The sequence below is a fragment of the Polaromonas sp. P1_F4 genome (assembly GCF_056405675.1).
Genome location: NZ_JBFUBP010000002.1, coordinates 339697 through 396591, shown reverse-complemented (window position 1 = coordinate 396591; position 56895 = coordinate 339697). Strand labels below are relative to the sequence as shown.

Genomic DNA, 56895 nt, shown 5'->3' with positions numbered 1-56895 from the left:
CGGTGCTCAGGGCAATGTCGTCCGAAAGCAGGCTGGCGAGTGATTCGGTGCTGCCGGCGGTGATGGCTTCGCGAAAAGCGGTGAGCAGGTCGTCCTGCACCTTGGGCGGTGTTACGTGCCGCACCTTGCCCTGGGTGATGCTGGTGCTGGCGCGCGAGACCAGCTTGCGGCAGGCAGCTTCTTCCATGTCCAGCATCTCGGCCACTTCGGCATAGGGTGTTTCAAAAATCTCGTGCAGCAGGTAGGCCGCGCGCTCTTTGGGTGTGAGGCGTTCGAGCAGCAGCAGGAAGGCCATGCTCAGCGACGAGGCCAGCAGGGCATGTGTTTCCGGTGTGTCTTCGGTTTGCGTGTGGATGGGTTCGGGCAGCCAGGTGCCGACATAGTCGACCCGGCTGCGCTGGGCGTCGCGCAGCATGTCGATGCAGTGGCGCGTGCAGATGGCGGTGAGCCATGCGGCGGGTGTCGCGATGCCCGCGTGGTCGGCCGCCAGCCATTTGATGAAGACGTCTTGCACGGCGTCTTCGGCATCGGCCCGTGAACCGAGGATGCGGTAGGCGAGGCCAAACAAATGCCTGCGCCTTTCTTCAAACACGGCGGTGGGGTCGATGCCTGTCATGTGCGTGCGCCTCGGTCTGGATCAGTGTGCCGAAACCTGGATGCGGTTCCAGAGGTTGATCATGCCGATGGTAGCGGTCAGCGCGCCAATCTCTTTGTCACTGAACGATTGGCGCAGGCGGCCGCGCAGGCTGGCGTAGTCCGTCTTGTGGTCGAGCGTGGTCAGCGCTTCCGTCCAGGCCAGTGCGGCTTTCTCGGCTTCGCTGAAATCATTGACGTGCGCCCAGACGACGAGGCGATCCAGCCTGTCCTGGGTTTCGCCGTCTTCACGGGCTTCGCGCAGGTGCATCTTGACGCAGAAGGCGCAGCCGTTGATTTGCGAGGCGCGCAGGTGAATCAGGTGGTGCAGCTTTTTGTCCAGACCCTGGGCGCCTATGGTTTGGCTGACCTTGAGCAAGGCGGGGAAGACTTCGGGAATCGCGAGGTCGATACGCACGGGGGCAGTGTTGGCGGCGGTGTTAGCGGTAGGGGCAGTCATGGTGTTTCCTTTAAAAAGAGTTCAAAAGTTGGGTGTCACACCGTATTGACGATTGAGCTCTGCCGTTTGTGACGCGCCTCTTCCAAAAAAGACAAAAAAGACAAAAAAGATGAAATAAATGAAAAATCGCCTGATTCCCAAAGGAATACAGGCGATTGCAGGGCAAGAGCCTGTGCGCTTCAGCGTTTGCTGCTCAGCATGGCGTTCATCGCCGAATAGTCCAGCTTGGGGCCGAGCAGCTGTGACAGGTCCTGTTTCAGCAAGGCTTCGACGCTGGTCCGGGCGTGTTCGTAAGCCACCTGGAAAGGCGCCGGCCCTACGCTGAGGCGCCGCACGCCGGCGGCCTGCAGGTCGGCAATGGCCGGCAACCCGGGCATGGCCATCAGGTTCAGCGGCATCGTGACGGCCGCGCAGATTTCCTTCACCTCCGGCAAGGCCGTGAGACCGGGCACAAACGCGCCGTTTGCCCCGGCCTCCTGGTACAGCTTCAGGCGGGTGATGCTGGCCTGGGCTGGCGTGCCTTCGACTTTCAGCTTGCGCAGGTAAACATCGGTACGGGCATTGATAAACAGCGGTGCGCCTTTGAGTGTGCTGCGTATGGCCTTGATCTTGTCGGCCAGCAGGGCTGGGGCGCCACCGCCGTCTTCGAGGTTGATGCCCGCCGCACCCACGGCGACCAGCTCGGCGGCCAGGCGGCCCACCTCGGCGGGGCTCTCGCTGTAGCCGTCTTCCATGTCGACGGTCAGCGGCAGGCTCGAGACACGGGTGATGCGGGCGACGGCGTCGAGCAACTCGTCGGGCGGCAAGGCGCCGCCGTCGGCATAGCCGCAGGCCCAGGCGAGCGACGCGCTGCTGGTGGCGACGGCTTTGGCACCGGAAGCCTCAAAGATTTTGGCGCTGGCAGCATCCCAGGCATTGGGCAACAGCAAAACGCCGTGGGGCGCCTGGTGGAGTTGGGCGAATTGTTGGTGGTGAAGGACTTGCATGGCGGCTCCGTCGTTGTTGGCGTGATTGGAGAATCGAGGCGCACAGCTTAGCAAGCCGGGCTGAAGCGGCAGGCCGTTTCCGGACCTTTCCTGCCCTATTTACTTCAGGTTACGGGTTGCGAAATTCCACCTCAAACCGGGCCAGGCCTGCGTAGTCAAACTGTGTGCGTTTTCCAACGGGCAGCGTCAGCACGCCGGCATAGGAGCCCGTGATCACCGCCTGGCCCGCCAGCAGGCCGACGCCGCGCTCACGCAGGAAATTGGCCAGCCAATACAGCGGGGTGCGCGGGTCGCCGTTCGGGTGCCTGGCTTCGGCGGTTTGCGCAGCTTCTCCGGCGACTTGCCAGGTCAATTCAAATGCCGAGACATCAGGCCCGCCCAGTTCTGGCCCCAGCCACAGGCCGTTGTTGACCACGCTGTCGGCCAGCAGTTCGGGAAAAGGCAGGCTGCTGTGGTCGACGTAGCGGCTGGCGCAGATTTCCAGCGCGGCATGTACCGAGCCAATCGCCGCATCCACCTCGGCCTCGGTGTAGGGTTGCGCGCGCGGGGGCAGGTCTTTGGCCATCATAAAAGCCAGCTCTGGTTCAACCACCACGGCGGTGGCACCCAAGGGAAAGGGGACAGCGCAGGTCGCTGCGCGGCTGAGGGCGGGTTGGTAGATGGGTGCGGCCACCAGCTTGCCGGGGCTGGGCGGTGAGGCTTTCCAGCCCGCCACGGGCTGGCCCAGTCGGCGGGTGACTTCCTGCTGTATCAGCCAGCCGTCTTCCAGGTCGACAGGGCGGCAGCTGTCGGGCAAGCGTGGGCCCGCCTTTCCCGTGGTTCGCCTTGCTATTAATTCGATAGCTGCTTGCGCTCGTTGGTCAAAGGTTAGAGGCATATTTCGCTTAAAAATCAGGGGTGTGAAGGTTTGGCAGCCTCCCGGGTGGCATGAAGGCAGTGTCCCGCAAGCGGGAGCGTTTCAGTGTAGCGGCGCACGCTTGGGGCCGAGACGTGTGCGTGCGCTTTTCCTCAACCCTCAGCGGGGTGCTTGGGCGCCTCGTACTTCCTTGTACTATTGACAGCTTCATACGCTTTTGTGTGCTGCCCTTCCTGTTCTTCCCTTCCAACATCATGAAAAACTCCCTGAGCCCTGCTTCTACCCTGCCTGTTGACGCCGCTGATGCCTTGCTGGTGGGGCGTGTCTGGATAGAAGGCACTGGCCCGGTGCTGGCTTTGGTCACACCCGACGGCGTGTACGACCTTTCCAGCGTTGCGCCGACCGCCAGCCAGCTGCTGGAATTGCCGGGTGTCGCCAAGGTTGTGCGGGCCGCTGCGGCGAAGCTGCCGCGGCTGGCGGGCACGGCCGAAGTGCTGGCCAATTCCGCTGAGGATGTACATGACACCAGGCTGCCCTGGCTGCTGGCGCCTTGCGACCTGCAGGCGCTGAAAGCCTCGGGCGTGACGTTTGTCGAATCGATGCTGGAGCGCGTGATTGAAGAACAGGCGGGCGGCGACGCCAGCAAGGCCGACGAAGCGCGCAAAGCGGTGATCGCCGTGATCGGCGAGAACCTGGGCAGCATCAAGCCCGGCTCGCCCGAAGCGGCCCAACTGAAAGACGTGTTGATCGCAAAAGGCATGTGGTCGCAGTACCTGGAGGTAGGCATTGGCCCCGACGCGGAAATCTTTACCAAGAGTCAGCCGATGAGCGCGGTCGGCACGGGCGCCGAAGTGGGCATACACCCAGGCAGCGACTGGAACAATCCCGAGCCTGAAGTCGTGCTGGCCGTGAACTCGCGCGGCGAGACGGTGGGCGCGGCGTTGGGCAACGACGTGAACCTGCGCGACTTTGAAGGCCGCAGCGCGCTGCTGCTGGGCAAGGCGAAAGACAACAACGCCTCGTGCGCGATCGGCCCCTTTATCCGCCTGCTCGACGAACGCTTCACCATCGACCATGTGCGCAGCAGCGACCTGAGCATCACCGTGACGGGGCCTGAGGGCTTTGTGATGAAGGGCGGCAGCTCGCTGAAAAAGATCAGCCGCGACCCGCTGGACCTGGTGGCGCAGGCCATTGGCCCCAACCACCAGTACCCTGACGGTTTCATGCTCTTCCTGGGCACCATGTTTGCCCCCACGCAAGACCGCCACGGCCCCGGCCAGGGCTTTACCCATGTGGTGGGTGATGTGGTGACGGTGGCCACGCCGCAGCTGGGCAGCCTGGTGAACCGCGTCACGACTTCCGACAAGGCCGCGCCGTGGACTTTCGGTATTTCGGCGCTGATGCAAAGCCTGGCCAAACGCAAGCTGCTGTAAAAAAGGAGAGGGCGGATGCATACCTCTGCATTGGTGCTGTTTTCCGGCGGGCAGGATTCCACCACCTGCCTGGCGCAGGCGCTGTCGAAATACGAACGTGTCGAGACGGTGGCGTTTGACTACGGCCAGCGCCACAAGGTGGAGCTGGAGGCGCGGCTCAATGTGCTGCGCGAAATCAAACAGCAATTTCCACAGTGGGCCCACAAGATCGGTGAAGACCACCTGCTGGACCTGGCGGTGCTGGGGCAGGTCAGCGACACCTCTTTGACGCGCGACGTCGCCTTCAAGATGGAAAGCTCGGGCCTGCCCAACACCTTTGTGCCGGGGCGCAACCTGCTGTTTCTCACGCTGGCGGCCGCGCTCGCCTACCGGCGAGATCTGCAGGTGCTGGTCACCGGCGTTTGCGAAACCGATTTTTCAGGCTACCCCGATTGCCGCGATGACACCATCAAGGCCATGCAGCTGGCGTTGTCGCTGGGCATGGACAAACGCTTCCTGATCGAGACGCCGCTGATGTGGATTGACAAGGCCGACACCTGGCGGCTGGCGCATGACATCGGTGAAAAATCCGGTGAGCCCAACGGCGGTGAAGCGCTGGTGAACCTGATCGTGGAGCATACGCATACCTGCTACCTGGGTGACCGTGTGCACCGGCATGCGTGGGGTTATGGCTGTGGGACGTGCCCGGCGTGCGAGCTGCGGGCGCGGGGCTATGCGGGCTATGCAGGCGGGTTGTCGAATCCGTAGTCTCGCTCGACCTTTGCAATTCGGGTCTTGTAATGCGTGTACCAGTCGCTGCGACCCGTTTGTTGCGCCACCAGGTGCTCGGCGTTCATCTTCCATGCCTTGATCGACGCCAGGTCCTGCCAATAGCTCACCGTGATGCCCAGGCCTTCGCGGGCTGATTCGACGCCCAGAAAGCCCGGTTGCTGCGCGGCCAGCGCCACCATGCGGTCGGCCATGTCGCCGTAGCCCTTGTCGCCTTCGGTTCGTAATGACGTGAAGATCACGGCGTAATAAGGGGCTGGGGGTGTGGCTGCAATCACAAAAATACTCCGTGGTTGAGGGCTAAAAAAGTGTCGCTAGCCTCGGCCGGGTGGCTCGACGATGCTGCGGGTGACAAGCGGGGGTTCTTCACCCAGGTGAAATCCGAGTTTGCGTTCGCGCAGCGCCACGTCGCTGGCCGTCACGCGGTCAAAGCGGCGCAGGTGCTCGGTCCATGACTCGTCAATGATCTGCTCGATGTAATGGCCGGGCTTGTTGACGTCGCGCAGCAGTTCCCATTCAAGTGCGCCCTGGCGCAGGCGGCTGCGGCGGCTTTCCTGCATCAGTGCACGGAAATCGTCGGCGCGCGCCAAGTCTATCTGGTAGTGAATCCTCACCACCACGCGGCCTGCACCAGGCGGCTCTTCGGCCACCGGCGCCTTGAACTGGCGCGACGGGGTCAGGTCTTCTTCAATGCTGAGGTCGGACACCAGGTACTGCGCCACCATCATCACGATCGAGCCGCTGGCGGCAGCCATCAGCAGGCCGGTGGACACGCTGGTGAGGCCTGCCACGTGGCCCCAGAGCGCCGCTCCCGCTGCGCTGGCGCCCATGATGGCCATCTGGTACATCGACATGCCGCGCGCACGCACCCAGTCGGGCAATGACAGCTGGGCCGACACGCTGAGCGAATTGGCGCAGGTGATCCAGGCCATGCCGTTGAGCAGCATGGCCGGCACGGCCACATACACATTGGGCGCGAAAGCCATGGCGGCGGTGGATGCCGTCTGCAGCAGCGTGGAGCGCATCACGAGCACGTCGCGCGGCATCATCTGGCGCAGCCGCGCCAGGTTCAGCGCCGCAACGATGGCGCCTGTGCCCATGGAGGCCAGCAGCAGCGTGAAGGCGCCGGCGTCACCGCCGTGCAGGCCGCGCGCCACCAGCGGCAGCAAAGCCAGCAGGGCGGTGGAGTGAAAAAAGAAAATCGCCACGCGCAGCAGCACCGCGCGCAGGCGCGCCGACTGGCTCACAAACTGCAGGCCGACGCGCATGGCGCTGACCAGGCGCTCGCGCCCCAGCGGGCTGGGCGCGTGGTCGCGCCGCCAGCGCATGATGACAAAGCCTGAAATGACCGACAGCACGGCGTTGAGCACGAACACGTATTCGGTGCCGGCGCCGGCAATCAAAGCGCCGGCAACGAGTGGGCCGACGATGCGCGATGCGTTCATCGAAACACCGTTGAGCGCCAGCGCGGCGGGCAACTGCACGCGCGGCACCAGCTCCGGCACGATGGCGGCGAAAACCGGCCAGCGCATGGCCAGGCCCACGCCGTTGGCAAAGGTCAGCGCCAGCAGCAGGGGCGGCGTCATGACATCGGAAATCACGGCGATGCACAGCAGCGTGGCCACCACCGCTACCCAGAACTGCGTCATGATGAAGTAGCGGCGCCTGTCCAGGATGTCGGCCAGCGCGCCGCTGGGCAGGCCCAGCAAAAACACCGGCAGCGTCGAGGCCGATTGCACCAGTGCCACCCAGAGGGGCGAGGTGGTCATGGAGGTCATCATCCAGGCGGCCGCCACATCGTTCATCCACATGCAGATGTTGGCGACCAGCCAGGTGCTCCACAGCATGCGGAACACGGGGCGCTTGATGGGCGCCCAGGCGGAGAGGGATTCAGCCGTTACCGGCTCGGGGGTTCTTGCAGCTTCCTCGGGCATTCAGGGCGCTTCCTGTGCGGCACGCTGGTTCAGCGTGAACAGCGCGGGTGAGCCTTCGGGCAGCTTTTCGAAAGCCCAGGTCTTGTTGTGAAAGGCCGCCACGTTGGGGCGGTGGGCGATCGAGACGATTGCACCGCCCGACGCTTTGACGAGCGCCAGCAAACGTTCATACAGCGTTTTTTCAGCCGCCTCATCGAGTGCGCTGGTGGCTTCGTCCGCAAAAATCCATTTGGGTTTCTTCAGTAATACCCGGGCAATGGAGAGCCGCTGTTGCTCACCGCCAGAAAGCTTCTGGCTCCAGGCGTCTTCTTCGTCCAGTCGAGCGGCCAGGTCGGGCAGCAGGGCTTCATTGAGGGCTTGCTTCAGTGTGTCGTCGCTGTAATTCGCCGCGGGCTCTGGGTAGGCCAGGGCATCGCGCAGGGAGCCGTTCGGGAAATACGGGCGCTGCGGGATGAACATGGCGTTTTCAGGTCGGGCGATACGGCCAGTGGCAAAGGGCCAAATGCCTGCCAAAGCGCGAAAAAGGGTGGACTTTCCGCTGCCGGAAGGGCCCTTGAGCAGAATGTGGTCGCCAGCGTTGGCATGCAGCTCGACGCCAGACAGGAGGACAGTTCCGGTCGGCAGGGCCAGATTGAGGTCGCCCGATGTGAGCGATGTGGACATGCTCGTGGCCAGGCCGGCGTTGTCTTTTGCCTGCGCAATCATGCTGTCTTCGAAGCTTGTCAGGCGATCTGTTGTCGCGCGCCAGCTGGCGAGGCTGTCGTAGTTGTCCACAAACCAGCTGAGCGAATCCTGGACCTTGCCGAATGCTTGCGATATCTGAATTAATTGACCGAGCTGGATGGCTCCGCTGAAAAAACGCGGCGCCGCGACGATGAAAGGAAAGATCACGGCGGCCTGGCCGAAGAAGCTCTGGAACCAGATGAGTTTTTTGTTGGCGCGTATCAGGTTCAGATAGTTGGCAAGCACCGTGCTGAAACGCCCGTCGAGCTGGCTGCGTTCAACGGTCTCGCCGTTGTCCAGTGCAATGGATTCGCTGTATTCGCGCACACGCACCATGTGATGGCGAAAATTGGCTTCATAGCGCTGCTGCATGAAGTTGAGTTTGATCAGCGGGCGGCCGATGTAGTGCGTCAACACGCTGCCGACCACGCAGTAGGCCACCGCAGCCCAGACCATAAAACCCGGGATCGTGTAGCTGTTGCCGCCCAGGGTGAAACCAAACGGGCCCGAAAGTGCCCAGAGAATGCCGATAAAACTGATCAACGTCACCGTTGCGTTCAGCAAGCCCATGCTCAGTGAAATCGTGGCTGTGGTGAACGATTGCACGTCTTCCTGGATCCGTTGGTCGGGGTTGTCCGGGCTTTCGTGGATGTTGGCCGTGGCCGAATAGCGGGCCAGTTCCATTTTGTAGAAGGCACGATGCGACAGCCAGCGGCGCAGGTAGTCGCGTGTCATCCAGGAGCGCCAGCGCATTTGCAGGAGCTGGGTCAGGTAGAACTTGTAGACGGCGATGATGATCGCGCCAAAGGCCAGATAGCTGAATCGGCCCATCTGCTGCCAGAAGACGACCTGGTCCTTTTTTTCCAGTGCGTCGTAGAAGACCCGGTACCAGTCGTTGAACTGCACTGCCATGTAAACAGTGCCCAGGTTGAGCAGCACGATAGCCAGAAAAAGGCCGCGCGCCTTCCATTTGTCCTCAGACCTGAAGTAGGGGGCGGCCAGTGCTCCTACGCGCCGGACGAAGGTTTTGAAAGCGCTGAATTTGGCGGAAAGGCCGGATGGATTCATGAAAGCCCTTTCGCGGCTCAGGAAAGCTGGTTGGAAACACCGCTGGCCACGTGGCCCGAGGGCACATGTTGCGAGGCGGAGTGCACATGACCGGTCTGGTCATCGAAGAAAAAGTCGGGCTCGAATTCGCGCAGGAATTCGCCCTTGGCGAGACCCCCCAGGAACATGGCTTCATCGACCTCGATGTTCCAGTCCATCAGCGTGCGGATGGCGCGTTCATGCGCGGGCGCGCTGCGGGCGGTGACCAGGGCGGTGCGTATGCGCATATGCGAGGTGCCGACCTGCTGCAGGCGGTGCAGTGCCTCGAGCAGGGGCTTGAACGGACCGGCCAGCAGCGGCTGTGTGGCCTTGTCGCGCTCATGTTGCTGGAAGGCTGACAGGCCCTGTGCCTGGAAGACGCGTTCGGCCTCGTCCGAAAACAGCACCGCGTCACCGTCGAAGGCGATGCGCACTTCGTTGGGGTGTGCATCGCTGGCGCGCACCGAATGCGGATACACCTGCGCGGCCGGCACGCCTGCCAGCAAGGCGTCGCGTACATCGCTCAGGTGGGCGGACAGGAAAAGATTGGCGTGCAGGGGCTTGAGGTAGCGCCAGGGCGCCTCACCGCGGTTGAAGGTGCCGCGTTCTATCTTGAGGCCGTAGTGCTGGGCCGAACGGAAGACCCGCATGCCGGAGACGGGGTCATTGCGCGAGAGGATCACGACTTCAACGCGCTGGGTGGGTGCTGTCGGGCTGGCCGCTTCCCCGGCGCTTTCGGGTACCTCGTTGAAGGCCAGAAGTTTTTTGACCAGCGAAAATGCTACGCCGGGCTTGGCCGGCACGTCCAGCCGCTCGAGCTGCAGCTTCATGTAGGCCGCGTCTTTTTTGGCGCCGGGCAAGGGCTCGGCCGTCATGCCGGTTTCAAAGACCTGGTTTTCTTCTTCAAAGTCAAACAGCGCGCGTGACGAGATTGCCACCACGAGCTGACCATCCAGAGTTGCTGCCATTGTTTGATGCCTTGTTGTTGTCAGTGTGTTTTTCGGGATGGCTTCCCGGCGTTGATCGCCGAGCTACGGCGCGATGCAAGCAGATGCCGTGGAACTGGCTTTGCCAGGCCACAGGCATCGCCCCCTGCAAGGGGGGAAGGTGCTACGCGCAGCGAGCATCCGACGGGGGTGTTCATACAAGCTCCAGTTTGCACCATTGTCCATAGCTGGGTGCGTTGATCGGCCACTCGTCTGCCCTTGTGATCTGACGCTGGCCACGTGCAATCAGTTTCGCAGCGCGGATCACGCCGGCATGGGTGATCCACAAGGTATCAGCCTCGCCCTGCAACTTGTCAAAGGCCGAGGCCACACGCGCCATGACTTGCAGGGTGCTTTCCCCGTTTCCGCCTACGCAGTGGTGCGCAAAGCCGTCAGTCCAGGCCTGCAGCTCGGCCGGTCCAACGTCCTGCCAGCTGCGGCCTTCCCAGCTGCCGAAGTCCATCTCCTGCAATCGCGGGTCGGTTTTATAGGTCAAATCGGCCCGCAAGCCGTTCAGGGCGCGCGCAAGGTGCTCACATCTTTGTAGCGGGGAGCTGATGACCCTGGTCGCAAGAGGGAGCATCTCTGCCAGCATTCGGGCGCATTCGGCGGTTGCGTCGGCGTCGGCCGCCACATCCTGCCGGCCGTAGCAAACGCCAGCGTCAATCAGGGGCTTTGCGTGGCGGACCAGCCAAAGTTTCATTCAAAGACCGGCCTGGGGCTGCGCTGCAAATACCAGCCAGGGCCGCGGAACCGGCTTTGCCGGGCCGCAGGCGCAGCGGCCCCCTCGGGGGGCAGTGCAGTACACGAAGTGACAAGCGTGGGGGCTCGTTTCATAAGCTCAGGGCCAGGCCCAGGTAAAAAGCGATTTCGCAAACCTGCTGGGTGGCGCCCAGGCAATCGCCGGTGAATCCTTGCAGCCTGCGTTTGAAGAGGCGCCCCATCCACAGCAACGCCAGTACAGCGAAGCTGCAGGCCACGATGAGGTTCATGACGTCGAGCACGAAGGTGGCCAGGGCCAGCGCGGCGAGGCACCAGGAAAACCCCACCAGCAGGCTGCCGGGGGAGATCTGGTCCGCCAGCGGCTTGGATTTGGACAGGGCGGTGTCGCCCACGTGCGGCAACAGGTAGATCAGCAGCAGCGGCAGGCCGCGCGACATGATGTGGCCTGTGCACAGCGCGGCACAGGCATACCAGCTGCCAAAGGGCGCTTCTTCCCAGCCACCCCAGCCGGCGGGTGCGCCTTCGACCGAGCCGAGGATAGTCAGCAGCGCGACCTTGCACAAGATGGCCAGCACCAGCGCCATGGCGCCAAAGGCACCCACGCGCGAATCCTTCATGATGTCGAGTGCCCGGCCCTTGTCGTGGCTGCCGCCCAGGCCGTCGGCCACATCGGCCAGGCCGTCTTCGTGGAAGCCGCCCGTCAGCAGCACGGTGGCGGCGGTGGAAAACGCCGCGGCCACCAGCGGCGAGAACGTGGTATCGGGCAGCACCGCCTGAAACAGCGCGTACACGGCAGCGGCAAACAGGCCCACCAGAATGCCGACGCCGGGGAAGTGGCCGGCACTGGCGCGCAGCAACTCGGGGCTGTAACCCACCCAGGCAGCGAGCCGGCCCGTGATGGGGATGCGCGTGAAGAACTGGACGGCGAGCAGGAACTCGCGGACAAACAGGGTGATGGATGTCATGCGAGGTCCCAGGAGATCAGGCGCCTTCCCGCCCGCTGACGCCGGCGGAATCGAAGCTCGCCATTTCGTTGAGAAAGCCCGCTGCCGACTGCACCAGCGGCCAGGCCAGCAGCGCGCCCGTGCCTTCGCCGAGGCGAAGACCCAGCTCCAGTAGCGGTTGGGCTTTCAGGTGCGCCAATAACAGGCGATGGCCGTGTTCATCGGAGCGGTGGCAAAACACCATGTAGTCCTGTACCGCAGGCGCCAGCGCGTGGGCTACCAGCGCGGCGGCGCCCGCAATGAAGCCGTCGACCAGCACCACGCGGCGCTCGCTCGCGGCCTGCAGCATGGCGCCGGCCATCATGGCGATTTCAAAGCCGCCCAGGGCGGCCAGTGCATCCAGAGCTTGTGTTGCGTCGGCGTGGTGTGCCAGCGCGCGCGACAGCACGGCGCGTTTGCGCTGCAGCTGCTGGTCGTCCAGGCCGGTGCCGCGACCGGTGGCTTCGTCGATGCTGATGCCGGCGAGCCGCGCCAGCAGCAGGGCGGCAGGCGAGGTGTTGGCAATGCCCATTTCGCCAAACGCCACCACATTGCCGGGCAGCGCTTGCAGGATGTCCATGCCCGCCGTGAGCGCGGCGCGGGTTTGCGGGTGCGACATCGCTGGCCCGCTGCAGATGTTTTGGGTGCCGTGGGCGATCTTGCGCTGCAGCAGCTGCGGGTGCGCGGGCAGGTCTGCCGCCACGCCGGCATCCACCACTTGCAAGGCAAAGCCGTGCTGGCGTGCGAAGACGTTGATGGCGGCGCCGCCGGCCAGCATGTTGCCGACCATCTGCACCGTAACCGCTTGTGGAAAAGCCGAAACGCCTTCGGCGGCGATGCCATGGTCGGCCGCGAAGACCACCATTTGGGGAGCTTGGAGCGTGACGTTCTCACTCTGCTGGATCAGGCCCAATTGCAGCGCCACGCCTTCGAGCAGGCCGAGCGCCCCCAGCGGCTTGGTTTTGTGGTCGATCTTGTGCCGCAGCCTGGCCTCCAGCGGGAGGTCGGCAGTCGGCTCAATCGCGGGCAGGAGAAGAGGCGGCAAGTCGGGTGCGTTCATCGGTGATTTGTTTGAGGCAGGTGGGGCAGAAGCAAGACAGCGCACTGCCTTCCGGTTGGGGAGTTCGTTCAGAGGGCACGGGCATGATGTGCGGCAGTTGCACGCACCAGCATTCAGCGTCTCCTGTCGCCATGCCGCAGCGCAGGCCGGCGCCGCAGCGGGGGCACACTGAGGTGTCGGCCTGGGCGGGTGTTGGCGGGGGTGCGGCCTGTGGGCTCATGGCGGATGGGCTTGTCGGCTCTGCGGTCAGTTTTGCGGTCAGCTCTGCAAGAACAGCCGGTAAACAGGGTTGGCGGTTTCCTCGACGTGAGGGTAGCCCAGCGTGTCCAGAAAATCCTTAAAAGCCTTGTTGTCGGCCTTGGGGACCTGCAGGCCGACCAGGATGCGGCCATAGTCGGCACCCTGGTTGCGGTAGTGGAAGAGGCTGATGTTCCAGCCCGGCCGCATGCTGGAGAGGAACTTCATCAGCGCGCCCGGCCGCTCGGGGAAGATGAAGCGCAGCAGGCGCTCGTCTTTGGACAGCGCACTGTGACCGCCCACCATGTGGCGGATGTGTTCCTTGGCGAGCTCGTCGTGCGTGAGGTCCAGTGTCTTGAAGCCGTGGCGCGAGAAATTCGCGGCGATCTTGCTGCTTTCCCCCTTGGCCGAGGTGGTCAGGCCCACGAAGACATGGGCTTTGGCGTCGTCGTTGATGCGGTAGTTGAATTCCGTTACGCTGCGCGGCCCGCCGGGCAGCTCGCCAATCACTTCGCAAAAGCGCCGGAAGCTGCCGCGCTCTTCGGGAATCGTCACGGCGAACAGCGCTTCGCGCTCCTCGCCGACTTCGGCGCGCTCGGCGACGAAACGCAGGCGGTCGAAATTCATGTTGGCACCGCACAAAATCGCGGCGTAGGTTTCACCCTTGGTCTTGTGGGTGGCCGCGTACTGCTTGATGGCGGCCACGGCCATCGCGCCGGATGGTTCGACGATGCTGCGGGTGTCGACGAACACATCCTTGATGGCGGCGCAGACGGCGTCGGTGTCGACGGTGATGAATTCATCGACCAGTTCGCGGCTGATACGGAAGGTTTCTTCACCCACGAGCTTGACGGCCGTGCCGTCAGCGAAGAGGCCGACGTCGCTCAAGGTCACGCGCTTTCTGGCGTTGACTGACTGCAGCATCGCGTCGGAGTCGTTCATTTGTACGCCGATGACCTTGATCTCGGGCCGCACCGCCTTGATGTAGTTGGCTACGCCGGAAATAAGCCCGCCGCCGCCGATAGCAACAAACACGGCGTCGAGCCGGCTGGAGCCGAGGCTTTGTAGCTGCATGAGGATTTCCATGGCGATCGTGCCCTGACCGGCGATGACGTCCGGGTCGTCAAACGGATGCACGAAAGTCAGGCCCTGCTTTTTCTCGAGCACCACGGCGTGGGCGTAGGCGTCGGAGTAGCTTTCTCCGTGCAGCACGACAGTGCCGCCCCAAGCCCTGACGGCGTCCACTTTGAGTTGCGGTGTGGTGGTGGGCATCACAATCACGGCGCGTGTGCCAAGCTTTTGTGCGCTGAGTGCGACGCCTTGAGCATGGTTGCCGGCCGAGGCGCAAATCACGCCTTTTTTGAGCTGTTCGGAGCTCAGGTGAGCCATCTTGTTGTAGGCGCCCCGCAGCTTGAAGCTGAACACCGCCTGCTGGTCTTCGCGTTTGAGCAGCACGGTGTTTTTCAGGCGCAGGCTCAGGTTTTTGGCGGGCTCCAGAGCGGACTCCACTGCCACGTCATAAACCCGGGCTGTCAGGATCTTTTTCAGGTAGTCGGCCGGTTTCAGTGCCAGCTTCAACGTTTTGCCGGAAGGTTTCCCCCGGGTTTTGGCGGCTTTGGGAGTGGAGCGGGTGGCTTGTTTGGTGTGGGTTGGCATGTTTTTCTCGCAGCCTGACATCATAGTGGGCAAGAAAAAAGGCCCAGACTTTGCAGTCTGGGCCTGTAAATCCACCCTTAGAGGAGGTGGAGGAGACAACCGGTGCAAAAAGACCTTGAGTTGCCGGACAACTGATCTTGATGCGATGATTTCAGTATAGCGGGCCGATGTTGCGCTGCACAATATCTTGTGGTGTAAATTCGACATTTTTCACGGTTTAATCATAAATTTTATGCATGAGGAGAGAGATTCATGGAATGCACGGTGAGTTGGACGGGCCCGACGGCGGTCACAGGATCGCGCTCCGGAATGAGCTTTCTGGCTGAGACCGGTAGCGGCCACACCCTGGTGATGGACGGCGCGCCCGATGCCGACAAACCGGAAAACGGCGGCGCCAACCTGGCCCCCCGGCCCATGGAAACCTTGCTGGCCGGCACCGGTGGCTGCACGGCCTATGACGTGGTGCTGATCCTCAAGCGTGGCCGCCAGGATGTTCGCGGCTGCTCGGTCAAATTGAGTGCTGAAAGAGCGCCTGTCGACCCCAAGGTGTTCACCAAAATCCACATGCATTTTGTCGTGACAGGCCGTGGCCTGGCCACCAGCGCAGTGGAACGCGCGGTCGCCATGAGCCACGACAAATATTGCTCGGCCACCATCATGCTGGCGAAAACGGCAGAGATCACGACCAGCTTTGAGGTCATCGAAATTTGAGATGATTTTGGCTTCCAGCCCTTTATGGCCGGGCGCAAGCAGCTATCAAATATATAGCGAATGGATTTGCATCGGCTTGCGCTTCAGCGGAATCTTTCAGATGTAGTGCGCCGTTGTCGTCATGACGCGTGCTGCAGATCGCATCAGGGCCTTGACGGGCTCGGGTAACTGCAGGGCGCCGGCCTGTTCGGCATCGCGTGCATGCAGCGCTTCGTCGTCTTTCATTTGGGCCACGATGGCGCGCGACTCGTGGTCGCCTGCCGGCAGGCGCTCCAGGTGGCTTGCCAGGTGCGCTTCAACCTGGCGCTCCGTCTCCACGACAAAACCCAGGCTCAGGCGATCACCGAGCCGGCTCGCGACCAGGCCCAGGCCGAAGGCGCCGGCGTACCAGAGCGGATTGAGCAGGGAAGGCCGGGCGCCGAGTTCGTCGAGCCGGGTTTTTGTCCAGGCGAGATGGTCACCCTCTTCACGGCTGGCCTGCAGGAAGTGCTCTCGCAGGGCCGGGTCGCGGGTACCCAGGGCCTGTGCGGCGTACAGGGCCTGCGCACAGACCTCACCCACATGGTTGACGCGCATCAGCGCGCCTGAACGCACCTTGTCCTGCGCGGCAAGTTCGGTTTTCTCACCGGGTACGGTGGGACAGGTACGGCTGGCGCGCGGGGCGGCAAAAAGCGTACGCAGGGCGCCGTCGGCGGCATTGAGCGCGGTATCGAGTGCGGTGGTCATGGTGCTTCGGTTCTTTGGGACGATTTCTTGAGGCGGGATAGTTCCATGTTATCCCTCGTCCGGTGGAATGGAAACGGCCACAAAAAAGCCCCCATGCGGGGGCTTTTTAAAAGGAGGCCGGATCGGGATCCGGACGCAACCTTGATCTTTAGAACGTGTGGCGGATGCCCAGGGCGAGGTTGGTGGAGTTGGTGCCCGCTGTAGACGTCACGCCGCCGAGGAAGCCATTGCCACCAGGGGCCGCCTGGCCTAAACCCTTGTTGCTGAAGCGTGTCAGCACGGCGTTCAGGTTGGTGCGTTTGGACAGCGCGTAGGTATAGGTTGCACCATACGATGAGGTGTCAGCATTGTTGGGACGCTTGTCATCCAGGCGGTTGTAGGCAACCACGATGGTGTGCGGGCCGGTGGTCATGCGGTAGCCGATGTGCATGAGGTTGGCGTCCTGGCGCAGCGCGTTGGAGTAAGCTGCAAGAATCGTCGCTGCATTGGTGCCCAAAGCCGTCAGACCGGCGGTCGCTGCTGGGGTGGTCAAGTTCGGGGCGATCAGCGCCAAAGCGTCGGGGTTTTCATCCTTGATCGTGGCGTACTGACCATAAATGGTGCCTGGGCCGACGTCAACAGTCGCGCCCAAAACATTGTTGGTCAGAGATTTCTGTCCACTGCTATTGTTCTTCGTGTTGTGACCGAAGCCGACAGACCAGCCGGTAGCCTTGTACATCACCATTCCGCCCAGGAAACGACTGGCTGAATTACCGACCGTGGCAGTGGATGCCTCACCGGCGCCATACATCAGCGAGGCGGTCACACCACTGGTCTGGATGGCGTACTGAACGGTGTTGCTCAGGCGAATATCAAAGGCAGGTGGGAAGCTCGCAACCTGACCCGCAGCCAGACTGGACTGGGTTTGCGAGGCGTCGAAGGTGGCGCCAACCAGATAGCCTGGGGTGTACTGACGGCCCAGCGTAATAGCGCCAACCGGAGTGATCAGGCCGACAAAAGCCTGGCGGTCAAACAGGTTATTGGTCGTGTTGACGCCGAGGGTGCCGCCGATACTGGCGGCAATGGGTGTGAAAAAGTTTGTCTGTAAGCCAGCTTGCTGTGCGGCGGAAAAGGTGGGTACCAGCAAATTGGCGTTGACCATGCGATCGGGCAACTGTGTGCCCGAATTCGTCCGGTTGCCCAGTGCACCGGTATCTGCTTCAAAGCGGTTTTCCAGCGTGAAGATGGCTTTGTAACCACCGCCGATGTCTTCGGTGCCACGCAGGCCGAAACGCGAGCCTTCCATGATGCCGCTGGCGATGGTGTTCACGGTGCCTTGACGCAGACCGCTTACACGGTTGTAGCCAGCGTCAACAATGCCGTAGACGGTCACAGTGCTTTGTGCCATGGCAGCGGAAGTGGACAGCAGTCCCATGATCGCAGTTGCAACGAGGGTCAGTTTTTTCATGGAGTCTCCAAGAGTTGTAATTGAGGGAAAACCTTCGCAGTCATTGCCGTAAATACACGCATACCGGCTTGACTCGATGGAGCAAAGATTAGTGGGGATGCCGCGGCACGTAAAGAGAGGCAATACGGGGGGTATCACTTTTGCGACAGGGGAAAACCCGAAGTTTTTCTGCGCTGGTTGATGCCGACGGTAAACCTTGGGAGTTTGTCAAATAATTGTGTTTTCCCTCTCAAATTCCGATGCTGGAGATCGTTTTAAGTGAGGCTGGAGAACGACGCAGTCATGGGCAATCGGTGACTAGGGTTTGACGTCTAATCCGGGGCGTATAGCGGGTTGGCAACAGGAGAATGACTCGCGGCTACAACGGTTCATGTCGAGCTACACCAATTTGCCGCCCTTCTTGCTCGACTTTTTGAGCCATAACGCTTCCCGGAGACAAAAAAACTGGGGATTTGCGTTTTTCACCAACGCGGGGCATCCAGGGCCGGATGCCCTGCTTTGGGGCGACCTGCCTCGGCCGCCTGAAAATTTCCCTCGTACGCTCAGCCTGGCCCATTCGTTCGCATGCGCACCTCCAGTGTGCGCAAAATGCAATGCGTTGTTAGGGGCCAACAACTCGGGTATGAACGTTGCTAATAGTAGAGATAAGGCTTGGTGTGATTTGTGACTTTTTGGTTAAATCGGTCTAAGGGTAGTCACTGAGCCCTTATAAATGTTTGTTTCGTAGCAGTGTTTTGTTTTCCACCTTTTTGGAGATTTTCTAATGATGAAGAAAAGCCTAGTTGCTTTGGCTGTGCTGGCCGTTTCCGGCATGGCTTCTGCCCAGTCTACCGTGACCGTTTACGGCCTTGTGGACGCTTGGGTTGGTAGCGTGAAGGACAACAATATCAGCCAGACCGGCGTGAACGTTTCGCATCCTGCTTCCGGTAGCGGTGGTGGTCTGCAGACCAGCCGTTTCGGCCTGAAGGGTTCTGAGGACCTCGGTGGCGGCCTGAAAGCCAACTTCCTGCTGGAAGCCGGCTTTGACCCCAGCACCGGTGCTTCGAACAACTACACCAACCCCTATAGCGGCACGACCTCCAACGCGATCTTTGGCCGTCAGTCCTGGGTTGGCCTGTCTGGTGGCTTCGGTGAACTGAAGCTCGGCAAAATGTGGACCCCTTATGACGACGTCAAGGGCTCCGGCGCTGCTGGCTTCGACTCGCTCCTGTTTGCACCTGCCACCAGCGTGTGGATCAGCAGCACAAACTACCTCGACCGTCCTGGTAACGCGATCTATTACAAGACCCCTGACCTGGCTGGGTTCACTGCTGCTGCAATGTACAGCTTCGGCGAAAACAAAACCGCCACTGTCGGCGCCGGCAAAGTTACCAGCTTCAACGTTGCTTATGCAAACGGCCCTATCGGTGCGGCGCTGTCTTACCAGTCTGAAAAGGCTACCGCTAACACCACTGCCATCAAGTACACCCAGTTGAATGGTTCGTACGACTTCGGCGTGGTCAAGCTGCTCGCAGCTTACGGTAACGCGAAGAATGGCACCAGCCCAGTGACCGCTCTGGCACAGGACAAGGCGAAAGAGTACCAAATCGGTCTGGACTTCCCTGTCAACAGCACCTTCACGCTGTCTGGTGGTATTGCCCGTTCCAAGAGCACCCGTCTGGGTGGTCTTCCTGACCTGAAGCGTACGGGCTACGGCCTGGCCGGCCTGTATGCGCTCTCCAAGCGCACGAACCTGTACGCTGGTGTTCAGAGCGGCAAGGAAACCAGCTCCGGCGCGGCTGATCGCAAGACCAGCACCTACGGTGTTGGCGTTCGTCACACGTTCTAATCCAGATTGGATCTAAACCCGGGCTTGCCCGGGTTCTCTCAAAAAGCCGTTTCATTGAAACGGCTTTTTTCATTTAGGCAGCTGAAATCAGGCAAAAAGGCAAGTTTTGGTTAGCAGAATTCCCGGGTTTTCGCGGGCGTTGCTTCTTTTCCACTTGCCCCTGTCTGTTTGTGGTTTGAGCGCAACGGCTTGACTGTTTTTTCGGGCATTCCTTTGCGAATTGGGGCTCAGTCTGGTGCAATAGACCCAACTTCCCGAAACGGGGGTTGGCCCGGGTCTCTGGTGGTGCCATGAAGGCGAAAGTCTGAAATGGTCCCCGTGCCGGAGCCCTATGTTTAACCTTGGAGAAACTCTCAATGAAAAAGACTCTTATCGCCCTGGCTGCACTCGCTGCAACCGCTGGCGTTGCACATGCCCAATCCTCTGTGACCCTGTACGGCGTTGTCGATGCAATGATTGGTCAAGAGAACGTTAAAGTTCAATCGTCCACCACCAACACCAGCATCAGCAACAGCAAGATCGACGGTAGCGGCTTGAGCAGCTCGCGTTGGGGCATGYGCGGTAGCGAAGACCTCGGTGGCGGTCTGGCAGCTGTGTTCACACTCGAAAGCGGCTTCGGTATTGACACCGGTGCTTTGGCCAACAACGGCGGCAGCTCTTCTTCTACCGCCTCCATCCTGTTTGGCCGTGTTGCTACCGTGGGCCTGAAAGGCAGCTTCGGTGAAGTTCGTCTGGGTCGTCAGTACACCGCTTATGACTCGCTGCGCGGCGCTACCAACAACACGTATGACTCCAACACGTTTGCTACCACCGGCACCATCTGGGGTGTGGGCCTGCAAGACTACAGCAACCGTGCCAACAACTCCATCCGTTATGACTCCCCCGTTTTCGGTGGTTTCAGCGGTTCGGTGATGTACGGTTTTGGCGAAGACAAGTCGGCAACGGTTTCTGCTTCCAGCAGCACCAGCGCCCACATCAAGTACGCCAATGGCCCTCTGTTGGTTGGTTACGCCTACCAGGCTGAAAAGTCTAACGGCACCGCCACATTGTTCTCCGGTGCGTCTGGCCTCGGCAGCACCGTTATCAGTTCCGCGTCTAACAACGTAGGTACCGCTGGTCTGCAGACCACCCGCAAGTACAACCTGCTGGGCGCTACGTATGACTTCGGCGTTGCGAAGCTCGTCGGTAGCTACAACACCGCCAAGGGCCTGAACACCCTCGGTTTTGATGCCAAAGACAAGGAATACCAAATCGGCGTGAGCGTTCCGTTTGGCGCCGCTTCCATCGCTGCTGGTTATGTCCGTGCCAAGAGCGACTTCAACAACACGAGCCGCAAGGGCACTGGCTACAGCCTGCTGGGTACCTATGACCTGTCCAAGCGCACCACGCTGTACACCGGTTACATCAGCCACAAAGGTGAGCCAAACAACGACTCTACCCGTACCGACAAGAAAACCTTGTTTGCTGCTGGTGTTCGCCACACGTTCTAATCTGAAGCTGGCCTAAGCCAGTTTTTGATGAGAATCTGAAAGCCGTCTCGGGGTAACCCGAGGCGGCTTTTTTCGTGAAGAAATTTACGAGACCGCCGCTTGATGTTGTGAGTCGTTGAAATTAGTCGCTCGGATTTGTGAAACTTTTTCGCATCTGCCGCGTTAAATACCAAGGGCTTGGCATTTAGACAAGACGCAACTGATACCAGGTCCATTGCTGTTCCCCCACGTTCAATGCCACTGACACATCGCCGTTTCCTTGTTCGCACGTTGCGCTTGCTGGCCGTCGGCTACCTGTTTCTTGCCGCTGGCTGCGCGGGGTTCGGGACTTCCGCCCCTATAGCCAGCACGAATGTCGACTGGACTTCTGCGTCGTCTACAAGCACTGATGCAGATGTCATTAAATGGCAGCACTGCACTTTCCCGGGCAAGAAGTCGACACGTTACCGTGCCGTTCGCCTGGACGGGCGCAATGCCGTTCTTGGTGAGTCCGATAGTGCCGCCAGCATGCTGCGGCAAAACCTGCGCATAGAGCCAGCGGAACTTGGAACCCTGGGCTTCTCCTGGAAGGTGCCGAAGATGATTGCGGGTGCGGACATGACGCAACGCGACAGCGATGATTCGCCCGTGCGTGTGGTCCTGGCCTTTGAAGGTGACAGGTCGAAGTTTTCTGCCAGGAACGCCATGCTTTCAGAGCTCGCATTGGCACTGACAGGCGAGCCGCTGCCTTACGCGACGCTCATGTATGTCTGGGGCTCTCACAGCGCGCCAGAAAGCGTGATCATCAATACACGGACCGACCGGATCCGCAAAGTGGTGATCGAATCCGGTCCCGGCCGCCTTGATCGCTGGCTCGACTACCAGCGTGACATTCGTGCCGACTACCAAAAGGCCTTCGGCGAGCCCCCCGGCGCTTTGGTCGGTGTCGCCATCATGACTGACAGCGACAACACACGCCAAATTACCAAGGCATGGTACGGCCCCGTCAGCCTCAAAAGCAAAACTGCAAGCATCGTGGCCACGCCCGCAATGGCGCCGGACTTGCTGCAGATTTCACAAACCCCTGGATTTGCACCGCTATCCCTTCGGGACTAGTATTTAACCTGCTGAACTCGGGACTCCACTGACATGCGCGCTCCGGCCAATCTTCCAAGTGCTTCATCCATTCAGCCTGCCGCAGCGGGAGATACTGCAAACCCCGATCGTCCCTCTCCGCTTCGCGCCTCCGGCCGGGCCTTTGCGCAAATAGCGCAGTACCACCCCGAACTGACCGCCTTTCGGCGCGACCTGCACGCGCACCCGGAACTCGGGTTTGAAGAGGTTTACACCTCCAGCCGGGTAGTGCACGCGCTCAAGTTGTGTGGCGTAGACGAGGTGCACACCGGTGTCGGTAAAACAGGTGTTGTGGCTGTCATCAGAGGTCAGCAGCCAGTCAAGGCTTCCGGTCAACCTGGTTTTAAGCCCATGATCGGATTGCGCGCCGACATGGACGCGCTACCCATGACAGAACACAACGAATTTGGCTGGAAGTCCGCCAAGGCCGGGTTGATGCATGGATGTGGACATGACGGGCACACCACCATGCTGGTGGGTGCTGCCCGTTACCTCGCAGAGACGCGTAATTTTGCCGGCGATGCCGTGCTGGTTTTCCAGCCCGCGGAGGAGGGGCGTGGCGGTGCTGATGCGATGATCAAGGACGGCTTGTTCGAGCGTTTTCCTGTGCAGGCCATTTACGCCATGCACAACTGGCCCGCGATGCAGCCTGGCACCATCGGGATCAACCCCGGCCCCATGATGGCCGCGGCCGATCGCATCACCATTGAGATTACCGGCAAGGGCGGCCATGGGGCACACGCCTATCTCACGGTCGATCCGGTGCTGGTGGCCGCTCACATCATCACAGCGGTGCAAGGCATCGTCTCGCGCAACGTCAAGGCCATGGACAACGCCGTGATCAGCATTTGTGCCGTCCAGGCAGGGGATCTGGGCGCCATGAGCGTGGTGCCCGGCAATGCCACACTGGTCGGCACGGTACGCACCTTCAAACCGGAAGTGCAGGACCTGGTCGAGCGGCGCCTCAAGGAGTTGTGCGCCGCAGTGGCGCAGGGCTTTGGCGCCACGGCCACCGTCAAGTACGAACGAATCTACCCGGCCACCATCAACTCACCGGTCGAATACGAGCTGGCCACCAGCGTCGCCGAACAACTGGTGGGTGCAGAGAACGTTGTGCGCAACCTTGAGCCCAGCATGGGCTCGGAAGACTTCTCCTTCATGCTCAGGGTCAAGCCGGGTGCCTACTTGCGCCTGGGCCAGGGCGAGCAGTTGCCCGATGGCAAAGGCGGAACCATGGGCGGCGTGGGCAGCCGCTTTTTGCATAACAGCTGCTATGACTTCAATGACAGCGTGCTGCCGCTGGGCTCGGCGCTGTTCGCGGGAATTGTCGAACGCTCGCTGCCGCTGCGCTGACTTGCTATTAATTTAATAGCTGCTTGCGCTCGTCCCTTATGAGCTGCGGGCGAATTCTTCTTGATATTCCAAGGGGCCGTCATCACAGGCGGGGCGATGCAGACCACGTCTGCGCCTCACCTGTCTGTGCCCGTCTCAGGCATAACGCTTGTTACGCAGGTTGTTTTTCATTTCCTTGAGCAACGGCTGCAGCTTGCTGCCGATGCGCAGTGCCACACAGGTTGCCAGGATGTCGATGATCATCAGGTGCATCAGGCGCGACACCATGGGGCTGTAGCGGTCGTAGCCCTCGGGGTGGTCGGCTGCCAGGTGGATGTTGCCGGCTGCGGCCAACGGCGAACCGGTGACGGTGATGACGATCGTGGTCGCGCCATTCTTGCGGGCGATGTCGCAGGCGTCCATCAAATCGCGCGTGCGGCCAGAGTTGGAAATCACCACCACGCAGTCGCCCGGCCCCAGCAGCGAGGCACTCATCACCTGCATGTGGCCGTCGCTGTAGGCGATGCTGGTGATGCCCAGGCGGAAGAACTTGTGCTGAGCATCCTGCGCCACGATGCCAGAGTTGCCCACGCCGAAGAATTCAATCCGCTTGCCTGTGTTGTAAGTGGCCAGCAGCGCATCGGCGGCCCGCTCAATGGCTACGGAACTCGCATCGTTGCGGTATTTCAAAAATGCCGCCACCGTGTTGTCGATCACCTTGACCATCACGTCGCCGGTCTTGTCGTCCGCGTCCACGCTGCGGTGGATGAAAGGTACGCCCTCACTCACGCTGCCCGCCAGCTTGAGCTTGAAGTCCGACAGGCCGTCATATCCCATGCTGCGGCAAAACCGCACCACGGTGGGCTTGCTCACATGCGAACGGCTGGCCAACTCGGTGATCGGCAAATTGGCAAACGCCCGCGGGTCGGCCAGTACCAACCGGCCGACGCGCTGCTCCGCAGGCGCCAGCGAAGGCAACGAGGCCTTAATTCGATCAAGCACGGGGTATGCCTCCAGTGGTACTTGGCATCTTCCCCAACCAGCAGGGGCCGTGGAACCGGCTTTGCCGGGCCACAGGCGCAGCTGCCCCCTCGGGGGGCAGGGAGCTACACGAAGTGAACGACCGTGGGGGCCACATACTTAACATTCTTCGGACCAGCAATAGCCGTCTCTGGCAATCATCGCGCTCGCGGCACTGGGGCCCCAGGTGCCGGCGGCATAAGGCCGTGGCGCACTCGCCTGGTTGCTCCAGCTGTCCATGATGGGTTCGACCCAGCGCCAGGCTTCTTCCTGCTCGTCGCTGCGCACGAAAAGATTCAAGCGCCCGTCGATCACATCCAGCAGCAGCCGTTCATAAGCGCCCACGCGCTCGGAGCCAAAGCGTTTGTCGAAATCCAGGTCCAGTTGCACCGGCGCCAGCGAAGGCGTGCCGCGGCCCCCCGTGCGCTGGTCGGCACCCTGCGCAAGCAGGTGCAGCTCCAGGCCGTCTTTGGGTTGCAGGTTGATCACCAGCCGGTTGGCCACATTGGAGCCGGCCAGCGCCGACTTGAAAATCGCGTGCGGCGCGGGGCGGAAGTTCACCTCGATGTGCGCGTCCCGGCCGGCCAGGCGCTTGCCGGTGCGGATGTAAAACGGCACACCGGCCCAGCGCCAGTTGGCGATCTCGGTGCGCAGGGCGACAAAGGTTTCGGTCCTGCTGTCAGGGGGCACGCCTTTTTCGTCGCGGTAGCCGGGCACGGCCTCGCCGTCGATGTTGCCGGCCGCGTATTGGCCGCGCACCACATGCTGGCTCAGCGTTTCAGGCGTCCAGGCTTTCAGCGATCGCAATACCTTGAGTTTCTCGTCGCGGATGGCGTCGGCGTGTGAGTTGATGGGTGGCTCCATACCGATGGCGCACAGCAGCTGCAGCGCATGGTTTTGCACCATGTCGCGCAGCGCGCCGGTGCTGTCGTAAAACGCACCGCGCTTTTCCACGCCCAGGTCTTCGGCGATGGTGATCTGGATGTTGGCAATCGTCTCGCGGCGCCACAGCGGTTCGAACAGCGAGTTGCCGAAACGCAGCGCAAACAGGTTCTGCACCGACGGCTTGCCCAGGTAGTGGTCGATGCGAAAGATCTGCTGCTCGCTCAAAACACTGCGTACCGTCTTGTTGATGGCGCGGTTGGATGCCAGGTCGTGGCCCAGCGGCTTTTCCAGCACCACGCGCGTCTGCGGGCCGTTGAGGCCGGCGGCGGCAATCTGCTCGCAGACCGTGGTGAAGAGGCTGGGCGCAGTGGCTACATACATCACCACCACCTCGGCGGGCCGCTGCTGCAGTTTCGCAGCCAGCGCGGCATAGTCGGACGGGTTGGACAAGTCCATGCGCAGGTAGCCCAACATCGCCGCGAAGCGCGAGAACTCCTCTTCGCTCGGCCGCTTGGCCAGCTCGACATTGTCAAACCGGGACTTGATCAGCGCGCGGTACTGGTCGTCCGACAAATCGTCGCGTGCCACGCCCACAATGCGCCCGCCCTCCGGCAACGAGCCGTGGCGGAAGGCCTGGAACAGGGCCGGCATGATCTTGCGCCACACCAGGTCGCCGGTGCCGCCAAACAGGATGAGGTCAAAACTCATGGTAAAAAATTGTCTTGGTAATAAAGTTTCATATTCTATGGGCATAATGGTAACTCGACATCGAACCCGTGAAATGCCTGCATCCAGGCACCGCACGGTGTTTCATCCGGACCACTCCGTGTTTTGACCAGCCACCCAGCCATGACCCAACTTGACGCCCTGAAACAGTTCACCACCGTAGTCGCTGACACCGGTGACTTCAAGCAACTGGGGCAGTTCAAGCCGCAGGACGCCACCACCAATCCTTCCCTCATCCTCAAGGCGGTGCAGAAGGCCGACTACCAGCCCCTGCTGGAAGACACCGTGAGCCGCTTCAAGGGCCGGGCGCTTGACGAGGTCATGGACCGTCTGCTGGTGCGTTTTGGCTGCGAAATCCTTTCCATCATTCCGGGCCGGGTCTCGACGGAGGTTGATGCCCGCCTGAGCTTTGACGCCAACGCAACGTATACGCGCGGCGAACGCATCATCGAGCTCTACCAGGCCGAAGGCATTCACATTGACCGCGTGCTGATCAAGGTCGCCGCCACCTGGGAAGGCATTCAGGCGGCCGAAAAGCTGGAACAGCGCGGCATTCACACCAACCTCACGCTGCTGTTTTCGTTCTGCCAGGCCATCGCCTGCGGCCAGGCCAAGGTTCAGTTGATCTCGCCGTTTGTCGGCCGTATCTACGACTGGTACAAAAAATCTGCCGGCGCCGCCTGGGACGAAGCCGCCATGTCCGGCGCCAACGACCCCGGCGTGAAGTCTGTGCGCGAGATCTACAACCATTACAAGCACTTCGGCATTGCCACCGAGGTAATGGGTGCGAGCTTTCGCAACGTGGGCCAGATCACTGCGCTCGCCGGCTGTGACCTCCTGACCATCAGCCCGGAACTGCTGGCCCAGCTTGCCGCCAGCGATGCCGCGTTGCCGCGCGCACTCGATGCCAAAGCCGCAGCGGCGCTGGACTTGCCCCCAGTGAACTTTGACGAAGCCGGATTCCGCTACGCGCTCAACGAAGATGCCATGGCCACCGAGAAGCTGGCTGAAGGCATCCGCGCTTTCGCAGCCGATGCCGTGAAGCTTGAGCAGCTGATGCTGGCCGCATAACTCTCAGGCAGGACACGTCATGAACCGACCGCGTTGCGACCAGACTCCCGCGTGGCCTGCGCTGCAGGCGCTGTATACGGCTTCAGGCGAAGATTTCGATCTGAAGGCGGCATTTGCCGCCGACCCGGATCGCTTTGCCCGTTTCAGCCAGGACGCTCCCCATGTTTTTGCAGACCTTTCCAAAAACCTGATCGACACGGCCAGCCAGGCATTGTTGTTAGAGCTTGCGCGTCAGTGCGGGCTGGAGCAGCACCGCGACGCCATGTTCGCCGGGGAGCTGATCAACGGCACCGAAAAGCGCGCTGTGATGCATTTTTTGCTGAGAAATCCGGCTGTAGACCAGGATGGACGTGCGCCGGCAGCTATTAAAGATATAGCAACCGAGTTGGCCCAGGTTCACACCACGCTGGACGCGATGCTGGCTTATGCCGAGCAGGTGCGCGCGGATGCCGCCATCACCGATGTCGTCAACATCGGCATAGGCGGCTCCGACCTGGGGCCCCAAATGGCGGTGCTGGCGCTCGGCGAATTCGCCGCCAACGGCAAACGCGTTCACTTTGTCTCCAATGTGGATGGGGACGAGCTGGCTACCGTGCTCAAGGGGCTCAAGCCGCAAAGCACGCTGTTCCTGATCGCGTCCAAAACCTTCACCACCACCGAGACCATGACCAATGCGCACTCGGCCCGGCGCTGGTTTGAGGCACAGGGCGGACGCGACATCAGCCGGCATTTCGCCGCACTGACGACCAACGTCGCGGCAGCCAACGAATTCGGCATCAGCACCACCTTTGGTTTCTGGGACTGGGTGGGCGGGCGTTATTCGCTGTGGTCGGCCATCGGCTTGCCGGTGGCCATCGCCATTGGTGCAGCCGGCTTTCGCGAGCTGCTGGCCGGCGCGCACGCCATGGACGAGCACTTTCGCACCGCACCCCTGGAACGCAACCTGCCGGTGCGCCTGGGCCTGCTCGACGTCTGGTACCGCAACTTTCATGGTTTCACCAGCCGCAGCATCGCGCCCTACAGCAGCGCCCTGCGCCGCCTGCCGGCTTACCTGCAGCAGCTGGAGATGGAGAGCAACGGCAAACGCGTGGACGCGGATGGCAAGGCCTTGCCGTTTGAAACGTCGCCGGTGCTGTGGGGCGAACCCGGCACCAACGGCCAGCACGCCTATTTCCAGATGCTGCACCAGGGGACGTCGGTGGTGCCAGTCGAGTTTGTGGCGGTCAAAACAGCCGCGCACGCACCGCATGATTTGCCGGGGCATCACGCCAAATTGCTGGCCAACGTCCTGGCCCAGGCGCAAGCCCTGATGACCGGAAAAGAAGAGGCGGGTGGCCACAGGCATTTTCCCGGCAACCGTCCCAGTACCTTCCTGTTGCTTGAGCGGCTCACACCGGCCAGCCTGGGCGCGCTGATCGCCCTGCAGGAGCACCGTGTGTTTGTCAGCGGTGCGATCTGGGGCATCAACAGTTTTGACCAGTGGGGCGTCGAGCTCGGCAAGGTGCTGGCCAAAGACATCGAGCCACGCCTGCGCAGCGGGGACGTATCCGGCCTTGATGGCTCGACCGCCGGCCTGCTGCGCAAGATTGCTGGCTGAATCCCGCAAAAGTGTGCGTTTTTCCATTGCGGGAGCGCGCGCTTCCGTGGTCAACTTGCCACATCGCCGATTTTTCGATGGCTTCGTATCATGTCCTGTTCCCTTCCGCTTCGCCGCCTTTTCCCCCGTTTTTCGATGTTCGCCGCAGCGTTTCTCACGCTGGCTCTGGTCTCCGGCTGCGCGACACGCCCGGCGCCCGACGAGGACACCGATGTCGATGAGCCGGTCAGCCGCGGCGGCACGCTGGGCCCGGCGGAAGGAGTGACCGGCACCGCCTGGGCCGAGATGTCGGCGCCGCCCAAGGCCGATGAGCTCAAACCGGACGACCTCAAGTGGGAAATCTTCCGCGTGCCGGGCAAGCAGCCGGCCAGCTACAGCTATGTGCGTCATGAAGGTCGCGACGCGGTGCTCGCAAAGGTCGAGGCGTCCGGCAGCATCCTGCGCCATCGCCACCGCATCGAGCCCGACCAGCTAGGGCTCGTGCGCTTTTCCTGGAACGTGCCGTACGCCGGTGCGGGTGCCAATCTCGCACTGCCGCAACTCGAGGACGTGCCGGTGCGGGTGGTGCTCGCGTTCGAAGGCGACCGCTCGCGGCTGTCGATGAAAAATTCCCTGCTGTCCGAGTTGAGCCGGCTGCTGACCGGCGAAGAAATGCCGTTCGCGACGCTGGTTTATTCGTGGTCGCGTGTCAACCGGCCGGGCGAAGTCGTCGTCAACGACCGCACCGACCGTATCCGCAAGATCGTTGTCGACTCGGGCGACCACGGCTACAACGAATGGCGCAGCTACGAGCGCGATATCCGTGCCGACTACCGCCAGGCCTTTGGCGAAGATCCGGGCGCCTTGCTGAGCTTCGCGGTCTTTACCGAAGGCGAAAAGAACGAGGGTCAGCTGCAGGCCTTCTACGGGCCACTCAAGCTGGTGCCGGCTTCAGCTGTCGCGCGCAAATAGCGCCGCGACCGGTCGGCGTGTTGATGCCGCCCGATCTGATTTGTTTGTCCGTTGATGCAAACGACGCAGGCTAGCGGCCTGACTTGGCAGAGCGCGTCACGTCGGCCTTGACAATTTGTTGCATCTAATGATGCGGGATTTAGGGAAATTACCACTCCTTCAATGCAACAAAGTATTGAAGTGCTCTGATCTGGTATCAAACCCGCAAGGACCTTTCTTCAAAATGCAGTGAACGGCAAAGCGGCCGTTTCGACTGACATAACGAAGGAGACACCTTATGAAGCGTTTTATCCAGGCAGGCCTGGTGCTTGCACTCTTGGGCGCCGGTATGGCTCATGCCGTGACCGAACTCGTGGTGGCGACGGTGAACAACGGCCACATGATCGAAATGCAGAAGCTCACGCCGGTTTTCGAGAAAGCCCATCCCGACATCAAGCTCAAGTGGGTCACGCTCGAAGAAGGCACGTTGCGCCAGCGCGTCACCACTGACATCGCCACCAAGGGCGGGCAGTTCGACGTGATGACCATCGGCCTGTACGAAGCGCCGATCTGGTCGAAGAAGGGCTGGCTGCAGCCCATTGCTACCGATGCCGCCTATGACGTCGACGACCTGTTGCCCGCCATCCGCGCCGGCCTGTCGCATGAAGGCAAGCTCTACGCCGCACCGTTCTATGGCGAGAGCTCGATGCTCATGTACCGCAAGGACCTCGCCGACAAGGTCGGCTTCAAGATGCCCGAGCAACCCACCTGGACACAGGTGAAGGAACTGGCCGGCAAGATCCATGACCCGAAAGCCGGTGTGTACGGCATGTGCCTGCGCGGCAAGCCGGGCTGGGGCGACAACATGGCCTTCCTGACCACGCTGGTCAATACCAACGGCGGCCAGTGGTTCGACATGCAATGGAAGCCGCAGATCGACACCAAGCCCTGGAAGGACGCCATTGGCTTTTACGTGGACCTGATGAAAGCCTACGGCCCACCCGGCGCCTCGGCCAACAGCTTCAATGAGAACCTCGCCCTCTTCAACGAAGGCAAGTGCGGCATGTGGGTGGATGCAACCATCGCTGCCTCATTCATCAGCGATCCGAAGCAGTCGAAGGTGGCCGACAAGGTGGCCTTTGCCCAGGCCCCTGTGGCCGTTACGCCCAAGGGCGCCAACTGGCTGTGGACCTGGAACCTGGCCATTCCGGCCAGCTCGACCAAGGGCGCAGCTGCCCAGACCTTCGTGAAGTGGGCCACCTCCAGGGAGTACATCAATCTGGTCGCCAAAGAACATGGCTGGGGGACGGTACCCACCGGCACGCGCAAGTCGACCTACGCAAATCCCGAGTTCCAGAAGGTTGCGAAGTTTGCTGCCGCCGAGAAGAAAGCCATCGACAGCGCCAACCTCAGCGACAGCACGCTGCCCAAGTCGCCCTACGTCGGCGTGCAGTACGCGGCCATTCCCGAGTTCCAGGCCATCGGCGTGGCGGTGGGCCAGCAGATGAGCGCAGCGCTGTCGGGCAAGGTCACGGTGGACCAGGCCCTGAAGACATCACAGACGGCGGCTGAGCGCGAGATGAAGAAGGCCGGGTACTACAAGTAAACCCTCAGACAGCATGGACCGCCCGTGGACCGGTGAAGCCGGATCCGCGGCAGTTCTGACCTGACGCCCCGGGACCCACAACATGAATCGCCTCCTGCCCCGCGCACTCATGGCGCCCGCAGTGCTCACGCTCTTCCTATGGATGATCGTGCCGCTCGTGATGACCCTGTATTTCTCGTTCGTGAGCTACAACCTCATGCAACCCGGCGAGCATCCGTTCATCGGCATCGAGAACTTCCAGTACTTCATCACCGATCCGGACTTCTGGCCTGCGACCTGGAACACGCTGCTGCTCATCGGCAGCGTGATCGTCATCACGGTGGTTTTCGGGGTGCTGCTCGCGCTGCTGGTGAACGAGCCCTTTCCGGGTCGGGGCATCGTGCGCGTGCTGCTTATCTCGCCGTTCTTCGTCATGCCCGCAGTGAACGCACTGCTGTGGAAGCACATGATGATGAACCCGATCTACGGCGTGCTTGCCGACCTCTGGCGTTTTTTCGGCGCGCAACCGGTCGACTGGCTCACCGATGTGCCGCTGTTGTCGGTGATCATCATGGTGGCCTGGCAGTGGCTGCCCTTCGCCTGCCTGATCTTCATTACCTCGCTGCAGTCGCTCGACCGCGAGCAGATGGAAGCGGCGCGCATGGACGGTGCAAGTTCGTTCCAGCGGTTTTTCTACCTCATCATTCCGCACCTCGGCCGGCCGATGGCGGTGGTGATCATGATCGAAATGATCTTTCTGCTCAGCGTGTTCGCCGAGATCGCCATCACCACCAATGGCGGCCCGGGCAACGAGAGCACCAATCTCACTTACATGATCTTCAAGCAGTCGCTGATGAACTTTGACGTGGGCGTGGCATCGGCCGGTGCGTTGTTCGCGGTGGTGGTGGCCAACATCGTGGCGGTGTTCCTCATCCGCATCGTCGGCAAGAACCTCGACTAAGGGAACGATTGTGCAACCAAGCAACTTCCTTCCGCAACTGCTACGCACTGTGGGTGCCTGGGCCGTAGCGCTGCTGCTGTTCTTTCCGCTCGGCTGGCTGTTTCTCACGGCTTTCAAGACCGAACTTCAGGCAATCCATGTGCCGCCGCTCTTTATTTTCGAGCCCACGCTCGACAACTTCAGCGAAGTGCAGCGCCGCAGCGACTACTTGCTGTATGCGCGCAACTCGCTCATCACCAGCCTGGGTTCAACCATCATCGGCCTGCTGATCGCGGCGCCCGCCGCGTACTCGATGGCCTTCTTCCGCACGAAGAGGACACGCGACATCCTGATGTGGATGCTTTCCACCAAGATGATGCCGGCGGTGGGCGCGCTGGTGCCGATTTACGTTCTCGCGCAAACCGCGGGCCTGCTGGATTCGCTCACCGCACTGACCATTGTCTTTACGCTGGCGAACCTGCCGATCATGGTGTGGATGCTCTACAGCGCCTACAAGGACATCCCGAACGAGATCCTGGAAGCCGCACGCATGGACGGTGCGAGCCTCTGGACCGAATTCCGCCATGTTGTGCTGCCGCTGTCGGTGGGCGGTCTCGCTTCGACCGGCCTGCTGTGCCTGGTGCTGAGCTGGAACGAGGCCTTCTGGGCGCTCAACCTCAGTTCGGCCAAGGCCGGCACGCTGGCGACATTGATCGCCTCGTACTCCAGCCCTGAAGGCCTGTTTTGGGCCAAATTGTCAGCCGCCTCGCTGATGGCGATCGCACCCATCGTCGTGTTCGGCTGGTTCAGCCAGAAACAGCTGGTGCAGGGTCTGACATTCGGCGCGGTGAAGTGAAAGGAATTGACTTATGGCTTATCTGGAACTCAAGAACATCGAGAAAAGTTTCGGGGAAACCCAAATCATCCGCGGTGTTGATCTTGAAATCAACAAGGGCGAGTTCATCGTCTTCGTCGGACCTTCGGGTTGCGGCAAATCGACACTGCTGCGCCTCATCGCCGGGCTGGAGCCCATCACCAAAGGCAATTTGCTGCTGGACGGAAAGGACATCACCTGGACGCCTTCGGGCAAGCGTGACCTGGCGATGGTGTTCCAGAGCTACGCGCTCTACCCGCACATGAGTGTGTACGACAACATGTCCTTTGCGCTCAAGCTTGCGGGCGTGCCGAAGGACGAGATCCAGACCAAGGTCGAGTACGCGGCCAAAACGCTGAATCTCACCCAGTACCTGGGCCGCACACCGAAAGACCTGTCGGGTGGACAGCGGCAGCGCGTGGCGATTGGCCGCGCCATCGTGCGTGCACCCAAGGTGTTCCTGTTCGACGAGCCCTTGTCCAACCTGGATGCCGCGCTGCGCGGCAACACGCGCGTCGAAATCCACAAGCTGCACCGTGCGCTCGGCGCGACGACCATTTACGTCACGCACGACCAGGTCGAGGCGATGACGCTGGCCGACCGCGTGGTGGTGCTCAGGGACGGGCTGATCGAGCAGGTCGGTACGCCGCTCGAGCTCTACGACCACCCGGCGAACCGGTTTGTCGCGCAGTTCATCGGCATGCCGTCGATGAACATGGTGGCGGCGAGCGCAATTCCCAGCTTCTCGGCCGCCACTGGCGGGCGCCTGCCAAGCGACGGTTTCCTGGGCGTCCGGCCGGAAGGCTTGCGCGTGCATCCGAAGCAGGCCGTTGCTTTTGGTGTGCAAGGCCGCGTGGAGCTGATCGAGGCACTCGGTGCCGACACCCTGATTCACGTCGACGTCGGCGGCGTGCCGTTGATAGCGCGCCAGAACGAACGGACACCACTGCATGCAGGTGACGATGTAGCGGTCGAGCTCGACCCCTCGGTGCTTCATCTGTTCAACCGTGAAGGCCGTGCGGTCCCGGCCTGATTCTTTCTTTCTTTCGGACATTCCCTTGACTCTCGCAACAGCGCTTCCTGCGAAAACGCCATTGGCACCTTCGGAATTCACGGTGCTTCACCTTGGACTGGGTTCGTTTCATCGAGCCCACCAGGCCGTTTATCTTCAGCGGCTGATCGATGCGGGCGATACCCGTTGGTCCATCGTGGGCGCCAACATCCGGCCCGATATGGCCGAGGTCGTCGCGGCCTTGCAGGCACAGGGCGGGCGGTACACGCTGGAAACCGTATCGCCGGCCGGCGAGTACCGCTATGAACAGATTGAGGCCATCCGCGAAGTGTTTCCCTGGGAAGCCTCGCTGGCTGCGGTGATCTCTCGCGGTGCGGCGCCGTCCACCCGTATCGTTTCATTCACCGTGACCGAGGCAGGCTACTACCTCGACACGAAAGGCAAGCTGGACTTGTCTTTCAATGATCTCGCGGCAGACCTTGAGCGTGCACGCCGCGGCGAGGCGGGCGGGGAGGGCGTGACCATCTATGGTGCCGTCTGCGCGATCCTGCGTGCGCGCAAGGCGGCGCAGGCCGGCCCGGTGACCCTGCTCAACTGCGACAACCTGCGTCACAACGGCGACCGCTTCGGTGCCGGGTTGCGCGAATTCATTGAACTCACAGGCGATACCGGGCTGCTTTCGTGGGTCGCGGGGAACACCCGCAGTCCCAACACGATGGTCGACCGCATCACGCCGCGTCCGCCACCCGAGCTGCGCGCTCGCGTCAAGGCCGCCACGGGGAGGGATGATGCGGCCGCGATCACTGGCGAGAGTTTCATCCAGTGGGTGATCGAAGACAATTTCGCGGCCGGACGCCCCGACTGGGGCCGTGTGGGCGTTGAGCTGGTGGAATCGGTGCAGCCTTACGAGGAAGCCAAGATCCGCATCCTCAATGCCACGCACAGCTGCATTGCCTGGGCCGGCACATTGGTCGGGCTGGACTTCATCCACGAAGGAACACACCACGCGGCAATCCGGAAGATGGCCTACGACTATGTGACCGACGACGTGATTCCCTGCCTGAGTTCTCCCGACTCTCCCGGGCCGATCGACCTCGCGGCATACCGCGATGTGGTACTCGAGCGCTTTGGCAACCCTGCGATCCGCGACACCAACCAACGCGTGGCGGCGGACGGTTTCTCGAAGATTCCGGGGTTTATCGCGCCCACGGTACGGGAGCGGCTCGCCGCGGGACAGCCCATCAACAGCGTCGCAGTGCTGCCTGCGCTGTTCCTTGTTTTCCTGCGGCGCTGGCATCGGGGGGCGCTGCCCTACGCCTACCAGGACCAGGGTATGGACGAGGCCGTGGCCCGCGCGATCTGCGACGCTGTCGATCCTGTGCGCGCGCTGTGCTCCGACGCGGGGCTATGGGGGAGTGCCGCAGGCGATACACGGCTGACGGATGCCGTGCGCGGCGCGATCGGGCGAGTCGCCGGTTTTGTCAATTCAGGGGTAAAAAAAGCATGAGCGAACGTCTGAAGAACCGTCATGTGCTTCTGACGGGCGCCGGTGGCGGCATCGGTCTGGCGGTGGCTGAAGCCTGCATCGCCGAGGGCGCGCACTGCAGCGTGGTCGACCGGGCAGTGGCGACGCCTGAAGCCGTGCAGGCACTGCAGAAACGTCATTCCGGCTGCCTGGCCTACATCGCGGCGGACGTGACGGACGCCCAGGCGATTGCGCGCCTGCTGGTGCAGGCACAGGCCGCTTTTGGCCCCATTCATACCCTGTTCAACAACGCGGCCGTGTTCGACCTCGCGCCTTTGCTTGACAGCGACGAGGCATCTTTCGACAAGCTCTTTGCCGTCAATGTGAAAGGCATGTTCTTTGTCATGCAGGCCGTGCTTCGCCACATGGTCGAAGCTGGCACGCAGGGTGCGTCGGTCATCAACATGGCCTCGCAGGCCGGGCGGCGCGGCGAAGCGCTGGTGTCGCACTACTGCGCCACCAAGGCCGCGGTCATCAGCTACACCCAGAGTGCCGCATTGGCCATGGCGCCGCATGGCATTCGCATCAACGGCATCGCACCCGGTGTGGTCGATACGCCGATGTGGGACCATGTCGACAGCCTCTTCGCCAAGGCAGAAGGGTTGCCTCCGGGGGAAAAGAAGCGGCGCGTGGGCCTCGAAGTGCCACTCGGCCGTATGGGCGTGCCGGCCGACATCGCCGGAGCAGCGGTATTTCTGGCCAGCGACGAAGCGCGTTACATCACGGCGCAGACCCTGAATGTCGATGGCGGCAACGTCATGAGCTGATTGATCGGGGTAGAGCGCGATGAATGAAGACTTCCATCTGTACCTCGACAGCGCCGACCTGACCGAGTTGCAGGCCTGCCTGCCGCATCCGGTAGTGCACGGGGTGACCACCAACCCCACGCTGCTGCAGCGAGCGGGCGTCGGGCGCGCCGCGGTGCCCGGCCTTCTGGCGCGCTGTATCGAACTGGGCGCGCGGCAAGTGCAGGCGCAGGTGTATTCGAGCGAAGTCGATGGCATGCTCGAAGACGCGCAGGACCTGCTGCCGCACTTCGACAAGGGCCAGCTGGTCGTGAAGATTCCCGCCACACGGCAGGGCTTCGATGCCGGTGCCCGGCTTGTCGCGCAAGGTGTGCCGGTCACGTGGACGGCTGTCTACGCGCCCGAGCAGGCGCACTTTGCTGCCCAACTGGGCGCGGCTTATGCGGCACCCTACCTGGGACGGCTTGAGGACGCTGGTGTCGACGGGTTGGCGCTGATCGCGCAGATGCAGGCGCTGGTAGCACAGCGGCCTTCGTCCGGCACGCGCCTGCTGGTGGCGAGCATCCGCTCCCGCGAGGCGTATCTTTCCTTGCTGAGGTTGGGCGTCGGCGCCATCACGATTCCGCTGCGCCTCTTTGCAGAATTGCTCGATCATCCCGCCACACTGGCTGCCGAGCGCGGATTCCTGGCTGACGCCCGCGCCTTGCCCTGACAGAGGACAATCCGAAAACCATGCGCATTGCACTCACAGGCGAAGCCCTGATCGATTTCACCGCCAGCGAGGCAGGCACGCTGGCGTTCCTGGGCCACGAGGGCGGCTCACCGCTCAACACGGCCGTCGCCTGCGCACGCCTCGGACAGCCCACTGGTTTTCTCACGCAGCTGTCGACCGACCTGTTTGGTGAACGCTTGATGCGTTTTCTCGAACGCAACGGTGTGGACACCCGTTTCATCCTGCGCAGCCATGCGCCGTCGACCCTGGCCTTCGTTGAGCGCACACCGCAGACCAACCGCTATGCCTTCTATACGCGCGGCAGCGCCGATGCGACCTGGGCGCCTGAGCCGCTGCCGCAGTTGCCGGCGGAATGCCGTTTTCTGCATTTCGGCTCCATCGCGCTCCTGCAGGAACCTGCTGCCACGCGCATCACCGGGCTGATGGCCGCCAATGCCGGGCGCCGTGTGATTGTGTTCGATCCCAACGTGCGGCCCAGCCTGATTTCCGATATGGCAGCCTACCGCGCGCGCGTCATGAGCTGGTTTGCGATGGCCGATCTGGTCAAGCTCAGCGACGAAGATGCCGGACTGCTGGCGCCCGGCAGGCCTGTCGATGCGCTGGCAGCGGATTGCCTGCACGCCGGTGCGCGAGCGGTCATCGTCACGCGTGGCGCTGGCGGTGCCACGCTTTGGCGCACGGGGCACGAGCCGTTGACTGTGGCGGCACCGCGTGTTGAGGTGGTCGACACCATCGGCGCGGGCGATACTTTTACGGCCGGGCTTTCAGTCTCGCTGCTTGCGCATGGCGTCGAACACCCGGCCCAGCTTGGCGAGCTGAGCGGCGACGCCTGGCGCGCAGTGATGCACTTCGCCGCCACGGCCGCCGCACTGAACTGCACCCGCGAAGGTGCCGATCCGCCCACGCTGGAGGCCGTTCACGCCGCGCTCGTGCGAGAGGACAATGAGGCCGTTGCTTCACGGTCCTGCCCCAGACTGCCATGACAACGTCTACATCCAAACGCCCGATCCCCCGTCAGCGCCAACCCGAACTGGAGCGCGATATTGCGCGCTCCCCATCACTGGGTTACGAGTCACCTGAAACCGGTCTGGTGCGCTGTCTTGCACATGGCTTTCCGAGCCCGCTGGTACGCTGGCATTTTCATGAAGAGTATGAACTGCACCTGATCACCGAGACCTCGGGCAAGGCGTTTGTCGGCGACTGGATCGGACCGTTTCAGCCCGGTCATCTGGTGTTGTGCGGCCCGCGCCTGCCGCACAACTGGATTTCGCTTGACGTGCCCGAAGGCGGCGCCGCGGGACGCGACCGGGTGATCCAGTTCCATCACGAGCCCATCGAGCGCGCGGCAACCGGGATTCCTGAATTGCGCGAAGTGATGCAGCTGCTCGAACGGGCACGCCATGGTATCGAGTTCTTCGGCATGTCGCAGCAGGCGCAGACGCACTGGGACAACATCAAGGCCGCGCGCGGCGTGCGCCGCCTCGGCCACTTTTTTGAGTTCATGGCCGACCTGGCGCAATGGACGGACTACCGGCTGCTGTCGAGCGTACAGATGCAAGGCACGCAGGGCGCCGATGGCGACGCACAGGTTGACCAGATCAACGGCATCGTCAACCGCATTACCGCCAACATGGCGGAACCGATCTCGATGTCAGTCGTGGCGGCCGAGCTCGGCATGAGCGAGAGCCGCTTCAGCCGCTTCTTCCAGCGCTCCACCGGCAACAGCTTTACCGACTTCGTCAACCGTGTGCGCATCAACAGCGCCTGCCACCTGCTGATGCAGACCGACCACAACGTCACCGACATCTGCTATCAGGTCGGTTTCAACAATGTCGCAAACTTCAACCGGCGTTTCCTGGAGATCAAGGGCATGACGCCTACCGAGTTCAGGCGGCAGACAGACGACCGTTTTGGCCGATTATCCTGATGGTCCTGTAGCGTGAAATTAAAACTTGTACCCCAGTTGCAAGGTGAAGCAATCAGGGTCAAGGCCCACATCGATGGTCTGGTTGGTACTGAGCGTGCCGCGGGTTTTCAGGAAAGTCTTGGTATAGCTGGCTTCTACAAACCATTTTTTGTCGAGGTTGAAAATACCACCCAGTTGCAACGCGGGGGCAAATTTCGACTTGAAGGATACGCTTGTGGCGGGGCCGCCTGGGTTGGTCAACGCGGTCAGCAGGGCTGTGCCGCGTTCCTTGTAGAACTTCACGTAGGAGAGGCCCGCACCCAGGTAAGGACGAAACCGGGCGTCGGCATCAAGAAACCGGTATTGCGCGATCAGCGTGATGGGCAAGGCCCGGGTGTCGGCCACTGTGCCAACGCCAGCGAGCACACCTGCGCCGCTGACGTCATGCCTGAAGCCCAAACCGAGCGGCAGGTGCAGGCTGATGTGGTCGGTGACCATGTAGTTTACGGCGGCCGTTAACCTGGAACTGTTGCTGACGTCGACTTTCGCGCCCTGAATTACGCCAGTTCCGGACGGCGCCGAAAGGCTGCCGCTGTTCACGGAAGGCGCAATCCGCGTGACGCCGGCCGACACGGACCATGTGCCCGCCTGTTGTGCAAAGCCGTATACGGAAGAAACCGCCAGGGCGGCCGCTATGAAGAGTTTCTGGGAGGGATTCATGGGCAAGTGCGAATGCGGGATGTGTTCGGGTTGCTATGGCGTCATTGTTTGTGCCGGCGGTATTCGCGCCATCGCACGGGGCGAGGGAAGTCATCCGGTGGCTCATGAGAAATCATGGTAGCGGCAGGCGCCAACGTGCAGCATCTTCCTCCCCGTTTTTGTGAAGAGACTGTGGCGCCGCAGACGAAAGGCCTTGCTGTGTGAAAACGTTTTTCGTACAAAGTGGACGAGCAATAAAAAAAGGGCCGCGAAAGCGGCCCTTTTTGATGGAGCGAAAAGCTCAGGCAGGCATTACATGCCCATGTCGCCCATGCCGCCCATTCCACCCATGCCGCCTGGCATGCCGCCGCCGGCGCCGGACTCTTCTTTCGGAGCTTCGGCAATCATGGCCTCGGTCGTCAGCATCAGGGATGCGACGGAGGCTGCGTTCTGCAGTGCGGTGCGGGTGACCTTCGTGGGATCCAGGATACCCATTTCGATCATGTCGCCGTAGGTGTCGTTGGCTGCATTGAAGCCGTAGTTACCCTTACCAGCCAGAACCGCGTTGACCACCACAGAGGCTTCGCCGCCTGCGTTGTAAACGATTTCGCGCAGGGGGGCTTCGATGGCGCGCAGCACCAGCTTGATACCGGCATCCTGGTCAGGATTGTCGCCGGCGATCTTGCCAGCAGCTTGCTTGGCGCGCAGCAGGGCCACGCCGCCGCCGGCCACAATGCCTTCTTCCACGGCAGCGCGGGTAGCGTGCAGCGCGTCTTCCACGCGGGCCTTCTTTTCCTTCATTTCGACTTCGGTGGCAGCGCCAACCTTGATCACGGCAACACCGCCGGCCAGCTTGGCCACGCGCTCTTGCAGTTTTTCACGGTCGTAGTCACTGGTCGCTTCTTCGATCTGGACGCGCACTTGCTTGACGCGTGCTTCGATGTCGGCAGCGGCGCCGGAGCCGTCGATGATGATGGTGTTTTCCTTGCCCACTTCGATGCGCTTGGCCTGGCCGAGGTCAGCCAGCGTCACTTTTTCGAGCGACATGCCGACTTCTTCAGCGATGACCTTGCCGCCGGTCAGGCAGGCGATGTCTTCCAGCATGGCTTTGCGGCGGTCGCCGAAGCCAGGGGCCTTCACAGCCACAACCTTCAGGATGCCGCGCAGGGTGTTCACCACCAGAGTTGCCAGGGCTTCGCCTTCGACTTCTTCAGCAATGATCAGCAGCGGACGGCCGGCCTTGGCGACTTGCTCCAGGGTAGGCAGCAGGTCACGGATGTTGCTGATCTTCTTGTCGTAGAGCAGAACAAAGGGGTTGTCCAGCAGTGCGGACTGCTTTTCAGGGTTGTTGATGAAGTAAGGGGAGAGGTAGCCGCGGTCGAACTGCATGCCTTCGACGACGTCGAGCTCGTTTTGCAGGGACTTGCCGTCTTCCACGGTGATCACGCCTTCTTTACCAACCTTGTCCATTGCGTCGGCAATGATCTTGCCGATGGATTCGTCAGAGTTGGCGGAGATGGAGCCGACCTGGGCGATTTCTTTCGAAGTCGTGGTGGGCTTGGAAGCCTTCTTGAGCTCTTCGGTCAGGGCCAGCACGGCCTTGTCGATACCGCGCTTCAGGTCCATCGGGTTCATGCCCGCGGCCACGTACTTCATGCCTTCGCGGACGATGGCTTGAGCCAGAACGGTGGCGGTGGTGGTGCCGTCGCCGGCGTTGTCGGAGGTCTTGGAAGCGACTTCCTTGACCATCTGCGCGCCCATGTTCTGCAGCTTGTCTTTCAGTTCGATCTCTTTGGCGACGGACACACCGTCCTTGGTCACCGTGGGGGCGCCGAACGAGCGCTCCAGAACCACGTTACGGCCTTTGGGGCCCAGGGTTACCTTGACGGCGTTGGCCAGGATGTTCACACCCTCGACCATGCGTGCGCGGGCTTCGCCGCCGAAAATTACGTCTTTTGCTGCCATGATGCAGATTCCTTAAAGTTTATGGATGAAATCGCCTGCCGGCCCATATACAACGTGCGCCAGCAGCTATCAAATAAATAGCAGAAGAGAGATTACTTCTCGACCACTGCAAACAGGTCTTCTTCTTTCATGACGAGCAGTTCGTCGCCGTCGACCTTGACGGTCTGGCCGCTGTATTTGCCGAACAGCACGCGGTCGCCAACTTTCACGCCCACGGGGCTCAGTTCGCCCTTGTCGTTCTTCTTGCCTGGGCCAACGGCCAGCACTTCGCCCTGATCAGGCTTTTCAGCGGCGCTGTCAGGAATGACGATGCCGGAAGCGGTTTTGGTTTCGTTTTCCACGCGTTTGACGATCACGCGGTCGTGCAAAGGACGAAGTTTCATGAGAGCTCCTTGTTTGAGAACAATGGTTTTGGGAATCAAAAAGCACCCGCGTAAAAGTGAGTGCCCGTTAACTTGGTGGATTGACTGAGCTTTGTTAGCACTCAATACCATCGAGTGCTAATCATAGAGGCAATCAGACCCGTTTTCAAGGTGGTGCTACTGAAAACCGCTGTTTTGGTGCTTTACCCGTGAACCGGACTGATTCTTGGATTCCCACCCCCGGGCCGTCCGGCGGCGTCCCGGAGGGGGCGAGTGGAGAAACGCTGACGGGAGACGAAGGGACGGCGTGTCGTCCTACGCTCAACTCAGGCTCTGCAAACCGGAGATTTTGGAGGCTGCTGGCTACTATTTATCCAGGTGTTACAAGCCGCTTCGTTCTTTAACGGGGTGTTGCGGATTGTTCTTTCCGTGCCATGTTGGCTCACAACCGCATCCCTGTAACCATGACCACAAAGACCTCAACCGAGCTTCAGTTCCTTTCAACCGGCATCCCAGGCCTGGATAACATCCTTGGAGGCGGCCTCATCAAGGACCGGATCTACCTGATTGAAGGTGAGCCTGGCACCGGCAAGACCACCACCGGCCTGCAATTTCTGGTGGAAGGCGCCCGGCAGGGTGAGTCCGTTGTGTACATCACACTGGCCGAAACGGCGGCAGAACTGGCCGGGGTTGCCGAGTCCCATGGCTGGGACATGGGGGGCATTCACATCCATGAGGTACTGCCGTCTGAAAACCTGCTGATGCCGGAGGCGGAATACACCATGTTCCACCCTTCGGAGGTAGAGATGGGCACCACCACACAGATGATTCTGTCCGTGATTGAAGAGCGAAAACCGACCCGGGTGGTGATTGATTCCCTCTCCGAATTGCAATTGCTGGCCGATACGCCGCTACGCTATCGCCGCCAGGTGCTGGCGCTCAAGCAGTTCTTCGCCAGCCGTTCCTGCACCGTGATGTTGCTCGACGACCGCACGGCTGCCGGCATAGACCTTCAGGTGCGCAGCATTGCGCACGGCGTGATCACGCTGGACCAGTCCGTGAAGGACTACGGGGCCGAGCGGCGCCGGGTGCGCGTGGTGAAGTACCGCGGCATCGCCTTTCGTGGCGGCCTGCATGACTACGACATCCAGTACGGGGGCCTGTGCGTGTACCCGCGCCTGGTGGCGGCCGAGTCGCGCGTGATGGGAAAACGGGAACAGCTCAAAAGCGGCCTTCCCGAACTCGACACTCTCCTGGGCGGCGGCCTGGAAGAGGGCACCAGCACGCTGATTGCCGGCCCCCCGGGTACCGGCAAGTCGTCGCTGGCGGCCCAGTTCGTCACCGCCGCAGCGGAACGCGGGCAGACCAGCGCCATGTTCCTGTTTGAAGAAGCGGCAAACAATTTGCTGAACCGCGCAGACGGCCTGGGCATGAAAATCCGCGAGCCCTATGAAAGCGGCGTGCTGAGCATTCAGCAGATTGACCCGGCCGAGCTGTCCCCTGGGGAGTTCACGACCGTAGTGTGCCGGGCCGCAGACCGGGGCTGCAAAGTCATCGTCATCGACAGCATCAACGGTTACCTCAATGCCATGCCGGACGAGCGTTTTCTGACAACGCATTTGCACGAATTGCTGACCTACCTGGGCCAGCGCGGTGTGGTGACCATCCTGATAGGCGTTCAGCAAGGCATGCTGGGCGGCCAGATGTCCACCACGGTGGATGCCAGTTACCTGGCCGACAACGTACTCATGCTGCGCTACTTCGAGCATGACGGCGAAGTCAAGCAGGCCGTATCGGTGTTCAAAAAGCGAGGCAGCCTGCACGAGCGCACCATCCGCGAATTCTCGATGTCGCACAAGGGCATCCATGTCGGCGCGCCGCTGCGCGGCTTCCGCGGCATTCTGACGGGGGTGCCCGTCTACCTCGGCAACGATCCTGAGGTGGGTGCTGCCCGCGGAGCAAGATAGGTGGAGCGGCGAATCGTCATTTGTGCGCCTACAGGGCGGGACGCGGCGCTGACCGCCAGGGTGCTTCAGTCGGTGGGTATCCACAGCATTGTGTGTGCAAACAGCGATGAGCTTATGACGCAACTCCCGCTGGGTGCCGGCGCCCTCTTGCTGGTGGAAGAGGTTGTCAGTGGTGCCGCCATGCGGCCATTGGCTGACTACGTGGCCTCACAACCCACCTGGTCGGACATCCCCATCCTGCTGCTGACGCGCAGCGGCGCAGATTCGCTGGATGTGCAGCGGGCGGTCGAGCATCTTGGCAATGTGACGCTGGTGGAACGGCCCGTGCGCACCATTGCCCTGATTACCGCCACCCGCTCGGCCGTGCGGGCACGCGAAAGGCAATACCAGGTGCGCGATGCCGACAAGCGCAAGGACGAGTTCCTGGCTACGCTCGCGCATGAGCTGCGCAATCCGCTGGCGCCGATCCGTACGTCCATGGGAATCCTCAGGCATCTTTACCCGGACTCGGGCCAGATCACGCAACTGCGCAATGTCGTGGACCGCCAGGTGGCTCACCTGACGCGATTGGTGGATGACCTGTTGGACGTGGCCCGCATCACCAGCGGCAAGGTCACCCTGAAAAGGGGGCAGATCACACTGCAATCAGTGATTAACCATGCGGTGGAGATTTCTGGTACCGCCATGGAAAGCAAGCAGCACCGGTTGGACGTGCAGGAGCCGGACGCACCGTATCTGCTGGATGCCGATCACGCGCGCCTGGTGCAAAGCGTCGCCAACCTTCTGGTCAACGCCGCCAAGTTCACGCATCCAGGCGGTCATATCGTGCTGCGCGCGGACGTCGAGGGGCCTGTGGTGACTTTCCGTGTCGCCGACAACGGGATCGGGCTTGAGGCGTCTTCTCTGGTAAAAATCTTTGACCTGTTTGCCCAGACGCCCGTGCCTGGCGAAGCGCCGACCGGTCTGGGAATCGGTCTGAGCCTGGCCAGGCAGTTTGCCGAGATGCACGGCGGCACTCTGCATGCCAGCAGTGAAGGCCTTGGTCATGGCAGTGAGTTCGTCCTGGCGCTGCCGGTGGTTCTGGAGGGCGGGCATCCTGTATCGCCTGTTCAAGTGGCGGGCCCCGCCCGGTCCGGAAACGCCAAAAAAATCCTGGTGGTGGACGACAACGTGGACGCGGCCAATACCTTGGGAGCTTTGCTTGGCATGGATGGTTTTGCAGTGACAACGGCGTATGACGGTGTGGCCGCCGTTGCCGCCGCCAAGGCTCACAGGCCGGACGTTATCGTCATGGACATCGGAATGCCCGGCATGAACGGGTACGACGCAGCACGCTTGATCCGCCAGCAGCCGGCCACTGAAACCATGGTCCTTATTGCACTCACTGGTTGGGGACAGACAACAGACAAAGCCCTTGCCAGTCTGGCCGGGTTTAACCATCACCTGGTCAAACCGGTGGATTACGAAAGCCTGATGTCCTGCCTCGTTGCCTGATGTGGGTAAAAAGCAGCGGCCGGAATGCCGGGAATTAAAGCTCCAACCAAAGGAAGTGGTGCCTGATTCGAGCTTGTCCTACACGCATTTCCTATCCCGCTGACGCATCGCGGCCAGGCGTGAACCTACAGTCAAAACCCAGCCACTCAAAGCCTTCATTGGCGCCGCCATGTTTCTAGACAGCTTTCCCCTGCATGAACCGGAAATCCGGGCAACCCGGCCTGCACGCGAAATCGCCATGGAAACGGGGAAATCCCGCAGTGCCTGGCCGTTCATCGTTACCGGCAACGGTTTTGGTGTATCGCACGCTGCCCGTGATTCCAGGGGGGGAATGCCATCAATGTCGGCATCTGCATTTCCCGCCGCGGATTTCAGCAGCTTTGTTACCTGATGTCCGGCGACACGAAGGACACAAGATGGGCCTGAAAAAACGCATCGATCCAAAGAGTGATCGTGACCGCAAGAACGGGTCAGCCGCACAGCCTGACGCCATATCTGCCGAGGAATACGGCAGAGAGGGCACCAACAAGACCATCGCGCAGCCCAAAGCCGACAACGCGCCGTCCGAAGAGTTGGGCAATACCCCGCATGTCGGGAAAAGCCCCTACACGCGCGGTTGAATCGCGGGGTGATCTTCTGGATTAGCGAGGGGGAGGGACCTCTTGGTCCTTAACTTCGTAGCGCGAAGCAAGCCTGCGCTGAAAGCCGCACAAGCTTGTTTCGTTCGGGGCCTTACAGGCCTGCAGCCGCGCGAAGCGCAGCTGCTTTATCGGTCGTTTAGCGTCGGCGCAGGCCTTCGGCCCTTAACTTCGCTGCGCGAAGTGAGCCTGCGCTGAAGAACTGATACCGGGTTGTCCGCCCGGCGGCCTTACAGGCCGGCTGCAGCGCGAAGCGCAGCAGCTTTATCAGTTCTTTCCCACGTAAATTCCGGTTCGTCGCGGCCGAAGTGGCCGTAGGCTGCCGTCTTCTCGTAGATGGGGCGCAGCAGGTCCAGCATCTGGATGATGCCCTTGGGGCGCAGGTCAAAGTGTTCGTTGACGAGGGCCGAGAGTTTCTCGTCGGAGATCACGCCGGTGCCTTCGGTGTAGACCGTGACGTTCATGGGGCGGGCTACGCCGATGGCATACGCCACCTGGATCTGGCACTGGCGTGCCAGGCCCGCGGCCACAATATTTTTGGCCACATAACGGGCTGCGTAGGCGGCTGAGCGATCCACCTTGCTGGGGTCTTTGCCGCTGAACGCGCCGCCGCCGTGTGGGCAGGCGCCGCCGTAGGTGTCGACGATGATCTTGCGGCCGGTCAGGCCGCAGTCGCCCTGCGGGCCGCCGATAACGAAGCGGCCTGTCGGGTTGATCAGGTACTTGGTGTCCTTGAGCCACTCTTTGGGCAGTACCGGCTTGATGATCTCTTCAATGATGGCTTCGGTGAACGAGGCCTTCATCTTGTGGGCGGTTTCGCTCTGGTCGGGGCTGTGCTGGGTCGACAGCACCACGGTGTCGATGCTGTGCGGCTTACCGTCTACGTAGCGCATGGTCACCTGGCTCTTGGCATCGGGGCGCAGGAAAGGCAGGCGGCCATCCTTGCGCAGCTGGGCCTGGCGCTCGACGAGGCGGTGAGCGTAGTAAATCGGCGCGGGCATCAGGTCCGGGGTTTCGTCGCAGGCATAGCCGAACATGAGGCCCTGGTCGCCGGCGCCGATGTTCAGGTGGTCGTCACTGGCATGGTCTACGCCCTGGGCGATGTCGTTGGACTGCTTGTCATAGCAAACCATGACGGCGCAGCCCTTGTAATCGATGCCGTATTCGGTGTTGTCGTAGCCGATGCGCTTGATGGTGTCGCGCGCGACCTGGATGTAGTCGACATGCGCGTTGGTGGTGATCTCACCGGCCAGCACGACGAGGCCGGTGTTGGTCAGGGTTTCGGCGGCGACGCGGCTGCGTGGGTCCTGCTTGAAAATTGCGTCGAGGATTGCGTCGGAAATCTGGTCGGCGACCTTGTCGGGATGGCCTTCAGAGACGGATTCGGATGTAAAGAGAAAATCGTTCGCCATTGCGTACACTCCATGAAGTTTGTCGGCGCGTTGCCGGCTGGAATGCCTCGGCGAACGCTTTAGCAGTTTGGTTTAATGTCGCCCTGCAAGTAGTTCAGTAACTCGGCGACAGCCCGCATTATATGACGGCTGGTTTTTGGCCGGCGTAACCTTTCGATACCCCTTTCACCTGATTCATGCCCTGGTTGTTTCGCTTCTTTTCCCTCTGGCCGCTGGCCGCCCTGCATGCGCTGGGCGGCATGCTGGGCTGGCTGGTGTGGGGCTTGAGTCCGCGCTACCGCGCCCAGTTCAGGGCACATGTGGCGCAGGCCGGACTGCCGTTCGCGGTCGCCCGCCCGGCGATTGCCGAGGCTGGGCGCTTTATTGCCGAACTACCCAAACTGTGGATGCGGCCGGCTTCGGAGTCCTGCCTGGGTAATGTCCGTGTTGAAGGCCAGGTGCACGCGGAGCAGGCTTTTGCCGAAGGCCGTGGTGTGATTTTTTTCGGCCCCCATTGCGGCAGCTTCGAGCTGGGCCCTCAGGCGCTCGCCGAACTGTATGGGCCCATTACCGCGATTTACCGGCCCGCGCGCAAGGCCTGGCTGGCCCGTCTGGAACGCCTTGCGCGTGACCGGGCCAACCTCACTGTCGTGCCCGCCTCCCTGAGCGGTATCCGCCTCATGCATAAAACCCTCAAGGCCAACCAGGCCGTGGCTCTGCTGACGGACCAGGTGCCGCCCGAAGGCCTGGGCGTGTGGGCGCCTTTTTTTGGCAAGCCGGCCTACACGATGACGCTGGCCGCGCGGCTGGCGTTGCAAAGCGGTGCGGTGCTGCTGCCCGTCAGTTGCGAGCGCCTGGCCCGCGGCAAAGGGTATTTCCTCAAGATATGGCCACCGGTTCAGGGGATGGACGCCTCTGATTCCGGCGCGCGCGCCGACCTGCTGCATGGGGTAACTCAGATCAACCGGGCGATCGAAGCCATTGTGCTGAGCCAGCCGGGCCAGTATTTGTGGGGCTACGCACGCTACAAGACACCACGCAAGGAAACTCCCCTTTGAAGACTCCCCGCCAGATGGCCAGCCGGATCGTGACCCGCGGCGGCATTTTTTTCATGCGCGTGTTGGCGCTGCTGCCGCTTTCCTGGACGCGTGGCCTGGGCGTGCTGCTCGGCTGGATGTTGTATGCGGTGGTAGGCTCGCGCCGGCGCGTGGTGGCCACCAATTTCGCGTTGTGCTTTCCCGATTACCCGGTCGCAGAGCGGCGCCGCCTCACGGTGCTGACATTTGTATTTTTTGCCCAGGCCTGGCTGGACCGCGCGTGGCTCTGGCATGCGCCCCAGGCCTGGGTGCAGCGGCGCGTTCAGGTGACGGGGGCTGTGCAGGAACTGGAGGGCAATGAGCCCACGGTGATATTCCTGCCGCATTTCGTCGGCCTGGATGCAGCATGGGCCGGTGTGGCGCTGCAGATGCCGCGGCCCTCGACCACCATTTACACCGACCAGTCGAACAAACTGGTCGACCGCTGGATACTGCGAGGCCGGCGGCGGTTTGGCAACCTGCGGCTTTTTGGGCGGGGTGATGGCGTCAAACCCATTGTGGCCGCCCTTCGGGAAGGGCAGCCGCTTTACCTGTTGCCCGACATGGACTTCGGCCCCGACGATTCAGTGTTCGTGCCTTTTTACGGCATACCCACCGCAACGGTCCCGTCTCTCTCTCGATTTGCACGCCTGGGCCGCGCCAAGGTGCTGCCCCTGTTGCCCCGGATCACCCCGACGGGTTATAAGGTGGAGGTGCTGCCGGCCTGGGTGGATTTCCCGAGCGACGACCCGGTGGCCGACACCGCGCGCATGAATGCGCAGCTGCAGGACTACATCAACACCATGCCGGCCCAGTACTACTGGGTGCACAAGCGCTTTAAAACCCGGCCCGAAGGCGAGCCGTCCCTGTATTGATGGCTGGCGGGTTGGGGCCAAAATTTTAGGGAAACAGGCCTTCAGGCCATGCAGGACGAGCGCAAGCAGCTATTAAATCAATAGCAATCTAGCGCAGGAAATCCTGCAGGTGGGCCGCCACCAATGCGGGCTGCTCGTGCACGATCCAGTGGGTTGCGCCTTCGATGCGGCGTAAATCCATCTGCGGCACGTAGTCGCCCAGGCCCTCCAGCAGCGCGGGCGGCAAGGCCGTATCGTCCAGTGCCCAGAGCACCAGCGTCGGCAGGTGAACTTCCAGCATGTCGCGCGGAATGCTCACTGCGGCGGCGGCCGGGTCGTTGTGCGGCGGCCCGGGCCGCGGCGGTCGCAAGGGCGAAGCACGGTAGTAATTGCAGGGGCCTGTCAGGCCCTGGCGCCAGATTTCGCGGTATTGGTCCTTGACGGCTTCGGTCAGCCAGGCGTGCGGCCCATCGGCTGCGCCCATCTTGGTAAAAAAATCCCAGAGCCGCCGAAAGTCATCTTCGGCCAGCAAGGCTTCGGCATCGGGGCGAATCAGGAAGTTCATGTAGGCACTGGCGGCTTGCTGTGCCGGTGAATGCTGCAGTTCGCGCAGAAAAGTGCCGGGGTGCGGCGAGTTGATGATGGCCAGCTTTTTCATCAGCGCGGGGTGGCCCGCGGCCAGGTTCCAGGCCACCGCGCCGCCCCAGTCATGGGCCACCAGACAAGCTAGTTGGCCACCCTCCAGCGCAATCAGCGCTGCAATGTCCTGCACCAGGTGTTTGGGCCGGTAGGCGGCCGCCTCCAGCGGCGCGCTGGAATGTTCAAAGCCGCGCAGGTTGGGTGCCACACACTGAAAACCGCCGTTTTCAGGCCGCGCAAAGTGTTCCAGCAAGCCGTCCCAGACAAAAGCTGCTTCCGGAAAGCCGTGCAGGAACATCAGGACAGGGCGGCCTTTTTCACCGGCAGTCCGGCAAGACAAGGTGATGCCGTGGGGCAATGTGCACAAGCTGGTGGCGATCATGTTGCTATATTTTTTATAGCTGCTTGCGCCCGCTCCTGTGGGGTTAAAGCCGCTTTTTCCTTAAAAATCCAGGCCCCGGCACTCCTTGCGGCTGAAACTGCTCAGTCGTTAATCTCAGGCAGCTCTTCAGGTGCCGCTTTGGCGGGTTTTACCGGTTTCTCTGCCGGATGGGCCCAGTCCCACAAATGCTGGGCTACTTCCTCCACACCGCGGCGCTTCAGCGAAGAAAAGAGTTTGACGTCTCCGCCGCCGGCCTGCAGTCGCACAATGGACAGCGCCTTGGCCGCTTCGGTCTTGTTGAGCTTGTCGGACTTGGTCAGCAGCACCAGGAACTTGAGGCCGTCTTCCACCCGTGGCCGGATCACGTCCAGCAGGATCTCGTCGAGCTCGGTCAGGCCCAGGCGCGGGTCGCACAGCAGCACCACGGCCTTGAGGTTGTCGCGCGTCTGCAAATAGTTGCCCATCACCTGCTGCCAGCGGTACTTGGCTTCCTTGGGCACGGCCGCATAGCCGTAGCCCGGCAGGTCGGCCAGCACGGCGTCCGTCACACCCTGTTTGCCAAGGCTGAAGAGGTTGATGCTCTGCGTACGGCCCGGTGTCTTGGAGGCAAACGCCAGCCGGTGTTGCTGCGTCAGTGTGTTGATGCAGGTGGACTTACCGGCGTTGGAGCGGCCGACAAAGGCGATTTCAGGCACGTCGACACGGGGCAGGTGCTTGAGCTCGGGCGCCGTCGTCAGGAATTTGGCCGTGTGCAGCCAGCCCATCGCGATTTTGGGGTCGGGCGCGCCGGTTGCCGCTAAAGATGGTTTGGACGGAGAAGGTGAGGTCATGATCGGGCGGTCCCTGGAGATCGGTTGCACGCTACCGGCATGCGTTGGAGGGAGCAATGGCTTCGGGGACGGAACCCGGGAAGCGCTGAGGCGGTGCGGAGCTGCTGGCCCGTTGCCGCGGCAAGACCCGAATAATCGGGGGTGCCCTGAAGCCATTGTAAAATCAGAAAGTTATAAGTTTTGTGCGCCAACCAATTAAAACCCCCGATATGAAGCTGTTCGTTACTTCTCTCCTGGCCGCCTTGCTGGCCGTGCCTGCCGTGTCGTCTTTTGCTGCCGGTGAAGCCGCACCTGCACACGGCGCCGCTTCGGCTCCTGCAGCAGCCCCGGCCAAGGTTGCCAAGCCTGATCTGGTCAAGGGCGAGGCCAGCTTCACCGCGGTTTGCGCCAGCTGCCACGGCGCTGACGGAAATTCCGGCACCCCTGCCAACCCCAAGCTGGCGCAGCAGCATCCCGAATACCTGGTCAAGCAGCTGCAGGAATTCAAGGCCGGCAAGCGCAAGAACCCCATCATGCAGGGCTTTGCGGCGGCGCTGTCTGAAGACGACATGAAAAACATCGCTTACTGGGCGACGTCCAAGAAAGCCAAAACCGGCTTTGCCAAAGACAAGGAACTGGTTGCACTCGGCGAGCGGATCTACCGCGGCGGCGTGCAGGATCGCCAGATCGCAGCCTGCGCGGGTTGCCACAGCCCCACGGGCGCCGGCATTCCTTCCCAATATCCCCGCCTGAGCGGCCAGCATGCTGACTACACGGTGACGCAGTTGACGGCTTTCCGTGACGGCGGCCGCGGCAACAGCCTGCCCATGAGCCAGGTGGCCGCCAAGCTGAACGACCGTGAAATCCGCGCGCTGGCCGACTACATTGCCGGCCTGCGCTAAGCAAAGAACAGCAAAGGACTGGCAGGCGAGCGATTTTTTGCTGAAAGTACCCGCAGGCTGCCTGCAGTATTGAACCCAAGCCTCCAAAATCAATCACACCAAGGCGGGTCTTTCTGATGAAAGCCCGCCTTTTTTCTTTTTCCCTTCTTTTTCTGGTTCGCGGGCTTTCGTGAGCCAACCGCAGGTTCCATTTCAAGCATGACAGTTTCCACCGAGGGTATGAAGGTCAATTGGGGCTCCCGCAGCTGGCGGGCGGCGGTGGAGCTGCTGTCGTCCATGCGGTTTTCCATTTCGCTGCTGACGGTGATCTGCATTGCGTCGATCATCGGCACGGTGCTCAAGCAGGCGGAGCCGCTGGGCAACTACGTGAACCAGTTCGGCCCGTTCTGGGCGCAGGTGTTCAGCCTGCTCAGCCTCAACACCGTGTACAGCGCCTGGTGGTTCCTGCTGATCCTGGCTTTTCTGGTGGTCTCTACTTCTTTGTGCATTGCGCGCAACGCCCCCAAGATCTTCGCGGACCTGAACCAGCTCAAGGAAAACGTCCGGGAGCAAAGCCTCAAGGCCTTTGGCCACCGTGCCGAGGCCGCATTGGCCGAGTCACCCGAAGCAGCTGCGCGCCGCATTGGCCAGACGCTGGTGCAAAGCGGCTGGAAGGTGAAACTGCAGCAGCGCGCCGGCAACGGCTGGATGGTGGCGGCCAAAAAAGGCGCGGCCAACAAACTGGGCTACATCGCAGCGCACAGCGCGATCGTGCTGGTCTGCGTGGGCGGTCTGCTTGACGGCGACATGATCGTGCGCGTGCAGATGTGGCTGAACGGCAAATCGATTTATGCCGGCGGCGGCCTGATTGCCGACGTGCCGGCCCAGCACCGGCTCAGCGACAAAAACCCGACGTTTCGCGCCAACCTGCTGGTGGCCGAAGGCACACAGTCCAGCACCGCCATCCTGAACCAGCCGGGCGGCGTATTGCTGCAGGAACTGCCGTTTTCCATTGAGCTCAAGAAGTTCATCGTTGAGTACTACTCGACCGGCATGCCCAAGCTCTTTGCCAGCGACATCATCATCCACGACAAGGAAACCGGCGAAAAGATCCCGGCGCGGGTGGAGGTCAATCACCCGGCCAACCACCGCGGGATCGAGATTTACCAGTCGAGCTTCGACGACGGCGGCTCCAGCGTGACGCTCAAGGCCATTCCGATGGCCGCGGCCAGCAAGCCGTTTGAAATTCAGGGCACGATCGGCGGCTCCAGCGGCCTGACCAACGGGCAGGGCGATGGCGCCGAAAAGCTGACGCTGGAATACACCGCGCTGCGGGTCATCAACGTGGAAAATTTCGCGTCGGGCGGGAGCATGGGTTCCGGGGCCGATGTGCGCAAGGTCGACCTGCACCAGGCGATTGACACACGGCTTGGCGCGGCGAACAAGACCGTGACGCAAAAAGAGCTGCGCAACGTAGGCCCCAGCGTGAGCTACAAGCTGCGCGATGCATCCGGGCAGGCCCGTGAATTTCACAACTACATGCTGCCGGTCAAGACGGATCCGGCGGAAGACAGCCCGGCGGTCTACCTGATGGGCGTGCGCGAAACACCGTCCGCGCCTTTCCAGTACCTCCGGATCCCGGTGGATGCTGAAGGCGGCATGGAGACCTTTTTGCGGCTGCGCGCGGCGCTCGCCAATCCGGCGCAGCGTGAGCTGGCGGTCAGGCGCTACGCAAGCCAGGCCATTGGCCGGGAGCGGCCGGAGCTGACGCAGCAGCTTGCTGCGTCGACGTCGCGGGCACTGGCCCTTTTTGCCGGTGACGTTGCAGACGCAGCGGGCGCAGCGCAAGGCTCGACGGGCAAGCCCAAAACCGCTGCAGGCCTGCAGGCCATCTCTGATTTCATGGAGGCCAACGTGCCCGAGGCCGAGCGCAACCGCGCCGGCGAGGTGCTGATCCGTATCCTCAACGGCGCGTTGTTTGAGCTGACGCAGATGACCCGCGAGCAGGCCGGGCTCAAGCCGCTGGGCCAGGATGAAAAGACGCGGGCCTTCATGTCGCAAATGGTGCTGAGCCTGTCGGACGCCAATTTTTACCCCGCGCCCATGGCGTTTGAGCTGAAAGACTTCACCCAGGTCCAGGCCAGCGTGTTCCAGGTAGCGCGTGCACCGGGCAAGACCATCGTCTACCTGGGTTGCGCCTTCCTGATCCTGGGCGTGTTCGCCATGCTTTATGTGCGCGAACGCCGCGTCTGGGTCTGGCTGGCACCGCGCAGCGCAGGGGGCGGTCAGGCAGAAGATGGCAATGTTGCGGGTTCAATGCCAGAATCGGCCGAAGGCCACAGTCAGGCCACCATGGCCTTGTCGACCAACCGCAAGACCATGGACGGTGACAAGGAGTTTGAGATGTTGAAAACGAAACTGTTGCAGGCGCCTTTATGAATACCTCCACGATCAACCACACCGCGGTGAACACCACCACGCTGAAGGCCGGCGGCGACAGCACGCTGAGCCTGAACGAGGGCTATTTCGCCCGGCGCAATGTATTGGACTGGGTGTTTGCTGCGCTGGTCACCGGCGGCTTGCTGTATGCCTTCGCCCGCTACAGTGATTTCATGGATGTCTATGAAAAAGGCATCCTGTTCGCGGCCATTCCGGCGGCTATCGCCATGGGCTGGTTCTGGCGGCCGTTGCGGGTGCTGATGATGGTGGTCAGCGCCTTCGCGCTGCTGGGCATCGCGTCCTACCAGGGAGATCTGGCGCGCGCCGAACAGGTGTTCTGGCTCAAGTATTTCCTCTCCAGCCAGTCGGCCATTTTGTGGATGAGCGTGCTGTTCTTCATGAGCACGATTTTTTATTGGCTGGGCATGTTCGCAAGCGGCGCGACCAATGCGCAGGGCCATAGCAGCCATAGCGCCGTGCTCGAGTCGGTAGGTTCAAAAATTGCCTGGGCCGCCGTCAGCATGGCGTTGATCGGTACGCTGGTGCGCTGGTACGAAAGTTACCTGATAGGCGCAGATGTGGGACACATTCCGGTCAGCAACCTGTATGAAGTGTTCGTGCTTTTCTGCTGGCTGACCACCACCTTTTATCTCTATTTCGAAGCGCAGTACAACACGCGCACTTTAGGGGCGTTTGTCATGTTGGTGGTCAGCGCAGCCGTCGGTTTTCTGCTTTGGTACACCGTTGTGCGGGAAGCGCATGAGATCCAGCCGCTAGTGCCTGCGCTCAAAAGCTGGTGGATGAAACTGCATGTGCCGGCCAACTTTATCGGCTACGGGACTTTCGCACTCTCCGCGATGGTTGCGCTGACCATGTTGCTGAAAACCGCGACCAGCAAATCTCTGTGGATTGGCCTGGTTGCCTTGCCGACCGTCCTTGTTGTCTTGCCTTTGACGGCCGTGATGTTTTTCGGATCGGCTGAAATGGCTCCCGCCATGGGTAAGGCTCTGCGCATGGTCGTTCCCACCGTCATCTTCTTTGTGGCCGTCATTTGGGCGCGCAAGGCGATCAATGCGCACACACCGGATGCCGTCGTTATGGACGACCTGATGTACAAGGCCATCGCTGTAGGCTTTGCCTTCTTCACCATCGCCACGGTGCTGGGTGCCTTGTGGGCCGCCGAGGCCTGGGGCGGCTACTGGAGCTGGGACCCCAAAGAAACCTGGGCATTGATTGTCTGGCTCAACTACGCCGCCTGGCTGCACATGCGGCTGATGAAAGGGCTGCGCGGCACGGTCGCTGCCTGGTGGGCGCTGGTGGGGCTGGTCGTGACTTCCTTTGCCTTCCTGGGCGTCAACATGTTCCTCTCGGGCCTGCACAGCTACGGAACCTTGTAGCCGGCAGCAAGTCCTTGTAAGGTCGGGTTAATTCGCCGGCCGGGTTGAATCCCTGTAAGAAGTTGCTGCGTATTCAGACTAACCCTTAAACGGATTTCAAGGACCTCACATGCTCATCAGGACCCACGCCAGCGGCTTCGACCACCCCGTTCCCAGCGAGATCACGCCGCAGGGCATTTATCACGGCCGGCGCGACCTCATCAAACTGATGGCCACTGGCGCCGCAGGTGCTGCCATGGCCGGATGGGCCGGGCGCCAGGCGATGGCGCAAACGGTACAAAAACCCGGCAAGCTGGCGGCGCTGGCCGGTGGCAAATCGGCGGTGGCCGGTGCGGTGACCATGGAAAAGATCACCGACTACAAAGACGCCTCTACCTACAACAATTACTATGAGTTCGGCACCGACAAGGCCGACCCCGCCAAGAACGCCCACACCCTGGTGACCAAGCCCTGGTCGGTGGCCGTCGAAGGCCTGGTCAAGCAGCCCAAGACTTTCACGCTCGAAGACCTGATCAAGCTGGCACCGCAGGAAGAGCGCATTTACCGCCTGCGCTGCGTCGAGGGCTGGTCCATGGTGATCCCGTGGGTGGGGTATTCGCTGTCGGAGCTCATCAAGAAGGTCGAGCCGCTGGGCAACGCCAAATACGTTGAATTCGTCACCCTGGCCGATCCCAAGACCATGCCGTTTGTGGGTTCCCGCGTGCTCGACTGGCCGTATGTGGAAGCCCTGCGCATGGACGAAGCCATGCATCCGCTGGCGCTGCTGGCCTTCGGCATGTATGGCGAAGTGCTGCCCAACCAGAACGGCGCGCCGGTGCGTATGGTGCTGCCCTGGAAGTACGGCTTCAAGAGCGGCAAGAGCATCGTCAAGATCCGCTTTACCGACAAGGAGCCGCGCACCGCCTGGAACAAGGCCGCTGCGCAGGAATACGGCTTTTATTCCAATGTGAACCCGGACGTCGACCACCCGCGCTGGAGCCAGGCCACCGAACGCCGTATCGGTGAAGACGGCCTCTTTGCCAAGAAGCGCAAGACGCTGATGTTCAATGGTTACGAAGCGCAGGTTGGCCAGCTTTACGCGGGCATGGACCTCAAGAAGAATTTCTGAACAATATGGCCCCCACGCTTGTCGCTTCGCGTACTGCGCTGCCCCCCGGGGGGGCCGCTGCGCCTGCGGCCCG

At 61.7% G+C, this 56895-nt stretch carries 52 protein-coding genes (1 of these 52 only partly in view); 29 read left to right on the top strand and 23 right to left on the bottom strand.

The window, feature by feature from the left end:
- The 4 genes from AC1DYQ_RS06875 to AC1DYQ_RS06860 form a co-directional block, all read right to left on the bottom strand.
- Positions 1 to 616 carry the 5' portion of a sigma-70 family RNA polymerase sigma factor gene (locus AC1DYQ_RS06875; RefSeq protein ID WP_477686145.1) on the bottom strand. 281 nt of this gene lie to the left of the window's left edge, so 616 of the gene's 897 nt are visible here — the first part of the coding sequence; it begins with the start codon at positions 614 to 616; the stop codon falls past the left edge of the window.
- Between the two features lie 21 nt (positions 617 to 637).
- A complete protein-coding gene (locus AC1DYQ_RS06870; protein WP_477686144.1) occupies positions 638 to 1093 on the bottom strand; it encodes a carboxymuconolactone decarboxylase family protein in 456 nt (151 codons plus the stop codon).
- Positions 1094 to 1272: 179 nt separating this feature from the next.
- A complete protein-coding gene (locus AC1DYQ_RS06865) occupies positions 1273 to 2079 on the bottom strand; it encodes an isocitrate lyase/PEP mutase family protein (protein ID WP_477686143.1) in 807 nt (268 codons plus the stop codon).
- Between the two features lie 109 nt (positions 2080 to 2188).
- Positions 2189 to 2875: a fumarylacetoacetate hydrolase family protein gene (locus AC1DYQ_RS06860; protein WP_477686142.1), complete on the bottom strand. Its 687-nt coding sequence runs from the start codon at positions 2873 to 2875 to the stop codon at positions 2189 to 2191.
- Between the two features lie 314 nt (positions 2876 to 3189).
- On the opposite strand from AC1DYQ_RS06860, the gene AC1DYQ_RS06855 reads away from it, so the two are divergent.
- Both AC1DYQ_RS06855 and queC read left to right on the top strand, forming a co-directional pair.
- Entirely contained in the window at positions 3190 to 4368 is a 1179-nt protein-coding gene (locus AC1DYQ_RS06855; RefSeq protein WP_477686141.1) for a fumarylacetoacetate hydrolase family protein, read from the top strand.
- Between the two features lie 15 nt (positions 4369 to 4383).
- The gene (gene queC, locus AC1DYQ_RS06850) at positions 4384 to 5115 is read left to right on the top strand and encodes a 7-cyano-7-deazaguanine synthase QueC (RefSeq protein WP_477686140.1); all 732 of its coding nucleotides are present in this window, start codon (positions 4384 to 4386) and stop codon (positions 5113 to 5115) included.
- On the opposite strand, the gene AC1DYQ_RS06845 is transcribed toward queC, so the two are convergent.
- The 9 genes from AC1DYQ_RS06845 to ilvA form a co-directional block, all read right to left on the bottom strand.
- Positions 5088 to 5414, bottom strand: a complete 327-nt coding sequence (locus AC1DYQ_RS06845; RefSeq protein ID WP_477686139.1) for an antibiotic biosynthesis monooxygenase family protein — start codon at positions 5412 to 5414, stop codon at positions 5088 to 5090. The genes queC and AC1DYQ_RS06845 overlap by 28 nt on opposite strands.
- Before the next feature lie 36 nt (positions 5415 to 5450).
- Complete coding sequence (locus AC1DYQ_RS06840; RefSeq protein ID WP_477686138.1) at positions 5451 to 7070, bottom strand: MFS transporter; 1620 nt, start codon at positions 7068 to 7070, stop codon at positions 5451 to 5453.
- Positions 7071 to 8861 (bottom strand): ABC transporter ATP-binding protein/permease, encoded by a 1791-nt coding sequence (locus tag AC1DYQ_RS06835; RefSeq protein WP_477686137.1) that lies wholly within the window; start codon positions 8859 to 8861, stop codon positions 7071 to 7073.
- Positions 8862 to 8878: 17 nt separating this feature from the next.
- Positions 8879 to 9847: a 5'-nucleotidase gene (locus AC1DYQ_RS06830; protein ID WP_477686136.1), complete on the bottom strand. Its 969-nt coding sequence runs from the start codon at positions 9845 to 9847 to the stop codon at positions 8879 to 8881.
- A 172-nt stretch (positions 9848 to 10019) separates the two neighbouring features.
- Positions 10020 to 10568 carry a histidine phosphatase family protein gene (locus AC1DYQ_RS06825; RefSeq protein WP_477686135.1) on the bottom strand — a complete coding sequence of 183 codons (549 nt, stop codon included), beginning with the start codon at positions 10566 to 10568 and terminating at the stop codon, positions 10020 to 10022.
- A gap of 130 nt (positions 10569 to 10698) precedes the next feature.
- Positions 10699 to 11553: an adenosylcobinamide-GDP ribazoletransferase gene (locus tag AC1DYQ_RS06820; protein WP_477686134.1), complete on the bottom strand. Its 855-nt coding sequence runs from the start codon at positions 11551 to 11553 to the stop codon at positions 10699 to 10701.
- 16 nt (positions 11554 to 11569) lie between these two features.
- Entirely contained in the window at positions 11570 to 12631 is a 1062-nt protein-coding gene (gene cobT / locus AC1DYQ_RS06815) for a nicotinate-nucleotide--dimethylbenzimidazole phosphoribosyltransferase (protein ID WP_477686133.1), read from the bottom strand.
- Positions 12588 to 12851, bottom strand: a complete 264-nt coding sequence (locus tag AC1DYQ_RS06810) for a cysteine-rich CWC family protein (protein ID WP_477686132.1) — start codon at positions 12849 to 12851, stop codon at positions 12588 to 12590. Before AC1DYQ_RS06810 ends, cobT begins: the two co-directional genes overlap by 44 nt.
- Positions 12852 to 12889: 38 nt before the next feature.
- Positions 12890 to 14524: a threonine ammonia-lyase, biosynthetic gene (ilvA, locus tag AC1DYQ_RS06805; RefSeq protein ID WP_477686131.1), complete on the bottom strand. Its 1635-nt coding sequence runs from the start codon at positions 14522 to 14524 to the stop codon at positions 12890 to 12892.
- Positions 14525 to 14776: 252 nt separating this feature from the next.
- Here ilvA and AC1DYQ_RS06800 point away from each other — a divergent pair, with 252 nt between their 5' ends.
- Positions 14777 to 15235: an OsmC family protein gene (locus AC1DYQ_RS06800; RefSeq protein ID WP_477686130.1), complete on the top strand. Its 459-nt coding sequence runs from the start codon at positions 14777 to 14779 to the stop codon at positions 15233 to 15235.
- Between the two features lie 96 nt (positions 15236 to 15331).
- Here the strand turns inward: AC1DYQ_RS06800 and coq7 are convergent, their stop codons facing one another.
- Together coq7 and AC1DYQ_RS06790 are read right to left on the bottom strand one after the other, a co-directional pair.
- A complete protein-coding gene (gene coq7 / locus AC1DYQ_RS06795; RefSeq protein ID WP_477669922.1) occupies positions 15332 to 15961 on the bottom strand; it encodes a 2-polyprenyl-3-methyl-6-methoxy-1,4-benzoquinone monooxygenase in 630 nt (209 codons plus the stop codon).
- Between the two features lie 148 nt (positions 15962 to 16109).
- The gene (locus AC1DYQ_RS06790; RefSeq protein WP_477686129.1) at positions 16110 to 17408 is read right to left on the bottom strand and encodes a porin; all 1299 of its coding nucleotides are present in this window, start codon (positions 17406 to 17408) and stop codon (positions 16110 to 16112) included.
- Between the two features lie 763 nt (positions 17409 to 18171).
- Here AC1DYQ_RS06790 and AC1DYQ_RS06785 point away from each other — a divergent pair.
- The 4 genes from AC1DYQ_RS06785 to AC1DYQ_RS06770 all read left to right on the top strand — a co-directional run bounded on the left by AC1DYQ_RS06785 (position 18172) and on the right by AC1DYQ_RS06770 (position 23192).
- A complete protein-coding gene (locus tag AC1DYQ_RS06785) occupies positions 18172 to 19236 on the top strand; it encodes a porin (RefSeq protein ID WP_477686128.1) in 1065 nt (354 codons plus the stop codon).
- A 356-nt stretch (positions 19237 to 19592) separates the two neighbouring features.
- The gene (locus AC1DYQ_RS06780; RefSeq protein ID WP_477686127.1) at positions 19593 to 20726 is read left to right on the top strand and encodes a porin; all 1134 of its coding nucleotides are present in this window, start codon (positions 19593 to 19595) and stop codon (positions 20724 to 20726) included.
- 276 nt (positions 20727 to 21002) lie between these two features.
- Entirely contained in the window at positions 21003 to 21821 is an 819-nt protein-coding gene (locus AC1DYQ_RS06775) for a DUF3047 domain-containing protein (RefSeq protein WP_477686126.1), read from the top strand.
- A gap of 33 nt (positions 21822 to 21854) precedes the next feature.
- Positions 21855 to 23192, top strand: coding sequence for a M20 aminoacylase family protein (locus AC1DYQ_RS06770; RefSeq protein ID WP_477686125.1), 1338 nt, complete (start codon positions 21855 to 21857; stop codon positions 23190 to 23192).
- Between the two features lie 135 nt (positions 23193 to 23327).
- Here the strand turns inward: AC1DYQ_RS06770 and AC1DYQ_RS06765 are convergent, their stop codons facing one another.
- Together AC1DYQ_RS06765 and zwf are read right to left on the bottom strand one after the other, a co-directional pair.
- Positions 23328 to 24173, bottom strand: coding sequence for a MurR/RpiR family transcriptional regulator (locus AC1DYQ_RS06765; RefSeq protein WP_477686124.1), 846 nt, complete (start codon positions 24171 to 24173; stop codon positions 23328 to 23330).
- 138 nt (positions 24174 to 24311) lie between these two features.
- Complete coding sequence (gene zwf / locus AC1DYQ_RS06760) at positions 24312 to 25784, bottom strand: glucose-6-phosphate dehydrogenase (RefSeq protein ID WP_477686123.1); 1473 nt, start codon at positions 25782 to 25784, stop codon at positions 24312 to 24314.
- 141 nt (positions 25785 to 25925) lie between these two features.
- On the opposite strand from zwf, the gene tal reads away from it, so the two are divergent.
- The 12 genes from tal to AC1DYQ_RS06700 all read left to right on the top strand — a co-directional run bounded on the left by tal (position 25926) and on the right by AC1DYQ_RS06700 (position 38742).
- Positions 25926 to 26873 (top strand): transaldolase, encoded by a 948-nt coding sequence (gene tal, locus AC1DYQ_RS06755; protein WP_477686122.1) that lies wholly within the window; start codon positions 25926 to 25928, stop codon positions 26871 to 26873.
- A 19-nt stretch (positions 26874 to 26892) separates the two neighbouring features.
- A complete protein-coding gene (pgi, locus tag AC1DYQ_RS06750; RefSeq protein WP_477686121.1) occupies positions 26893 to 28470 on the top strand; it encodes a glucose-6-phosphate isomerase in 1578 nt (525 codons plus the stop codon).
- 90 nt (positions 28471 to 28560) lie between these two features.
- Positions 28561 to 29421 (top strand): DUF3047 domain-containing protein, encoded by an 861-nt coding sequence (locus tag AC1DYQ_RS06745; RefSeq protein WP_477686120.1) that lies wholly within the window; start codon positions 28561 to 28563, stop codon positions 29419 to 29421.
- A gap of 277 nt (positions 29422 to 29698) precedes the next feature.
- A complete protein-coding gene (locus AC1DYQ_RS06740) occupies positions 29699 to 31006 on the top strand; it encodes an ABC transporter substrate-binding protein (RefSeq protein WP_477686119.1) in 1308 nt (435 codons plus the stop codon).
- 82 nt (positions 31007 to 31088) lie between these two features.
- A complete protein-coding gene (locus tag AC1DYQ_RS06735) occupies positions 31089 to 31946 on the top strand; it encodes a carbohydrate ABC transporter permease (RefSeq protein ID WP_457282606.1) in 858 nt (285 codons plus the stop codon).
- Positions 31947 to 31956: 10 nt separating this feature from the next.
- The gene (locus AC1DYQ_RS06730; protein WP_431095103.1) at positions 31957 to 32781 is read left to right on the top strand and encodes a carbohydrate ABC transporter permease; all 825 of its coding nucleotides are present in this window, start codon (positions 31957 to 31959) and stop codon (positions 32779 to 32781) included.
- A gap of 13 nt (positions 32782 to 32794) precedes the next feature.
- On the top strand, positions 32795 to 33832 hold the full coding sequence (locus AC1DYQ_RS06725; protein WP_477686118.1) for an ABC transporter ATP-binding protein: 1038 nt from the start codon (positions 32795 to 32797) through the stop codon (positions 33830 to 33832).
- 82 nt (positions 33833 to 33914) lie between these two features.
- A complete protein-coding gene (gene dalD, locus AC1DYQ_RS06720) occupies positions 33915 to 35318 on the top strand; it encodes a D-arabinitol 4-dehydrogenase (protein WP_477686279.1) in 1404 nt (467 codons plus the stop codon).
- Positions 35315 to 36103 carry an L-iditol 2-dehydrogenase gene (locus AC1DYQ_RS06715; RefSeq protein WP_477686117.1) on the top strand — a complete coding sequence of 263 codons (789 nt, stop codon included), beginning with the start codon at positions 35315 to 35317 and terminating at the stop codon, positions 36101 to 36103. The genes dalD and AC1DYQ_RS06715 overlap by 4 nt, the downstream gene beginning before the upstream one ends.
- Before the next feature lie 19 nt (positions 36104 to 36122).
- Positions 36123 to 36794 (top strand): transaldolase family protein, encoded by a 672-nt coding sequence (locus AC1DYQ_RS06710; RefSeq protein ID WP_477686116.1) that lies wholly within the window; start codon positions 36123 to 36125, stop codon positions 36792 to 36794.
- 20 nt (positions 36795 to 36814) lie between these two features.
- Positions 36815 to 37798 (top strand): carbohydrate kinase family protein, encoded by a 984-nt coding sequence (locus AC1DYQ_RS06705; RefSeq protein ID WP_477686115.1) that lies wholly within the window; start codon positions 36815 to 36817, stop codon positions 37796 to 37798.
- Positions 37795 to 38742 carry an AraC family transcriptional regulator gene (locus AC1DYQ_RS06700; protein WP_477667359.1) on the top strand — a complete coding sequence of 316 codons (948 nt, stop codon included), beginning with the start codon at positions 37795 to 37797 and terminating at the stop codon, positions 38740 to 38742. Before AC1DYQ_RS06705 ends, AC1DYQ_RS06700 begins: the two co-directional genes overlap by 4 nt.
- An 18-nt stretch (positions 38743 to 38760) precedes the next feature.
- On the opposite strand, the gene AC1DYQ_RS06695 is transcribed toward AC1DYQ_RS06700, so the two are convergent.
- The 3 genes from AC1DYQ_RS06695 to AC1DYQ_RS06685 all read right to left on the bottom strand — a co-directional run bounded on the left by AC1DYQ_RS06695 (position 38761) and on the right by AC1DYQ_RS06685 (position 41768).
- A complete protein-coding gene (locus tag AC1DYQ_RS06695; protein ID WP_477686114.1) occupies positions 38761 to 39441 on the bottom strand; it encodes an OmpW/AlkL family protein in 681 nt (226 codons plus the stop codon).
- A gap of 291 nt (positions 39442 to 39732) precedes the next feature.
- Positions 39733 to 41385 carry a chaperonin GroEL gene (gene groL, locus AC1DYQ_RS06690; protein WP_411877453.1) on the bottom strand — a complete coding sequence of 551 codons (1653 nt, stop codon included), beginning with the start codon at positions 41383 to 41385 and terminating at the stop codon, positions 39733 to 39735.
- Positions 41386 to 41477: 92 nt separating this feature from the next.
- Positions 41478 to 41768 (bottom strand): co-chaperone GroES, encoded by a 291-nt coding sequence (locus AC1DYQ_RS06685; protein WP_007872916.1) that lies wholly within the window; start codon positions 41766 to 41768, stop codon positions 41478 to 41480.
- 443 nt (positions 41769 to 42211) lie between these two features.
- Here AC1DYQ_RS06685 and AC1DYQ_RS06680 point away from each other — a divergent pair, with 443 nt between their 5' ends.
- The 4 genes from AC1DYQ_RS06680 (at position 42212) to AC1DYQ_RS06665 (ending at position 45828) form a co-directional block, all read left to right on the top strand.
- A complete protein-coding gene (locus AC1DYQ_RS06680) occupies positions 42212 to 43714 on the top strand; it encodes an ATPase domain-containing protein (protein WP_477686113.1) in 1503 nt (500 codons plus the stop codon).
- A gap of 114 nt (positions 43715 to 43828) precedes the next feature.
- On the top strand, positions 43829 to 45208 hold the full coding sequence (locus AC1DYQ_RS06675) for a hybrid sensor histidine kinase/response regulator (RefSeq protein WP_477686112.1): 1380 nt from the start codon (positions 43829 to 43831) through the stop codon (positions 45206 to 45208).
- Between the two features lie 169 nt (positions 45209 to 45377).
- Entirely contained in the window at positions 45378 to 45599 is a 222-nt protein-coding gene (locus AC1DYQ_RS06670) for a hypothetical protein (RefSeq protein ID WP_477686111.1), read from the top strand.
- Positions 45600 to 45624: 25 nt separating this feature from the next.
- The gene (locus AC1DYQ_RS06665) at positions 45625 to 45828 is read left to right on the top strand and encodes a hypothetical protein (protein WP_477673515.1); all 204 of its coding nucleotides are present in this window, start codon (positions 45625 to 45627) and stop codon (positions 45826 to 45828) included.
- Positions 45829 to 46076: 248 nt separating this feature from the next.
- On the opposite strand, the gene metK is transcribed toward AC1DYQ_RS06665, so the two are convergent.
- Positions 46077 to 47258 carry a methionine adenosyltransferase gene (gene metK, locus AC1DYQ_RS06660; RefSeq protein ID WP_457279749.1) on the bottom strand — a complete coding sequence of 394 codons (1182 nt, stop codon included), beginning with the start codon at positions 47256 to 47258 and terminating at the stop codon, positions 46077 to 46079.
- Between the two features lie 176 nt (positions 47259 to 47434).
- Here metK and AC1DYQ_RS06655 point away from each other — a divergent pair, with 176 nt between their 5' ends.
- The gene (locus tag AC1DYQ_RS06655) at positions 47435 to 48295 is read left to right on the top strand and encodes a lysophospholipid acyltransferase family protein (protein WP_477686110.1); all 861 of its coding nucleotides are present in this window, start codon (positions 47435 to 47437) and stop codon (positions 48293 to 48295) included.
- On the top strand, positions 48292 to 49188 hold the full coding sequence (locus AC1DYQ_RS06650; protein WP_477686109.1) for a lysophospholipid acyltransferase family protein: 897 nt from the start codon (positions 48292 to 48294) through the stop codon (positions 49186 to 49188). Before AC1DYQ_RS06655 ends, AC1DYQ_RS06650 begins: the two co-directional genes overlap by 4 nt.
- Before the next feature lie 88 nt (positions 49189 to 49276).
- Here the strand turns inward: AC1DYQ_RS06650 and AC1DYQ_RS06645 are convergent, their stop codons facing one another.
- Both AC1DYQ_RS06645 and yihA read right to left on the bottom strand, forming a co-directional pair.
- On the bottom strand, positions 49277 to 50188 hold the full coding sequence (locus tag AC1DYQ_RS06645; RefSeq protein WP_477686108.1) for an alpha/beta fold hydrolase: 912 nt from the start codon (positions 50186 to 50188) through the stop codon (positions 49277 to 49279).
- A 101-nt stretch (positions 50189 to 50289) separates the two neighbouring features.
- Positions 50290 to 51018, bottom strand: coding sequence for a ribosome biogenesis GTP-binding protein YihA/YsxC (gene yihA / locus AC1DYQ_RS06640; RefSeq protein ID WP_477686107.1), 729 nt, complete (start codon positions 51016 to 51018; stop codon positions 50290 to 50292).
- Between the two features lie 209 nt (positions 51019 to 51227).
- Here yihA and AC1DYQ_RS06635 point away from each other — a divergent pair, with 209 nt between their 5' ends.
- The 4 genes from AC1DYQ_RS06635 (at position 51228) to msrP (ending at position 56822) form a co-directional block, all read left to right on the top strand.
- Complete coding sequence (locus tag AC1DYQ_RS06635; RefSeq protein ID WP_477686106.1) at positions 51228 to 51899, top strand: c-type cytochrome; 672 nt, start codon at positions 51228 to 51230, stop codon at positions 51897 to 51899.
- Positions 51900 to 52097: 198 nt separating this feature from the next.
- Complete coding sequence (locus AC1DYQ_RS06630; RefSeq protein WP_477686105.1) at positions 52098 to 54317, top strand: cytochrome c biogenesis protein ResB; 2220 nt, start codon at positions 52098 to 52100, stop codon at positions 54315 to 54317.
- Positions 54314 to 55714: a c-type cytochrome biogenesis protein CcsB gene (gene ccsB, locus AC1DYQ_RS06625; RefSeq protein ID WP_457279742.1), complete on the top strand. Its 1401-nt coding sequence runs from the start codon at positions 54314 to 54316 to the stop codon at positions 55712 to 55714. Before AC1DYQ_RS06630 ends, ccsB begins: the two co-directional genes overlap by 4 nt.
- A gap of 109 nt (positions 55715 to 55823) precedes the next feature.
- Entirely contained in the window at positions 55824 to 56822 is a 999-nt protein-coding gene (msrP, locus tag AC1DYQ_RS06620) for a protein-methionine-sulfoxide reductase catalytic subunit MsrP (RefSeq protein ID WP_457279741.1), read from the top strand.
- Positions 56823 to 56895 lie beyond the last annotated feature (73 nt).

Bases quoted from the DNA above. Each gene is read 5' to 3' on its own strand.
- AC1DYQ_RS06870 (WP_477686144.1), bottom strand. From the start codon at position 1,093: ATGACTGCCCCTACCGCTAACACCGCCGCCAACACTGCCCCCGTGCGT.
- AC1DYQ_RS06865 (WP_477686143.1), bottom strand. From the start codon at position 2,079: ATGCAAGTCCTTCACCACCAACAATTCGCCCAACTCCACCAGGCGCCC.
- AC1DYQ_RS06855 (WP_477686141.1), top strand. From the start codon at position 3,190: ATGAAAAACTCCCTGAGCCCTGCTTCTACCCTGCCTGTTGACGCCGCT.
- queC (WP_477686140.1), top strand. From the start codon at position 4,384: ATGCATACCTCTGCATTGGTGCTGTTTTCCGGCGGGCAGGATTCCACC.
- AC1DYQ_RS06840 (WP_477686138.1), bottom strand. From the start codon at position 7,070: ATGCCCGAGGAAGCTGCAAGAACCCCCGAGCCGGTAACGGCTGAATCC.
- AC1DYQ_RS06835 (WP_477686137.1), bottom strand. From the start codon at position 8,861: ATGAATCCATCCGGCCTTTCCGCCAAATTCAGCGCTTTCAAAACCTTC.
- AC1DYQ_RS06830 (WP_477686136.1), bottom strand. From the start codon at position 9,847: ATGGCAGCAACTCTGGATGGTCAGCTCGTGGTGGCAATCTCGTCACGC.
- AC1DYQ_RS06825 (WP_477686135.1), bottom strand. From the start codon at position 10,568: ATGAAACTTTGGCTGGTCCGCCACGCAAAGCCCCTGATTGACGCTGGC.
- AC1DYQ_RS06820 (WP_477686134.1), bottom strand. From the start codon at position 11,553: ATGACATCCATCACCCTGTTTGTCCGCGAGTTCCTGCTCGCCGTCCAG.
- cobT (WP_477686133.1), bottom strand. From the start codon at position 12,631: ATGAACGCACCCGACTTGCCGCCTCTTCTCCTGCCCGCGATTGAGCCG.
- AC1DYQ_RS06810 (WP_477686132.1), bottom strand. From the start codon at position 12,851: ATGAGCCCACAGGCCGCACCCCCGCCAACACCCGCCCAGGCCGACACC.
- ilvA (WP_477686131.1), bottom strand. From the start codon at position 14,524: ATGCCAACCCACACCAAACAAGCCACCCGCTCCACTCCCAAAGCCGCC.
- AC1DYQ_RS06800 (WP_477686130.1), top strand. From the start codon at position 14,777: ATGGAATGCACGGTGAGTTGGACGGGCCCGACGGCGGTCACAGGATCG.
- coq7 (WP_477669922.1), bottom strand. From the start codon at position 15,961: ATGACCACCGCACTCGATACCGCGCTCAATGCCGCCGACGGCGCCCTG.
- AC1DYQ_RS06790 (WP_477686129.1), bottom strand. From the start codon at position 17,408: ATGAAAAAACTGACCCTCGTTGCAACTGCGATCATGGGACTGCTGTCC.
- AC1DYQ_RS06785 (WP_477686128.1), top strand. From the start codon at position 18,172: ATGATGAAGAAAAGCCTAGTTGCTTTGGCTGTGCTGGCCGTTTCCGGC.
- AC1DYQ_RS06770 (WP_477686125.1), top strand. From the start codon at position 21,855: ATGCGCGCTCCGGCCAATCTTCCAAGTGCTTCATCCATTCAGCCTGCC.
- zwf (WP_477686123.1), bottom strand. From the start codon at position 25,784: ATGAGTTTTGACCTCATCCTGTTTGGCGGCACCGGCGACCTGGTGTGG.
- tal (WP_477686122.1), top strand. From the start codon at position 25,926: ATGACCCAACTTGACGCCCTGAAACAGTTCACCACCGTAGTCGCTGAC.
- pgi (WP_477686121.1), top strand. From the start codon at position 26,893: ATGAACCGACCGCGTTGCGACCAGACTCCCGCGTGGCCTGCGCTGCAG.
- AC1DYQ_RS06745 (WP_477686120.1), top strand. From the start codon at position 28,561: ATGTCCTGTTCCCTTCCGCTTCGCCGCCTTTTCCCCCGTTTTTCGATG.
- AC1DYQ_RS06740 (WP_477686119.1), top strand. From the start codon at position 29,699: ATGAAGCGTTTTATCCAGGCAGGCCTGGTGCTTGCACTCTTGGGCGCC.
- AC1DYQ_RS06735 (WP_457282606.1), top strand. From the start codon at position 31,089: ATGAATCGCCTCCTGCCCCGCGCACTCATGGCGCCCGCAGTGCTCACG.
- AC1DYQ_RS06725 (WP_477686118.1), top strand. From the start codon at position 32,795: ATGGCTTATCTGGAACTCAAGAACATCGAGAAAAGTTTCGGGGAAACC.
- AC1DYQ_RS06715 (WP_477686117.1), top strand. From the start codon at position 35,315: ATGAGCGAACGTCTGAAGAACCGTCATGTGCTTCTGACGGGCGCCGGT.
- AC1DYQ_RS06710 (WP_477686116.1), top strand. From the start codon at position 36,123: ATGAATGAAGACTTCCATCTGTACCTCGACAGCGCCGACCTGACCGAG.
- AC1DYQ_RS06705 (WP_477686115.1), top strand. From the start codon at position 36,815: ATGCGCATTGCACTCACAGGCGAAGCCCTGATCGATTTCACCGCCAGC.
- AC1DYQ_RS06700 (WP_477667359.1), top strand. From the start codon at position 37,795: ATGACAACGTCTACATCCAAACGCCCGATCCCCCGTCAGCGCCAACCC.
- AC1DYQ_RS06695 (WP_477686114.1), bottom strand. From the start codon at position 39,441: ATGAATCCCTCCCAGAAACTCTTCATAGCGGCCGCCCTGGCGGTTTCT.
- groL (WP_411877453.1), bottom strand. From the start codon at position 41,385: ATGGCAGCAAAAGACGTAATTTTCGGCGGCGAAGCCCGCGCACGCATG.
- AC1DYQ_RS06685 (WP_007872916.1), bottom strand. From the start codon at position 41,768: ATGAAACTTCGTCCTTTGCACGACCGCGTGATCGTCAAACGCGTGGAA.
- AC1DYQ_RS06680 (WP_477686113.1), top strand. From the start codon at position 42,212: ATGACCACAAAGACCTCAACCGAGCTTCAGTTCCTTTCAACCGGCATC.
- AC1DYQ_RS06675 (WP_477686112.1), top strand. From the start codon at position 43,829: ATGACGCAACTCCCGCTGGGTGCCGGCGCCCTCTTGCTGGTGGAAGAG.
- AC1DYQ_RS06670 (WP_477686111.1), top strand. From the start codon at position 45,378: ATGTTTCTAGACAGCTTTCCCCTGCATGAACCGGAAATCCGGGCAACC.
- AC1DYQ_RS06665 (WP_477673515.1), top strand. From the start codon at position 45,625: ATGGGCCTGAAAAAACGCATCGATCCAAAGAGTGATCGTGACCGCAAG.
- metK (WP_457279749.1), bottom strand. From the start codon at position 47,258: ATGGCGAACGATTTTCTCTTTACATCCGAATCCGTCTCTGAAGGCCAT.
- AC1DYQ_RS06655 (WP_477686110.1), top strand. From the start codon at position 47,435: ATGCCCTGGTTGTTTCGCTTCTTTTCCCTCTGGCCGCTGGCCGCCCTG.
- AC1DYQ_RS06645 (WP_477686108.1), bottom strand. From the start codon at position 50,188: ATGATCGCCACCAGCTTGTGCACATTGCCCCACGGCATCACCTTGTCT.
- yihA (WP_477686107.1), bottom strand. From the start codon at position 51,018: ATGACCTCACCTTCTCCGTCCAAACCATCTTTAGCGGCAACCGGCGCG.
- AC1DYQ_RS06635 (WP_477686106.1), top strand. From the start codon at position 51,228: ATGAAGCTGTTCGTTACTTCTCTCCTGGCCGCCTTGCTGGCCGTGCCT.
- AC1DYQ_RS06630 (WP_477686105.1), top strand. From the start codon at position 52,098: ATGACAGTTTCCACCGAGGGTATGAAGGTCAATTGGGGCTCCCGCAGC.
- ccsB (WP_457279742.1), top strand. From the start codon at position 54,314: ATGAATACCTCCACGATCAACCACACCGCGGTGAACACCACCACGCTG.
- msrP (WP_457279741.1), top strand. From the start codon at position 55,824: ATGCTCATCAGGACCCACGCCAGCGGCTTCGACCACCCCGTTCCCAGC.